At 42.6% G+C, this 57,671-nt stretch carries 44 protein-coding genes and 3 tRNA genes (1 of these 47 running past the window's edge); 11 read left to right on the top strand and 36 right to left on the bottom strand.

The window, feature by feature from the left end; translation table 11 throughout:
* A protein-coding gene (locus L990_RS07725; protein WP_047447297.1) for a urocanate hydratase crosses the window boundary here: on the bottom strand, positions 1 to 1,807 show its 5' portion. It extends 191 nt beyond the left edge of the window; only the first 1,807 of its 1,998 coding nucleotides appear in the window; its start codon is at positions 1,805 to 1,807; the stop codon falls past the left edge of the window.
* 364 nt (positions 1,808 to 2,171) lie between these two features.
* On the opposite strand from L990_RS07725, the gene L990_RS07720 reads away from it, so the two are divergent.
* A complete protein-coding gene (locus L990_RS07720) occupies positions 2,172 to 3,062 on the top strand; it encodes a LysR family transcriptional regulator (protein ID WP_047447294.1) in 891 nt (296 codons plus the stop codon).
* 399 nt (positions 3,063 to 3,461) lie between these two features.
* On the opposite strand, the gene L990_RS07715 is transcribed toward L990_RS07720, so the two are convergent.
* Together L990_RS07715 and L990_RS07710 are read right to left on the bottom strand one after the other, a co-directional pair.
* Positions 3,462 to 4,361, bottom strand: coding sequence for a hypothetical protein (locus tag L990_RS07715; RefSeq protein WP_047447291.1), 900 nt, complete (start codon positions 4,359 to 4,361; stop codon positions 3,462 to 3,464).
* Between the two features lie 395 nt (positions 4,362 to 4,756).
* A complete protein-coding gene (locus L990_RS07710; protein WP_047447288.1) occupies positions 4,757 to 5,179 on the bottom strand; it encodes a hypothetical protein in 423 nt (140 codons plus the stop codon).
* Positions 5,180 to 6,414: 1,235 nt separating this feature from the next.
* Here L990_RS07710 and L990_RS07695 point away from each other — a divergent pair.
* Positions 6,415 to 7,158 (top strand): DUF6261 family protein, encoded by a 744-nt coding sequence (locus L990_RS07695; protein ID WP_047447281.1) that lies wholly within the window; start codon positions 6,415 to 6,417, stop codon positions 7,156 to 7,158.
* Between the two features lie 298 nt (positions 7,159 to 7,456).
* Here L990_RS07695 and L990_RS07690 read toward each other — a convergent pair whose 3' ends face one another.
* The 7 genes from L990_RS07690 to L990_RS07660 all read right to left on the bottom strand — a co-directional run bounded on the left by L990_RS07690 (position 7,457) and on the right by L990_RS07660 (position 15,534).
* Complete coding sequence (locus L990_RS07690) at positions 7,457 to 8,101, bottom strand: cation transporter (RefSeq protein ID WP_197057257.1); 645 nt, start codon at positions 8,099 to 8,101, stop codon at positions 7,457 to 7,459.
* A gap of 333 nt (positions 8,102 to 8,434) precedes the next feature.
* Entirely contained in the window at positions 8,435 to 9,079 is a 645-nt protein-coding gene (locus L990_RS07685) for a hypothetical protein (RefSeq protein ID WP_156121431.1), read from the bottom strand.
* A gap of 692 nt (positions 9,080 to 9,771) precedes the next feature.
* A complete protein-coding gene (locus L990_RS07680; RefSeq protein WP_052180834.1) occupies positions 9,772 to 11,367 on the bottom strand; it encodes an ArnT family glycosyltransferase in 1,596 nt (531 codons plus the stop codon).
* A gap of 11 nt (positions 11,368 to 11,378) precedes the next feature.
* Complete coding sequence (locus L990_RS07675) at positions 11,379 to 12,239, bottom strand: lysylphosphatidylglycerol synthase transmembrane domain-containing protein (protein WP_047447277.1); 861 nt, start codon at positions 12,237 to 12,239, stop codon at positions 11,379 to 11,381.
* The gene (locus tag L990_RS07670) at positions 12,226 to 13,164 is read right to left on the bottom strand and encodes a glycosyltransferase family 2 protein (protein WP_047447275.1); all 939 of its coding nucleotides are present in this window, start codon (positions 13,162 to 13,164) and stop codon (positions 12,226 to 12,228) included. Before L990_RS07670 ends, L990_RS07675 begins: the two co-directional genes overlap by 14 nt.
* An 88-nt stretch (positions 13,165 to 13,252) precedes the next feature.
* The gene (locus L990_RS07665; RefSeq protein ID WP_047447272.1) at positions 13,253 to 14,491 is read right to left on the bottom strand and encodes a hypothetical protein; all 1,239 of its coding nucleotides are present in this window, start codon (positions 14,489 to 14,491) and stop codon (positions 13,253 to 13,255) included.
* 26 nt (positions 14,492 to 14,517) lie between these two features.
* Positions 14,518 to 15,534, bottom strand: coding sequence for an NAD-dependent epimerase/dehydratase family protein (locus L990_RS07660; RefSeq protein WP_047447269.1), 1,017 nt, complete (start codon positions 15,532 to 15,534; stop codon positions 14,518 to 14,520).
* 362 nt (positions 15,535 to 15,896) lie between these two features.
* Between L990_RS07660 and L990_RS07655 the strand changes: the two genes are divergently transcribed.
* A complete protein-coding gene (locus tag L990_RS07655) occupies positions 15,897 to 17,264 on the top strand; it encodes an OmpP1/FadL family transporter (RefSeq protein WP_047447268.1) in 1,368 nt (455 codons plus the stop codon).
* A gap of 29 nt (positions 17,265 to 17,293) precedes the next feature.
* Here the strand turns inward: L990_RS07655 and L990_RS07650 are convergent, their stop codons facing one another.
* The 3 genes from L990_RS07650 to purB all read right to left on the bottom strand — a co-directional run bounded on the left by L990_RS07650 (position 17,294) and on the right by purB (position 21,050).
* Positions 17,294 to 17,695, bottom strand: coding sequence for a hypothetical protein (locus L990_RS07650; protein WP_047447267.1), 402 nt, complete (start codon positions 17,693 to 17,695; stop codon positions 17,294 to 17,296).
* 117 nt (positions 17,696 to 17,812) lie between these two features.
* Positions 17,813 to 19,627, bottom strand: coding sequence for an ABC transporter ATP-binding protein (locus L990_RS07645; protein ID WP_047447266.1), 1,815 nt, complete (start codon positions 19,625 to 19,627; stop codon positions 17,813 to 17,815).
* A gap of 76 nt (positions 19,628 to 19,703) precedes the next feature.
* Positions 19,704 to 21,050: an adenylosuccinate lyase gene (gene purB, locus L990_RS07640; RefSeq protein ID WP_047447256.1), complete on the bottom strand. Its 1,347-nt coding sequence runs from the start codon at positions 21,048 to 21,050 to the stop codon at positions 19,704 to 19,706.
* A 500-nt stretch (positions 21,051 to 21,550) separates the two neighbouring features.
* On the opposite strand from purB, the gene corA reads away from it, so the two are divergent.
* Positions 21,551 to 22,501: a magnesium/cobalt transporter CorA gene (corA, locus tag L990_RS07635; protein ID WP_047447254.1), complete on the top strand. Its 951-nt coding sequence runs from the start codon at positions 21,551 to 21,553 to the stop codon at positions 22,499 to 22,501.
* 70 nt (positions 22,502 to 22,571) lie between these two features.
* Here corA and fmt read toward each other — a convergent pair whose 3' ends face one another.
* The 3 genes from fmt to L990_RS07620 all read right to left on the bottom strand — a co-directional run bounded on the left by fmt (position 22,572) and on the right by L990_RS07620 (position 26,357).
* Complete coding sequence (gene fmt / locus L990_RS07630; protein ID WP_047447251.1) at positions 22,572 to 23,534, bottom strand: methionyl-tRNA formyltransferase; 963 nt, start codon at positions 23,532 to 23,534, stop codon at positions 22,572 to 22,574.
* A gap of 6 nt (positions 23,535 to 23,540) precedes the next feature.
* On the bottom strand, positions 23,541 to 24,794 hold the full coding sequence (locus L990_RS07625) for a bifunctional 3,4-dihydroxy-2-butanone-4-phosphate synthase/GTP cyclohydrolase II (protein WP_156121429.1): 1,254 nt from the start codon (positions 24,792 to 24,794) through the stop codon (positions 23,541 to 23,543).
* 120 nt (positions 24,795 to 24,914) lie between these two features.
* Positions 24,915 to 26,357 carry an LptF/LptG family permease gene (locus tag L990_RS07620; protein WP_047447244.1) on the bottom strand — a complete coding sequence of 481 codons (1,443 nt, stop codon included), beginning with the start codon at positions 26,355 to 26,357 and terminating at the stop codon, positions 24,915 to 24,917.
* 264 nt (positions 26,358 to 26,621) lie between these two features.
* On the opposite strand from L990_RS07620, the gene L990_RS07615 reads away from it, so the two are divergent.
* Positions 26,622 to 26,695, top strand: a tRNA-Met gene (locus tag L990_RS07615).
* A gap of 142 nt (positions 26,696 to 26,837) precedes the next feature.
* A tRNA-Met gene (locus tag L990_RS07610) sits at positions 26,838 to 26,911 on the top strand.
* A gap of 104 nt (positions 26,912 to 27,015) precedes the next feature.
* Here L990_RS07610 and L990_RS07605 read toward each other — a convergent pair.
* Positions 27,016 to 29,217 (bottom strand): GH92 family glycosyl hydrolase, encoded by a 2,202-nt coding sequence (locus tag L990_RS07605; RefSeq protein WP_047447242.1) that lies wholly within the window; start codon positions 29,215 to 29,217, stop codon positions 27,016 to 27,018.
* A gap of 403 nt (positions 29,218 to 29,620) precedes the next feature.
* On the opposite strand from L990_RS07605, the gene L990_RS07600 reads away from it, so the two are divergent.
* Positions 29,621 to 30,703: a family 10 glycosylhydrolase gene (locus L990_RS07600; protein ID WP_156121427.1), complete on the top strand. Its 1,083-nt coding sequence runs from the start codon at positions 29,621 to 29,623 to the stop codon at positions 30,701 to 30,703.
* 126 nt (positions 30,704 to 30,829) lie between these two features.
* Here the strand turns inward: L990_RS07600 and L990_RS07595 are convergent, their stop codons facing one another.
* The 3 genes from L990_RS07595 to L990_RS07585 all read right to left on the bottom strand — a co-directional run bounded on the left by L990_RS07595 (position 30,830) and on the right by L990_RS07585 (position 39,819).
* Positions 30,830 to 36,355, bottom strand: coding sequence for an alpha-2-macroglobulin family protein (locus L990_RS07595; RefSeq protein ID WP_047447239.1), 5,526 nt, complete (start codon positions 36,353 to 36,355; stop codon positions 30,830 to 30,832).
* 266 nt (positions 36,356 to 36,621) lie between these two features.
* Positions 36,622 to 38,832 carry a DUF748 domain-containing protein gene (locus L990_RS07590; RefSeq protein WP_047447236.1) on the bottom strand — a complete coding sequence of 737 codons (2,211 nt, stop codon included), beginning with the start codon at positions 38,830 to 38,832 and terminating at the stop codon, positions 36,622 to 36,624.
* 285 nt (positions 38,833 to 39,117) lie between these two features.
* Entirely contained in the window at positions 39,118 to 39,819 is a 702-nt protein-coding gene (locus tag L990_RS07585; RefSeq protein ID WP_047447231.1) for a 16S rRNA (uracil(1498)-N(3))-methyltransferase, read from the bottom strand.
* 225 nt (positions 39,820 to 40,044) lie between these two features.
* On the opposite strand from L990_RS07585, the gene L990_RS07580 reads away from it, so the two are divergent.
* The gene (locus L990_RS07580; protein WP_047447227.1) at positions 40,045 to 40,656 is read left to right on the top strand and encodes an L-threonylcarbamoyladenylate synthase; all 612 of its coding nucleotides are present in this window, start codon (positions 40,045 to 40,047) and stop codon (positions 40,654 to 40,656) included.
* A 44-nt stretch (positions 40,657 to 40,700) separates the two neighbouring features.
* Here the strand turns inward: L990_RS07580 and L990_RS07575 are convergent, their stop codons facing one another.
* Complete coding sequence (locus L990_RS07575) at positions 40,701 to 41,015, bottom strand: RNA recognition motif domain-containing protein (RefSeq protein ID WP_047447224.1); 315 nt, start codon at positions 41,013 to 41,015, stop codon at positions 40,701 to 40,703.
* A 346-nt stretch (positions 41,016 to 41,361) separates the two neighbouring features.
* Complete coding sequence (locus L990_RS07570) at positions 41,362 to 43,524, bottom strand: B12-binding domain-containing radical SAM protein (RefSeq protein ID WP_047447221.1); 2,163 nt, start codon at positions 43,522 to 43,524, stop codon at positions 41,362 to 41,364.
* A 158-nt stretch (positions 43,525 to 43,682) separates the two neighbouring features.
* Here L990_RS07570 and L990_RS07565 point away from each other — a divergent pair, with 158 nt between their 5' ends.
* A complete protein-coding gene (locus L990_RS07565; protein WP_047447215.1) occupies positions 43,683 to 44,255 on the top strand; it encodes a YceI family protein in 573 nt (190 codons plus the stop codon).
* Between the two features lie 99 nt (positions 44,256 to 44,354).
* Here L990_RS07565 and L990_RS19190 read toward each other — a convergent pair whose 3' ends face one another.
* The 6 genes from L990_RS19190 to gldF form a co-directional block, all read right to left on the bottom strand.
* Entirely contained in the window at positions 44,355 to 44,822 is a 468-nt protein-coding gene (locus tag L990_RS19190; protein ID WP_052180831.1) for an META domain-containing protein, read from the bottom strand.
* 45 nt (positions 44,823 to 44,867) lie between these two features.
* Positions 44,868 to 45,686 (bottom strand): HAD-IIB family hydrolase, encoded by an 819-nt coding sequence (locus L990_RS07555; protein WP_052180830.1) that lies wholly within the window; start codon positions 45,684 to 45,686, stop codon positions 44,868 to 44,870.
* Between the two features lie 134 nt (positions 45,687 to 45,820).
* Positions 45,821 to 46,951, bottom strand: coding sequence for a DNA polymerase III subunit beta (dnaN, locus tag L990_RS07550; RefSeq protein ID WP_047447211.1), 1,131 nt, complete (start codon positions 46,949 to 46,951; stop codon positions 45,821 to 45,823).
* An 88-nt stretch (positions 46,952 to 47,039) separates the two neighbouring features.
* Positions 47,040 to 48,029, bottom strand: a complete 990-nt coding sequence (locus L990_RS07545) for a hypothetical protein (RefSeq protein WP_047447208.1) — start codon at positions 48,027 to 48,029, stop codon at positions 47,040 to 47,042.
* A gap of 92 nt (positions 48,030 to 48,121) precedes the next feature.
* Positions 48,122 to 49,834 carry a gliding motility-associated ABC transporter substrate-binding protein GldG gene (gldG, locus tag L990_RS07540; protein WP_047447204.1) on the bottom strand — a complete coding sequence of 571 codons (1,713 nt, stop codon included), beginning with the start codon at positions 49,832 to 49,834 and terminating at the stop codon, positions 48,122 to 48,124.
* Between the two features lie 6 nt (positions 49,835 to 49,840).
* Positions 49,841 to 50,575, bottom strand: a complete 735-nt coding sequence (gene gldF, locus L990_RS07535; protein ID WP_047447201.1) for a gliding motility-associated ABC transporter permease subunit GldF — start codon at positions 50,573 to 50,575, stop codon at positions 49,841 to 49,843.
* Between the two features lie 77 nt (positions 50,576 to 50,652).
* On the opposite strand from gldF, the gene L990_RS19920 reads away from it, so the two are divergent.
* A complete protein-coding gene (locus L990_RS19920; RefSeq protein WP_156121425.1) occupies positions 50,653 to 50,922 on the top strand; it encodes a hypothetical protein in 270 nt (89 codons plus the stop codon).
* A gap of 202 nt (positions 50,923 to 51,124) precedes the next feature.
* On the opposite strand, the gene L990_RS07530 is transcribed toward L990_RS19920, so the two are convergent.
* The 5 genes from L990_RS07530 to rpsF all read right to left on the bottom strand — a co-directional run bounded on the left by L990_RS07530 (position 51,125) and on the right by rpsF (position 55,461).
* Complete coding sequence (locus L990_RS07530; protein ID WP_047447197.1) at positions 51,125 to 51,631, bottom strand: hypothetical protein; 507 nt, start codon at positions 51,629 to 51,631, stop codon at positions 51,125 to 51,127.
* Positions 51,632 to 51,789: 158 nt separating this feature from the next.
* Entirely contained in the window at positions 51,790 to 54,273 is a 2,484-nt protein-coding gene (locus L990_RS20560) for a helix-turn-helix domain-containing protein (RefSeq protein ID WP_047447194.1), read from the bottom strand.
* A gap of 99 nt (positions 54,274 to 54,372) precedes the next feature.
* Complete coding sequence (gene rplI / locus L990_RS07520) at positions 54,373 to 54,813, bottom strand: 50S ribosomal protein L9 (RefSeq protein ID WP_047447191.1); 441 nt, start codon at positions 54,811 to 54,813, stop codon at positions 54,373 to 54,375.
* Positions 54,814 to 54,834: 21 nt separating this feature from the next.
* Complete coding sequence (rpsR, locus tag L990_RS07515; RefSeq protein WP_047447188.1) at positions 54,835 to 55,104, bottom strand: 30S ribosomal protein S18; 270 nt, start codon at positions 55,102 to 55,104, stop codon at positions 54,835 to 54,837.
* 3 nt (positions 55,105 to 55,107) lie between these two features.
* On the bottom strand, positions 55,108 to 55,461 hold the full coding sequence (rpsF, locus tag L990_RS07510; RefSeq protein WP_047447185.1) for a 30S ribosomal protein S6: 354 nt from the start codon (positions 55,459 to 55,461) through the stop codon (positions 55,108 to 55,110).
* Between the two features lie 92 nt (positions 55,462 to 55,553).
* Between rpsF and L990_RS07505 the strand changes: the two genes are divergently transcribed.
* Positions 55,554 to 55,760, top strand: a complete 207-nt coding sequence (locus L990_RS07505; RefSeq protein ID WP_047447182.1) for a bacterioferritin-associated ferredoxin — start codon at positions 55,554 to 55,556, stop codon at positions 55,758 to 55,760.
* Here the strand turns inward: L990_RS07505 and L990_RS07500 are convergent.
* From L990_RS07500 to L990_RS07490, 3 genes are all read right to left on the bottom strand, one after another.
* Positions 55,757 to 56,644: a transglutaminase-like domain-containing protein gene (locus tag L990_RS07500; protein ID WP_156121423.1), complete on the bottom strand. Its 888-nt coding sequence runs from the start codon at positions 56,642 to 56,644 to the stop codon at positions 55,757 to 55,759. The genes L990_RS07505 and L990_RS07500 overlap by 4 nt on opposite strands.
* A complete protein-coding gene (locus L990_RS07495) occupies positions 56,629 to 57,501 on the bottom strand; it encodes a nucleoside phosphorylase (RefSeq protein ID WP_047447177.1) in 873 nt (290 codons plus the stop codon). Before L990_RS07495 ends, L990_RS07500 begins: the two co-directional genes overlap by 16 nt.
* Positions 57,502 to 57,600: 99 nt before the next feature.
* Positions 57,601 to 57,671 (bottom strand) — tRNA-Glu (locus tag L990_RS07490).

Raw genomic sequence — 57,671 nt, 5'->3', positions numbered from 1 at the left:
CATCTAGCACCATACCAAAGCCACCGTTAATTACCTCGCCCCAGCCTACACCACCTCCGTTGTGGATGGATACCCAGGTGGCGCCTCTAAAGCTATCGCCAATTACGTTTTGAATGGCCATATCGGCCGTAAACTTGCTACCGTCGTATATGTTGGATGTTTCGCGGTAAGGCGAGTCGGTGCCGCTTACATCGTGATGGTCTCTACCCAAAACTACGGTACCAATCTTACCTTGAGCAATGGCGTTGTTGAAAGCCTCTGCAATTTTCGAGCGGCCTTCGGCATCGGCGTAAAGAATACGAGCTTGCGATCCTACCACCATCTTATTCTTCTTGGCATTCTTAATCCAGGTGATGTTGTCCTGCATCTGCAGCTGAATTTCCTCTGGAGAGTTTTCCATAATGCCCTGTAGCACGTTCATGGCAATCTCGTCGGTTTGATCAAGATCCTCTGGCTTGCCCGAAGCACAAACCCAACGGAACGGACCGAAACCATAGTCAAAGCACATTGGTCCCAAAATATCCTGAACGTAGGATGGATACCTAAAATCGATACCATTAGCAGCCATAATATCGGCTCCAGCACGCGAAGCCTCCAACAGGAATGCATTTCCGTAATCAAAGAAGTAGGTTCCCTTTGCTGTGTGGCGATTTATTGCAGCTGCATGACGACGCAACGACTCCTGAACTTTCTCTCTAAAGAGCTCGGGCTCCTCACGGATTAACCTATTCGACTCTTCGTAAGAAATTCCTACAGGATAGTATCCGCCAGTCCACGGAATATGAAGTGAGGTTTGATCAGAACCAATATGTATAAATAGATCCTCCTTATCGAAGCGCTCCCATACATCCACCACGTTACCTATGTACGCAATAGACACCACCTCGTCGTTTGCCTTAGCCTGCTTTACGCGTGCCACCAGCTCGTCCATCGAGTCGATAAGCACATCTACCCAACCCTGCTCGTAACGTTTGGTTGCCGCTTTGGGGTTAACCTCTGCGCAAACGGTAATACATCCGGCAATGTTACCTGCCTTAGGTTGAGCGCCGCTCATTCCGCCTAAACCTGCCGTTAGGAATACCTTACCGGTAGAGCTTTCGCCCTTTTTAAGCATCTTACGGAAAGCGTTCATCACGGTAATGGTTGTACCGTGCACAATGCCTTGTGGACCGATATACATGTACGACCCAGCTGTCATTTGACCATACTGCGATACGCCAAGTGCATTAAATTTCTCCCAGTGGTCGGGTTTCGAGTAGTTAGGAATAACCATACCGTTGGTAACAATAACTCTAGGTGCCTCTTTCGACGATGGGAATAGTCCCATTGGGTGTCCAGAGTACATATTTAGCGTTTGCTCATCGGTCATGGTTGCTAAATACTGCATAGTTAGCAGATATTGCGCCCAGTTTTGAAAAACGGCCCCGTTACCACCATAGGTGATAAGCTCTTCGGGGTGTTGAGCCACGGCAGGATCGAGGTTGTTTTGTATCATCAGCATTATCGCTGCTGCTTGTCTCGACTTGGCAGGATACTCCTCTATTGGACGAGCGTACATCTTGTACTCGGGTTTGAAGCGGTACATGTATATGCGTCCATAATCCTGAAGTTCCTGAGCAAACTCCACGGCCAGCTCCTTATGCCACTCGCTAGGAAAGTAGCGAAGCGCATTACGAACGGCAAGCTGCTTCTCTTCGGGTGATAGAATATCCTTTCGCTTAGGAGCCCTGTTGGCATCCTTAGGCAGCTCCCTTTTAGCAGGAAGCGTAGCAGGAATACCCTGCAATATCTGTTCTTGAAATGTCATAATCCTATATTAACTAGTTAGCTATTATCATCAACAATAAAAAGGATGCGGCCTACGGGTAGCTCTCTACCATAACCTTAGGCAATGGCCTAACCGCTGCTTTAGGAAGCCGCTTAACGCTAGCCCATCTCCCATTGTACCATTGCCCTAGGTGGATGTACATCCCCTACCGCTTGGTCGGCCAGCAACGAGGAGCCTATCGCAGGGACAAACGCCCAACCTCGTACTTTAGGTGCTTCTTTTAAAGCGCCTTGCTGCAGGCTAAAATATCTTGGTAGCCGTTGGCAAATAGCCGCCTCTTTTCGTCCTTTTATACAAAAATACAGCTATTTTTGATACCAAATAAGACTACTTTCATCAGCTAATGATAACCACCAGTAATCAAATAGAGCTCCGACATCTCAAGTATTTCCTTGCTTTAGCGCAGGACCTACACTTTCGGAAGGCTGCCGAGCGGCTATACATATCGCAGCCCGGGTTAAGCCGCCAGATAAAGCAGCTGGAAGACGACCTTGGTACGGTACTTTTTGTAAGGCACAACCGAAAGGTGGAGCTTACACAAGCCGGCGCATACCTTCGCGACGAGCTCGCTAAAACCTTCAAGCAGCTCGACGATATTTTTGCCCACGCCAAGCTCCTCAACGATGGCATCGACGGCAATTTGAAGCTGGGATATATCGGCTCCGCCATGCAAAAGGTTATTCCCGAACTGCTGCTAAAGTTCAAAACCCGACATCCCAATATTATCTTTAGCCTAAATGAAATGAACAATGAGGAGCAGCTACAGGCGCTCCTAAATCAGGATATTGATGTTGGCTTTGTTAGAATGGAGCGGGTACCACGTGGCCTCAACATTCGCTCGGTGTTCGAAGACACCTTCTCGCTGGTTCTCCCACAAGATCATCCCGTAAGCGAATCGAACTTTACTAGCCTTGCCCAGCTAAAGGACGAATCTTTCATCCTCTTTGACTCCTCGTTCAGCGAATCGTACTACGTTAACGTGATGCAGCTGTTCGACAGCAGCGGGTTTACCCCCCTTGTCTCGCACTATACGGTAAACGCCAGCTCCATCTTTCGGCTTGTGGAGAACGGATTTGGCATCTCCATTGTGCCCACCTCGCTTACCCTTGGCTACAGCATGAAGATTAAGTTTGTGGAGCTAAAAGCAATTCCACAGCGTACCACCCTAAATATTGTGTGGAGCAGCAAAAACCCCAACCCTATCCTTGATAGCTTCCTGCAGGTAGTGGAGTAGCGAAAAGCACGCCAATGGTACGAATGTACGGTAATGAGGTATGCCATAACGCCAAAGCGGCGCATACAAGCAAAAGAAGTAGCAGGGATGAGGATTCCCTAAAGTAGATCCTTACCATCCCCCATACTTGCTGTAATCCGATGCAAATGCGGTGTACCACCAACCCTATAACTAGAATATCAGCTTAAAAGAATTAAGCAGGCCTCGTAGAAAGAAGCCCTTGCCCATCAGCGGCAACCTGCAGCAATAAGCGGCTACTCGCATTATCTTTTAATCCTCCATCCCCTACTTGGCTTACGGACACCCTACTCATTTGTTGGTAGCGGCTTTACGTTGCTGCCAGCAGGCGGTGCCCATAACCCAATAAAGCGTTACATCGTGGTAATGCACCACCTAAGGCTACCAAATTATGTCGTCCCAAAGAGGTTGGTTCTCTAAAGGTATTAGGCGGGCTCCCGCGCGGGCAAGCATATCGTTGCATTCGGCAAATACTTCGGTACCCAGCGTTATAAACCGCCTGATATCTTCCTTTTCGAAGCCTTTACGCTCCAAGAGTGCTTCGAACATGTCGGATCGTCGGCCAACGAGCAGCTGCAGCGAACAGTTAAGACATTCGAGGAAGAGTATGCTGTCAAACACGGTAAGCTCCACCACCTCCGCCTTCTCGGTCATGCAGCGATGCTTTATGGTGTTGTAGCGCGAAATAAATATGTAGTCGGTAATCACATCGATATTGTGATCCCTGCTGAATGCAGGCTCTACAAAAAGAACCGCATCCAAAATTATGTACATGCAGTCGAATACAAGCGCTACTTCAGTTCCCGATTCCCATTCGAGAAAGTAGTCGCTCATTGCTTTCGCGTTTAGCTTATCGTTTTCTTTGCGGTAGTTTACATACTGATCGACAATAAGGTTGGTAATTCTGTCAACATTCTCCTCGTCAATCTCAAAATTATGCGGATACGCGATGTTACACTTACTGGCACTCTCCAAAAAGGCCTTATGGCTGTTTTTAGTGGCCAGACCCACCAATAGCTTCACAAATCCGGGACTTAACATCATCGACCACGATAACCCCTCGCCATCGAACTCAAACCCCGATCGATAGTCAACCGACAGCGCAGCGGTTTTAATGCCAATATCTATGTAAAAACGTTTTTTCCCGTTAGACAAGGTTTCGTAATCGAAACCGCTACTGACTGCCAGCTCATTTTCCGCCATATCGGGCACCGGCTCCGTGTTCACCCAGTTGTAGGCGGTCTGAAACTGCATGATGTTCAACTCCAAGGTCTCTTCCATGTTAAATAGGTTAATTATAGTTTGTTACTTGTGCTGCTATTCGCGTAAGAACCTAGCCTCTGCGCCAATAGCTACCACGTTACTTGCTCGCTTACAACCTCTCGGATACTTCGAATAGGCCTTCCCTCCGCTTTACGGCTCGCTGCTTCTGGCTACCTTAACAACAGGCTGCAAAACCTGCTAAATCCGCTTTTCCAAGAGCGCTACGCATCTCTGTTACCTTCTCTCCCTTTTGCTATTTCATTAACTCTTCTTCCTATTTTAAGGAAGGGCAGTCTACAGTAACCTAAGAAAATTGAAGATCAGGACAAAACGCAGCGTTACCTAATAGAAACCGTTCCTTTTTTAAAGAAAGTAATCATTATTACACAACAAAATAGAAAGCAGTAGTAGCCCTACCTTAAACGTTCATTCATTTCAATCAAAACACATTCAACGGCTTCTATATCCAACCTGTTATCATTTGCCAATGTTTGTATCTTTATTAAATCTTCAATTAACTTAACTCGAATCGGCCTTTCGTGTTCCTTAACAGTATGTCCATCAATAGATTTATGGTATCTATATTCATAATCAATAAGAGAATCATACAAACTATTTCTAATATCAGAAAAAGAATGATCTATCATAATTGGTTTTTCTCTTAAACGACTTATCCATCTACCCAACATATATGAAAGGTTTTGGAACCTTTTAGGTAGGTTGCATTTTTCTAATTCACTTGGATTTAACCGATTTCGTAGTCCGTTCAAACCTTCAAAACTTACATCGTTAGAACTCTTGTAATGTTCGATAAATTCTACTAACAAACAATTCATAAAAAACCTTTTATATTAATACATCTAAGTTAAACAATAAACATTAAAAAAAATCTAACTTCTCGACTTTTAGCTAGCAATAAAATACAATAAACTATTAAACAACAAATTAAAAACACAAACAAAACAAACACTACTTTGAAAAATACATTCAACTTTTAAATAATTAACAATACGTCTTGCTTTATTTTATTAAAAAAAACTTACTCGACGCATACATTCCATTACTCACCCATTGAACTAAAAAAAATTGCGATGTAATTTGGGTTCACATTTATGGTATACGGTTACTTAGCTGTTATATTAAAGAAAGTCGAGGCGGATGTAGTAGCGCTCCTAGCCGCAACCACGCAAAAGGAGCACCACCAAGGCGGAGTCCCAGTCGGGACGGTATAATCGGGTTAAAACCGCATCAGCAGTGTAGCATTTTTAGGAATATCGAAGCCGTAAGGGCCAGCAACCTTTACGCGATGGGCCGCCCACCAGCGGCAGCTACCATCCGCAAAAGCGCAGCTGGCGATTCGACATCACCAAGGCCTCTTTGACATGATGCAGCAGGATAAAAACGGATGGTAGGCACTCCACCAACAGGTGCAGCAGCAGCTTCCGCTAGTAGCGGAGGCCTGCAGACATGTTGGAAGGGCAGCTTTACGGCTGCTAGCCGCTTTCAAAAAAGTACAACGGGTACTTCTGGGTTCCAAATGGCTCCACGAACAATTACAAAAGGCCCTTTTGGTATCCGACAGCCCCTTTGAAACATTACAACGCCATCTGCACAACCCAAAAGCCCCAATGTAGCTTTACAAAGTAGCGTTGGAGCAGCAAAAATTCACCCTGTAAAATTACAAAAGGCCATTTCGGAGCTAAAAGATGGTTTTGTAACTATACAACGGCACCTTTTGCAACGGAAAGTACATTCTGTAAATATACAGCAACCATTTTTGCCTGTAAAGGCTGCTCCCAACCGGGTAGCAGCGGCAAAGGCAAGGCAACAGCATCCTGCACATCGTTTACAGCAGGCTTTTTTAGGGGCTAACGCTTCCCTTTTGCAGAGCGCACCAAAGAGCTACCCAACGCAAGCGGTACAGCTACCCGCCGGCACGCCACCAGCGCCACTACCAGCAAGCCGCCTACCGTACCACAAGCCTGCCGCCGCTGCAAAAGCTTGCCACCCCTACCCACATTGATGTTTTTTGTTTTTGGTTCATAGTTCATATAAACTAAAAAGTTCTATTATGAGCAAATTTTTTACATTCTTAGGCAGGTGCGTCCTAGATAACCTGCTGGGTTACATAAAAGAGATGCTACTCGTTATCTCTGCGGTTAACATACCTGAGCTGCTAACGAGCAAGACCTATGTAAAGTTTAAGGGAGTGTACGACGACATTTTGTTAGGCTACAAGCAGGATCGAAAAAACCCGTACACCGAAAAGTTGCAGGAAAAAATACGCAAGCGAAAGCTTTCGTTCAAGGCCCTGAGCCTAGCGGTAAAAAGCTTTCTTTACTCCGATATTGCCGCAGAGAAGCAGGCGGCAACATTACTAAACAGGCTCCTATTACAGTACTCCGACGAGTTTAGCAGGAAGACCATTAGCGGATCTACCAGCCTACTTGTACGCTTTATTGCCCTACTGGACGAGCCAGAATGTAAGGCGGCCATTGCCACCTTAAAGCTGGAGACAAAGGTAGCGCAGCTGCTTAAGGACGAAGGCGAATACGAATCGGTATACCTGCAAAGCGTAGACCAAGACTCCAACAGCGATAATGTAGAAGCCTCATCGAACCTCCGAAAGAAGCTCGAAGAAAGCTTACAGGAGCTGCTGAAGTTTGTAGACATAATGGCTGCCGAGCAGGACAACCCCAAGTGGAAGGAGCTTAGCAACAAGCTTGCAATCCTAAACAGCAAGTTTGAGCAGAGCGAAGCCGTGCGACAAACCGCCCTCAAGAAAAAGAGGGAGGATAAGCAAGCCTCCAAATAGGCAAACAAGAACCAAAAACAAAATCATAAAAAAAGAAGGGAACCTCTTCGGTTCCCTTTTTATATGTCCTAACTCCAATACAACCTCAAATAAATGGCGACCTTCAACGTCAGCTTGCATAAGGTTATCCTCAAAATTAAACTTCCAGCACAAAAAAAGCAGCTCGAAGTGAAGAAGCTACGCCATCAAAAGCAACAGGCTTTGGCCTACCTCCTAAACTCCATGAAGCACAAATGCAGGCCATACCTACCATGCAAAGGCTAGCGATTTTGAACACTACGAAAAGTAAAGGCGCTGGCTACGGCTTGCAGCGGCCTTCGCATCCACACTCCTTACCCTTTGCCTTTTCGAAAGATTCGCGCCCCTCTGTAATGGAAAAGTATACCAATCCTGCCGTACCTAGTACATCTGCATAGGCAAAACCTGTAAGTTCATAAATTATGCTAGCAGCAAACAGGACAATGGACATGTAAACGCATAATTTAGTGCAGTTACCATCTGCAATAATCGGTTCAGAACCAAGCTTTCTTCCTATCCATTTTTTCGCAATTGTAAGCCAAACCATTACAACGATAGAGATCAAAGATATTATGGCACCAGCTAGCGTCGTTTCCGGCCTATGGTTTTTCATTACGCTACCAACAATACCAACAAGCAGACCTGCAGAAAGGAGGTAAAAAGAAACACCCGTAACTATTAAGGCTGTTTTCTCGAATTGAGACTTTTCGCTAGCAGGATTGCGGCTAATACGAGTTACCATAACTGCTATACCAATACCCGAGATTATCTCAACAAAGCTATCAAATCCAAATCCCAGCAAAGCAAGCGTTTCATCAGCATACCCAAACGTTATAGACACAATCCCCTCTACCAGATTGTAGAATATGGTAAAAAGGCTTAGGTACCATGCCTGCCTGTAAAGCTTCTGCTCGTTGCTTGCCATAAAAATTCGTTTACGATTATCAAATATTAGCCTAAACCCTATTATCGGCATCTCTTAAACAAACTCGAACACAAAAAGCTAAGTATTCTTTGCTTTAAAAAAGTAGGTAACCGCCAAAAGCGGATGCAAGAAGATTTAATAAAATGTCCGTTACCCTTTCGCGCTACTCCGAATTGTCTACAACTAAACCTTTACAGCACTATTTCCAATTGCTGTAACACAAGTAGATAAAAAGCTATCGGTAAGACAAAAAAAAGATCCCTGACAAATGTGCTATGCAAATATCAGGGATGAGAAGAATACAAAAAATATTTGTCCACACAGGCTTTACGCCTAGTAGCTGTCGAACATAAAGGTATCAAGCAAGAACATAAAGACGCCCTCCTCGTTACCACATTGCTGCAGGAGCTTATCCCACGTTTTATCGCCAAACTCAAACTTATTTTTACTGCTATCGGAGTAGATCCACTTCTTAAAGATATCCATTTTCAAGGTTGCCGACTGCATACCAGATCGGTACTCCCACTCTCCCATCAAATTCTTCCGTATAGATAGCGTTCTCCCATTTTTGGTCTCCTTATAGGAGGGATTTCCAAAAATATCATTCTCCATTTCAACCTTTCCGTTTTTGCTATCCTCTATAATAGTTTTACCCATTATATCTACCGAGTAGGTTACCTTGTAGGCACTTTCGTGGCGGCATCTTTCGAGCAGAAATTTAAAGAAGTCAACCTTCTCCCCCTTAGATCCTAACAGATTAGGGTAGGCCATATCAATATACTCCTTCTTATAGGTTAGCTCATTATTCTCGCTATCTGTAAATATCAGGTTTTTAAAGATATCTTCCTTCAGGTAGGCGCGGTAGCTCTGGTTTTTCGATCGGTATTCTAGGTTACCAAAAATATCAAACTCTATTCGCTGGGCATAAATTTGAAGGCTGGCTAGCGCCATTACTAAAAGTAAAAAGGCTCTTTTCATACGGATATATTTTTTTATTAATCGTAAGCTCGACATTGGGCTGCAGAGGTAAATTGATGATCTGCCACACTGGTAAGGTTTGGAACCTGACCTGCACTAGCGCCGTTTAGTGCGGCTAGCTACCATCCTTAGCACGCAGATTTGCACCTATTGGGGTTACATTCTTCTCCGAATTGTGCCCCTTCCGAATACCTGCTACCTAGGTGGCACAAACCTCTATCGCCATCATCCTGCAAATATAGAAATAGCGGCAATACAAAAAAGCAACCAAAAAGTAGCGCCGTAGTAGCGCTACCGCATCTTCCTTAGCGCCAATATCACCTGTAAAGTAGCAAAAAGAGGGAGAATAATCGGCCTACCACCAAAAAATATACGCAGAATAATCGCGTTTTTACACATCATAAGCTACCTACCGAGCCGTATAATCACATTTGTAGGTAATTGCATTTGGCAGGTAGCACCTATAAGCCTATTTTTAAGGAAAATATATGCACAAAAAGTTACCGCTATAGTTTTGGGAAAAGGTTAAAAAGAGATGCTATCGCATTTACTTTCAGGATTAGAATGAACGAGAACCTTAAATGATCACAGCCTAGTTAATCTCAACGTGAAAGATGGGATTTTAAAATCAAAAAATTTAGAGCCAAGGAAATCCTTGGCTCTAAACATATATATACATGCTACAGAAAGGGCTAGCGAGCCCCTTTTCCTTCAAATATTACGGTGTGGTTATTGTCGAATATATCTTTTGCCGAGTAGACCATTTGGAATTGCTGCCAGTAGGTCGAATCGCGCCTTACCACCTTGCGGGAGGTTATAAGTAGGTTGCCAGGAGCGCTTAGGTAGCTGGCAACGCCTACCGTATCGTCCATTTCCTTAATCAACCCAAAGTTGGTAACGTATGATGGGTTGATAGTTTTGAAGTAGCGCACCTCTTTGGCCTTTTGCAGCATAGGAAGGGTAGCCTGCACGGGATTAAGCTTATCGCCCTTAGGGATAAGCACCAGATGAATGATGGCGGTAACCATAAAGAAGGTGGCAAAGACAAGCATAAAGCCGCGCTCCACCTCTCCCCTGCTTACTAGCCTAATGGCGAACCATACGCCTACCGGAAAAAAGAGCAACCATAAGCCCCAGCTATGCTGGTTGGCCCAAAGCGGTTCGGCTACCGTTCCGAATGTTAGCGCAAGGGGAACTAGCAGCGAGAAAGCAAAAAGAATCCATAGCCCAACCCGCACATTTTTGGTGATAGGTAGCACACCCCGCTGCAGCTTATCGAGGTACAGCGCCAAAAGTATGGCAGCAAAGGGGAAGCACGGCATGGCGTAGTTGGGAAGTTTGGTGCTGCTAATGGAGAAGAAAAGTAAAAAGGTAAGAACCACCACAGAGGCAAATCTGGTGAGGCGGTTGCCCCTATCGCGCCAAGCATTTTTTGTGGCCCCCACCACCAGCACGGCAAAAGGAAGTAAGCCAAACAGAAAGTATAGGATGGTTATAAGGAAAATACCGCCATGCCCCTCCTTGGTGTCGGCAAATCGGTTGATATTGTGGTCGAGAAAAAAGCCGCGCGTCCATTCGCCAGCGGTCTCCACATGAACCATATAGTACCAAGGCAATGCCACAACGGCAAATATGGCTAGTCCCACCACGGGCTGCATTTGCCAGATGGTTTTCCAGCTCAGCTGGCGTATGCCAAGCAGATGCAGGAGTACTATTAGCCCCGGTAGCCCCACGGCAATAGGTCCTTTAGCCAAAAATCCCAGCGAAAAGAAAAGGTACATCAGCAGCACGCTCCAAAGCTGCCGGCTCTCTATAAAGTGGTAAAAGGCCATCAGCCCAAGTGCCACCAATGCAATAAGATAGGGATCTGGCACCGAAAGATGAAACTCGGTAACCCACATTATGGATGAAAGGAGCACCACAACGCTCCAAAAGGCAACCCTGCGGGAGGCATATCGGGTCACAAAGGCGGCAAATACCACCATTAAAAGGGCTCCTACCAACGAAGATACCACACGTGCAGCAAAGGGCGTCTTCCCCCAAACCGAATAGCCCAGCATCATGGCGTAGTAGTGCAACGATGGCTTGTCGGTACGCAGCTTGCCGTTAAAGGTGGGCACAATATGATCGGAAGAGTGCATCATCTCCCATGCACATTGGGCATTCTTGCTCTCATCCAGTATGTAGATGCTGCTGCGCCCTATTCCGCTGGAGTAGGCAATGAAAGCCACCAAAAAAACAAGCAGCAGCAGCAGCCAACCTTTTCTTTTCAACAGTTTTTCTACCATAATGGGATACGCTATTTAATGGATATTTTAGCAATGCTATAGTAAACTCCGCCCAACGACACCACCGCCGTAATCGTAAAGAAGATAAAGCTGATGGCCACCGAAAGCGAAGAGTCGAGCCCTAAGATGGTGCTTCCGTAGAGGAAAACCACCTCGCGCGCGCCAACCCCTCCAATGGTAAAGGGCAGCACCGCAACCGCCGAGGAGATAAGGAATACCAGCACCAGCTCGAGATAGAAGCTGGTAATGCCAATGGCTCCAATAATCAGCAGCACCGACAAAACCTGAAGCAGCTGTACGGCAAAAGAGAGCAGCGTTGTAGCGCGAATGCTTGTATAAAATGATGGAAAGAGCTTCGCCACCAGATAGCTGTATAGCAATACGGATAAAGGGAGTAGCAGCGCTGCTGCATACCGATACCAGCCCAGCTCGGGGATAAAAAGCGCCAGTAGCAAGGCCAACAATACAATGGCAAGCATCCCATTTACACGATCCAGAAGCACCGCAGCAGCGGTTCTTTTAACCGAGTAACCCGCCTGCCGATGCAGCAGCCACACCTTGTAGCCATCGCCACCAATACCGCCGGGTAAGAAGAGGTTGTAGAACATTCCTAACCAGTAGAGCCGAAGGTTGGTGGAGGGAGTAATAGCCACATCTACATTCCGAAAGTATACCTGCAGCCGATAGGCCGACACCACCTTGGATTCCACAAACAGCACGGCCGACAAGATAAGCATCCACCAGCACACATTCCGAAATGCACCGATAAGCTCTCTTCCGTCTACTTTAGAAAGGACAAACCAAACCGCACCTCCCGAAATGGCAATTTTGGCAGCAGCAGTAAGAACTCGGTATACCCTAGTTTGCGCCATTGTAGAGTTCTTTCACCAGGTATAGCCTCCGATTGCCGGTACCATAGTAAATTCGCATTAGCAATTCGGTCATTATGCCCATCATAATGAATAGAACGCCAATAATTATGAGCAAAACGCCCAGTATCAGGATCGGTTTTCCCCAAATATTTTCGCCCAGCAGCTTTATGACCAGCATGTACAGCATTATAAGAATACCCGGAAGCAGCAGGAAAAGCCCTATCCCTCCAAATAGATGCATGGGCTTGCGGAGGTAGCGCTGTAGAAATAGGATTAGTATCAAGTCGCTAGCAACCTTAAAGGTTCTACCAATGCCATACTTCGAGTGGCCAAACTTGCGGGCATGGTGGTGCACGTCTACCTGCACAATGCGAGCTCCCTGCAGGCTTGCCAGCACGGGAATAAACCGATGCAGCTCGCCGTAGAGATCTAGATTTTTGGCAATCTCGTGCTTGAATATTTTAAGCGTACATCCGTAATCCCTAAGATGCACACCGGTATATCGGCGGATCATTGCATTGGCGATATTGCTGGGAAGCTTGCGGAGGAACATGCCATCCTGCCTGTTTCGTCGGTTTCCGGCCACCACATCCCAATCTTCCGACTTGAGCTTTTCGAGCATAAAAGGGATGTCGGCCGGATCGTTCTGCAAATCTCCATCAAGTAGCACAATGTATTCGCCTTGAGCATGGTCAATACCCGCACTCATGGCGATGCTCTGCCCGTAGTTCTTGCTAAGCTTCACCAGCTTTACGCGGTCGTTCTGTAGCTTCTTTATTTCTCTGACAGTGCCGTCGGTGGAGCCATCATCGACAAAAACTACCTCGTAGTTGTATCCCGACAAGGCCGCCCTAATGGCCGAATGTAGCGGAGAGATATTTTCCTCCTCGTTAAGCAGCGTGATAACTAAAGAGAGTTCGTACATAGCACAACAAGTTTGCAGCATTTGTAAGACCTATACAATTTAACAAATATTTACTAACTAAAGTAGTCCATTACCAAAAAATACGTCCCTAACTTTCGCTTTTTGCATACTGCCAGGCAACCTTACTCCGCTTTACCTTTCGAAAAAAACGTGTGGGCAAAGTGCGCACCAGCACTAAAAAGAATAGGAATAAGGAGAAGAGTACAATTAGGGAGACCCCTAAAATGTACAATACCGTTAGCGGATAGTTTACCGAAGAGGTATCCTGAAAAACAGGGAAGGCTCCACCCTTATAGCGGGCAATTGGGTTGGTGTAAAGGGTAACGCTATCAGAAAATATTGCAGCAAACCTCAAGTAGGTATCCGTTTTTACAAACGGCACCTTAGCCTGGTTGGTAGCCACGTACTCGAACTGCATTACTCCGCTATGTCCAAACACTTTTATGGTTGCCGGCTCCGACAGAACCAGCTCTAAGCTATCGTTTCTTACCTTTAGACTTTGAATTTTAGGCAAATGGAAATGCCTCCACCGTCTATAATTGCTATCCCGAAATGCTGGAATGGTTAACCCGAAGTTATGTCCCGACAGTAAGGCCTTTTTAACGTCTGCATAGCGCTTTGTTGGCGTACTTACAAAGGTTGCCGCCCGACCAAAGTGCTTTGGATTTCCCACCTCGTGACAATCGTCGCTAGCCAAGACATATGAGTAATGCCCATGCGAAAGAGCCTCGTCGTAGTAGCTCAAAACACCATTCGTAAAGCCTCTTTCCACCTCCATCATGTCGTAGTAGCTCAGATTTTTCACATCTTCGGGCTCCAACCATCGAGTCCGGTCGGGATGGTCAAATATTACAATGTCGCCCTGTGTCCGAAGCCATTTTAGCGTGTAAAAATGGTTCGACTCGGTAGGAAGCAGAACAAAATCAAAGATAGAACCGTGCTTTGCACCAATCACCACCGAATGAAACTTGCTAATATTGATGCCATGCTCGTAGGTTGGAATCTCCTCTTGGGCAGGTAGCCCTTGGCTGATAACCAAGTTGTGATCCGACACGGCTAAAATATCGTAGCCATAGCTCCGATACGCCTTTTGTACAACCGCCAGCTTATCGTGCCCATCGGATGCCGTTGTGTGGCAATGGAAGTTGGCCTTTTTCCACGTTGCGGAATCGATATTTTGGTAAGGATTGTAGATGAGATCTCCGCTAAACTGCTGCGGAGTTTTAAAGTCGTATACCGGGGCAAAAAGGTAAAATATACCAATAATAGTAAAGGCCAACAAAACGACTAACAACAATAAGCGGCCTACAAACGCAACTCTTTTCATAGCTATCAGACATTATTTGTTAATGGTTACATCTTATAATACCATCTCAACCAATCAACGAGCCGCCCAATGCCATCGGTAAGCGAGGTATTGGGCGCAAAGCCAACCGCATTTATGAGCTTAGATACATCGGCGTAGGTTGTGTGGACATCTCCAAGCTGCATAGGCTCATTTTGAACTATGGCAGATTTACCGCAAGCCTGCTCGATGCATTTAATGAAATCGGTAAGCTTAACGGGCGTATGGTTTCCTATATTGAAAACGCTGTAAGGAACCTCCTCCTCGTTCGTATAATCAAAAAGTATCCGCACAATCCCCTCTACTATGTCGTCGATATAGGTAAAGTCGCGGTATAAATCCCCGTTGTTGAACACCTTTATGGGCCTACCTTCGATGGTTGAACGACTAAAGAGAAAAGGAGCCATATCGGGACGGCCCCAAGGACCGTATACCGTAAAAAATCGAAGACCTACAGTTTGAAATTGATATAAGCTGCTATAGGAATAGGCCATCAGCTCGTTGGCCTTCTTTGTTGCTGCATAAAGGCTGGCAGGGCGCGTTACACAGAACTCCTCCGAAAAGGGAACTACGTCGCTGTCGCCGTAAACGCTACTCGAGCTCGCGTAAACCAGCTTACCAACACCGTTGTGCCGACACCCTTCAAGGATGGGTATAAACCCGTTTATGTTGTTATCTATATAGGCGTACGGATTCTCGACAGAGTATCGAACACCCGATTGCGAAGCTAGGTGGCATACCGCGTCGAACCTCTCAGAGCTGAATATCTCGGCAATACGTTCCCTTTGTTGCGTGTTAAGTCGAATAAATCGGTAGCGTTCGTACTTACGGCTCTGTACAAAATCCAACTCGGAAATCTCCGATGCCAAAATTCCGCCTAACGATTGCAGCCTATTGAGCTTAAGATCCACATCGTAGTAGTCGTTAATACTATCGATGCCAACAACGGTATGCCCCATTTCGAGCAACCGAGCTGTTACATGTGCCCCTATAAATCCCGCCGAACCAGTAATCAAAATTTTCATTTCAACATCTCCTTGAGTTTAATCCGAACTAGGGTAATCCAATACTTACTTTCGAGCTACGCGCCCCTGCTGATAGCGCAGGGTATTTTTATAATAAGAGCTATTAACGTTATAATGTTTAAATAAACCTTATATTTTTTTCAACAATCTCTACATGCAATTTATCTATTTAACGTAATAAAACAAGAGTTTTTATTCTCAAATCATAATTACTTCATCAAAATATTTTACACCGTATTATTAAAACATGATAAATATCACATTTTCTGATTTGTATTTGTTTAATAATTAGCCCTAAATTGGATTATGAAATAGGAAGCGAATAACAGCACAGAACTAAACAAACTAAAATAGCTAAGAATATGAGAAAAATTCATTACGCAAGTATTACAGTATGCTTAGCTGTGGTACTTATGGCATCAGAAATGGCGCATGCAACAGACGGATACTTCAGTGTTGCCTACGGAACTCGAAGCAAAGGAATGGGTGGAGCAGGTATTGCGCTATACGAGACCTCCCTATTTGGAGCTAACAACCCAGCAGGATTGGTAAGGTATGGCAAAGGATACGGTGCCGCCCTTGGCCTATTCAGCCCTAACAGATCCTACACCGTAACAGGTAATCCGAGCGTTCCATCGTCATTTCCACCTGCATTTGGATTAGCTCCCGGTAAAATAACCAGCGACAGCAAGTACTTTGTCATGCCTTCGGTAGCTGCAAACTTTATGGTTGACAGCCAAAGCGCGTTAGGCGTAGCAATTTATGGAAATGGAGGAATGAATACGGACTACGACACCAAAACATTCTACTCCCAATATCTGGACGGAGCGGTAATGCCAGATGGAAGCAACCCCATGCAGGGCGTTTCGAAACCTACAGGAGTAAATCTGATGCAGCTATTTGCCGCTGTTCAATATAGCCGTGCAATAGGTGAAAACTGGAGTGTCGGTATTAGCGTTATTGGCGGATGGCAGTCGTTTGAGGCAAAAGGTTTACAAGCTTTCGTAAATTTTGGGATGTCCCAATCGCCCGCTAACGTAACCAACCGAGGCGCAGATAAGGTCCTCGGAATTGGGGGCAAAATAGGAGTCTTAGGAAAGCTCACCGATCAGCTCAGCATTGGTGCTACCTTCCAAACACCTATTTGGATGCAAGCCTTTGATAAGTATAAAGGCCTATTTGCTGAAAGAGGAAAGTTCGACATTCCTGCAAACTGGAGCGCAGGACTTGCCTACCGGCCATGCGGGAAGATGAACTTTGCCATAGATTTCAAACAAATATTCTACAGCAAAGTAAACTCCGTAGGAAACCCTTTAAGCACGATGGCATTAATGCCTATGGTACCAAATGGATCGGGCGGATTTATCAATAACCCACAATACACTCCGCTAGGAAGCAACAATGGCAGCGGATTTGGATGGAAGGATATGTTTATTATTAAGGTTGGAGGAGAGTACATGGTTGCACCATCCTCTACCATCCGCATCGGATATTCGCATGGTAACTCGCCAGTAAAATCATCCGAAGTACTTTTCAACATCCTTGCACCGGGAGTCATAGAGAACCACCTAACTGCCGGTTTTACCCAAACATTTGGTAACAAAGCGCTTGATTTCGCATTTGTTTTCGCTTTCAACAAAAAAGTAACGGGCAGCAATCCGCTTGATCCTGCTCAAACAATAAAGCTACAGATGAGCCAATGGGAGTTTGAAGTTGGCTTTAGGTTCTAATAAAAAAGCGAGGTCTCCCTCGCTTTTTTCTATTTTATAACCTTTACCGTTTTTGCTTCTATGAAGTAGGAGGCGTCTTTACTTTGCTCCGCAGCATTCTTTCCACAGTCTGCCCCATCGCACCTACCGCATGGTTTCGGAGCGACATACGCCGTTTTTTTGACAACGCCCGTAACCTCTACCACCTTTCCCTGATACGCGTCAGATGTGGTTTGAAGCATGACCGGAATTCGTTTCGTTCGATCGTTTACAGGAGAAATAAAGATACGCCTATCGTTTTTAGGACAAACAGAGTAAACCATCCCAGAAACAACAACCGACTTCCCCTTGCTTTTTGAAGGAGAATCAATTAGTACAGACAAATCCACACTGCCACAAAATGCTGTAAATCCAACAAAGACCATTAGCAATAACAGAACAACTTTTTTCATATCCAGCTTTATTTTAGGAAACCAAATATAGCCATTCTCTCCTATCAGGAAGGATCGTTTAGGGTCAAAAAAAATCCCCCTAGATAAATCTAAGGGGATTTCGTAGTAAGTTTTACGCTACTTCTGCATCGAATGTAGCTTATGGTAAATTCCATTTAGAGACAGTAACGACTCGTGGGAACCACGCTCGGCAATTTGTCCTTCATTTACAACCAGAATTTCATCCGCGTTTCTAATAGTAGAAAGACGGTGAGCAATAACAATAGAAGTACGATTTTGCATCAGATTGTCAAGCGCCGATTGTACTATTTTTTCGCTTTCGGTATCCAAAGCAGAAGTTGCCTCGTCCAAAATCATAATAGGAGGATTGGCCAAAACAGCACGTGCAATAGAAATACGCTGACGCTGTCCGCCAGACATCTTACTTCCTCTATCTCCTACTACCGTTTGGTAGCCGTTTGGTGTAGCCGCCACAAACTCGTGAGCGTTTGCCACCTTTGCGGCTGCAATAACCTCCGCTTCAGTTGCATTATCAACACCAAATGCGATGTTATTGAAGTAGGTGTCGTTAAATAGTATCGGCTCCTGGTTAACAATACCCATTAAAAGACGCAGGTCGTGCAGCTTATAGTTCTTGACGTTCACGCCATCAATTAGTATTTCACCTTCTTGGATGTCCCAAAAACGAGGAAGCAAATCTACAATGGTGGATTTACCAGATCCCGATTGTCCAACCAAAGCAATTGTTTTCCCCTTTTCAACGGTAAAAGACACATTCCGAAGCACCCATTCGTCTCCGTACTTGAAGCTTACATTCCTGAACTCAATTTGACTTTTAAACCCAGCAATCGGTTGTGCATCTTCGTTATCCTTAATTGGGTTAACAGCCGAAAGAATCGCATCGATACGATCGGCAGATGCCATACCTTTTACTATGTTATAGTACGATTGTGAGAAACGTTTTGCGGGGTTAAGCAGCTGCGAGAATGCAGCAAGGTAGGCAATCAACTCAGCTGGAGTTAAAGTTGGCTTATCGCTTAAAACCAACCTACCACCATACATAAGTACGGCAACAACAACGCCAACTCCCAAAAACTCGCTTAAAGGAGAAGCCAAATCCCTACGCCATGAAGCATGGTTACAAAGTTTTCGGTACCTATCATTTAGGCTTTTAAACTTTGCAGTCATTTGTCGTTCTGCTGTAAACCCTTTTACAACGCGCAATCCACCAAGCGTTTCTTCTATAGCAGAAAGAATATCGCCCAAGCTATTTTGCGCCTTATAGGATGTTTTACGAAGCGATTTTCCAATCCGCCCTAGAATAAAAACCGTCACCAAAATCATCACCAAAACGAATAGCGATAGCTGAGGGCTTATAATAATAAGTGCGGTAAGATAGGCTATCAGCAAAAGAGGATCCTTAAAAAGAAGCTCTAAAGAACGAACTACTGATGCTTCAATCTCGTTTACGTCGTTCGTCATTTTTGCCATCACATCCCCTTTTCGCTCTTCGCTATAGTAGCCCAATGGCAGCTCCATTATTTTACGGTATAGCGACATGCGAATATCCATAACCACACCGTTGCGAAGTGGAATCATCACAAAGCTGGTGAGGTATTCGAATAGATTCTTAAAAAAGAATAGCAACGCCACCCCAATGCTTAAAATTCCAAGGGTAGCAATAGCGCCATGTTCAACAACGTATTGGCTAATATAGTACGATATGTTATGACGAATAGCATCTGAAGTAAACTCCCATGCTACGGGATTTGACACAACTACAGATTGCTTAAATAGAATCTGTAAGAAAGGAATCAGAACGGAAATGGATGCTACCGAAAAAATTGCAAGTAGAATAGACAGAAATACAAATGCAACTATGCGTCCCCTGTAGGGAACCATGAATCGGAAAATTTTATAAATATTCTTCATTTGCGATTATTAATGGAGCCAAAAATAGCAAAAAGCAGGGAACTTCCCTGCCTTATGCCATGTTATAAAGTAACTACTAATATATTCCGGTGTAATTCTGAGGGGTGATTCGAAGAATTTCATTCTTAACGCTTTCGCTAACCTTTAAAGTTTCTACAAACTCACGGATTGCCTCATGCGTAATACCAGCCTTACCTCTTGTTAACTCCTTTAGCGCTTCATATGGCTTTGGATAACCCTCTCGACGCAAAATGGTTTGAATAGCTTCGGCAACAACAGCCCAGTTGTCCTCTAAATCTTGGTTAATCGCCTCGTGGTTTAGGTAAACCTTATTTAATCCCTTAAGTACCGACTTAAAGGCAATAATAGTGTGAGCCATAGGAACCCCAATATTTCGAAGAACGGTAGAATCGGTTAAATCGCGCTGCAACCTAGATATGGGAAGCTTCGCAGAAAGGTGTTCAAAGATAGCATTCGCCATTCCTAAGTTTCCTTCTGCATTTTCAAAATCAATAGGATTTACCTTATGAGGCATTGCAGACGAACCAACCTCTCCCTCTTTAACTCGCTGCTTAAAGTAATCCATAGAGATATACGTCCAGAAGTCACGAGAAAGGTCTATTATAATAGTATTAATACGTTTAAGGGAGTCAAAGATAGCAGCAATATTATCGTAATGCTCAATCTGCGTGGTATACTGCGAACGAGTAAGTCCAAGCACGTTATTCACAAAATCATTACCAAAGTCTATCCAGTTAATTTCGGGGTAGGCAACATGATGCGCATTAAAATTACCTGTTGCCCCGCCAAACTTAGCGCTAACAGGAACTTCTTGAAGCAAGTCGACCTGCTTTTGAATACGCTCTATAAATACCATTATCTCCTTACCCAACTTGGTTGGAGACGCAGGCTGTCCGTGCGTACGCGCCAACAACGGCACCTCTGACCACTCGCGAGAGAGCTGATCCAGCTTCTCTACCAGCTCGTCTAAAAGAGGGTAGTACACCTCGCCAATGGCATCGCGCAAGGTAAGTGGAGTTGCAGTGTTGTTAACATCCTGAGAAGTAAGACCAAAATGGATGAATTCAAGCTGCTTTGACAAGCCTAAAGCTTCCATCTTTTCCTTTAGGAAGTACTCAACCGCCTTAACATCATGATTGGTTACCTTTTCAATCTCCTTTACCTTTTGAGCATCAGCATCAGTAAAGCTATTGTAGATGTCGCGTAGCAGAGGGTACACCTCCTTATTAACATCAGTCAACTGAGGTAGAGGAAGTTCGCATAATGCAATAAAATACTCAACTTCAACCTTTAAGCGATAACGAATAAGGGCAAATTCAGAGAAATAGTCTGCAAGTTCTACTACCTGTCCTCTGTAACGACCGTCGACTGGTGAAATGGCTGTTAACTTCTGTAATTCCATTTTTTAGAATTTATTTTTGACATGCAAATTTATCAAAAAAGGGGGTTATCTAGCGCGCTAAAATAACGAAATGAGCTTTTAAACCTATTTTTTGTTTACGATTGCAAATATTGTCTTACCTTTGTGCCGATAATCAAAGTAACCCAACAAATGCCTTCGGGATAAATTGAGATAGAATGGTTTTAAAAAAAGTTACGGCGGTGCCTTCAGCAAGCACTACCCCAATACATAACGGGTTTAAAAGCACGAACTTGCCGGATGCAACAGCAGCAATCGGCTATGTAAATCATTACAAAATATCCATACAAGGCGCAACCTCGCGTTACTCCAAGTTTCTCCAACAAATATTTAACCACAAACGACGAAGATGGTCGTTGCAGCCGGTTTTCCGACTGTGCGACTTGCCGACCTCGCTTTGCGCTGAAGAGGGCTAATACGTTTAGCCTACAACATTCCAGAGCAAAATACCCCCATTGTGTAACCTGTAAAAACGAGGGTCGATGGTAACCATATTCGTTCGTGGTGATAATAAAATCATACAAGAGACTGAGCTAGAACTCCTAGATGAACTAGGTTTTGACGATATCATTTGGATTGATATGACCAATCCAAGCCTTAAGGAGAAAAAGGCAATTGAGAATTTCTTACATGTAAATCTTGCAACCCGACAGCAAGCGGAAGAAATTGAAAGTTCTTCGCGCTACTTTGAATCGGAATCAACCATAATGGCCAACTCCAACTTCCTGATTCAGGATGATGACGAGTTTACCTATGAGGCCGTTTCTTTTATTGTTAAGGAAGGGATCCTGGTAACGGTTAAGAATATTGAACTAAAAGTATTCTCCGATACCATACGTAAATTTTTGCTAAACAATAAAGCGTTCCCAACTTCGTTCCACCTAATGGTTGCAATTCTTGAAACCCGAATCGACCTTGATGCCGACATGGTGGAGATTATTGCAAAAGAAATTGCAAAAGTAAGTAAGGAAATAACCCTTTCGGGAAATGTTGACGAGGAGGTTCTTTTAGACATTAACCAGCTGCAGGAAAACTCGATGCTGCTTCGTGAAAATATCATTGATAAGCAACGTGTGCTTTCCGGGATACTAAAGAGCGAACGGTTTCCGAACGATCTTTACCCCAAGGTTACCATTATGCTTAAGGACGTTGGTTCCCTTATCAACCACACAGACTTTAGCTTCGAACGTTTAGAATACCTACAGAATACATTTCTCGGTCTTATCAATATCGAGCAAAATAAAATTATCAAAATATTTACGGTGGTTTCTGTTGTATTTATGCCCCCCACCCTAATAGCAAGCGTTTACGGGATGAACTTCAAAATTTTACCCGAGCTAGAATGGAAGTATGGCTATCTTTTCGCCATACTATTTATGATCGCATCTTCAACAGGATTTCTTTTGATGTTTAAGAAAAAGAAATGGCTATAACTCCAGTTTTATAAAAAGCCAACGGGGTGACAAGTATTGTCACCCCGTTGGCTTTTGCGGCTATATACAATTACTTCACCAGATAGTCTGCAATATTTTTAAATCCAAGAAGAAAATCTCGAATAGGCATTCGCTTTTTACCTGCCAGCTGAAGTTCTAATATTGATAAAAATCCATCGACACAAGCAACTTTCAAGAATGATCGAGCATCGGTAAGTAAGGTTCCAACCGTATAGTCATGCTCCGTCACCTCTTTCTCCGTTTTAAATATTTTCATGCTCAGCAACTCGTCGGATTTAACCAATTCGCTCCATGCTGCAGGATATGGAGATAGCCCTCTAACCAAATTATGAATAGAGGTAACATCTGTGCTCCAATCTACCTTACAGTCTTCCTTGAAAATTTTAGGAGCATGCAACGGTTCGTATCCTTTAGCAATCAACTCCTCCTGGCTAACAATTGGAGCTGCACCCTGAGAAATAGCATCAAGCGTTTTAACAACCAACTTAGCTCCAACGACCATTAATTTATCGTGTATCGAGCCAGCATTATCCTCAGCTGTAATAGCAACCTCTTCCTGATATATAATATTTCCTGTATCTATTTCGTGCTTTAGGAAAAATGTTGTAACCCCAGTCTTACTATCTCCGTTAATAACAGCCCAGTTAATTGGAGCAGCACCTCTATAACGAGGCAACAACGAACCATGTAAGTTGAAAGTTCCTTTAGGAGGCATTTGCCAAACAACTTCAGGAAGCATTCTGAATGCGACAACAACAAATAAGTCGGCATTTAGCGCATGCAAATCCAGTAGGAAGTCTTCACTCCTAAGTTTTTCAGGCTGTAAAACAGGTATGTTTTTCTCTACAGCATACTGCTTTACGGCTGATTGCTGTAGCTTCTGACCTCGCCCTGCAGGCTTGTCGGGAACGGTTACAACCCCAACAACCTCATGCTCGCTATGAAAAATGGCATCAAGCGAGGAAACTGCAAATTCGGGGGTACCCATAAAAACTATCCGAAGAGGACTCATATCAACCTATTTTTTCTCTTTAGTATTAAATAAACCTAGCCAATGCCCCATCTTCTCCTCTTTTGTTTGAAGATAAAATTCATTATGCTTATTAGGTTCGATAACAATAGGTACATTCTCTATAATTTCCATTCCATATCCCTCTAACCCAATTCTTTTCTTTGGATTATTAGACATTAGACGAATTTTCTTTACACCCAACTCCCGAAGAATGCTAGCACCAACACCGTAATCGCGCTCATCTGGAGCAAACCCCAACTTTAGGTTAGCCTCTACCGTATCATAACCTTCCTCTTGCAATTTATAAGCATGAATTTTATTAAAAAGTCCAATTCCTCTACCTTCCTGATTCATGTATACAAGCGCACCCTTGCCTTCCTTATCAATCATTTTGAGCGCTTCTTGAAGCTGTGGCCCACAATCGCAACGATACGATCCAAAAATGTCACCAGTTACACAAGACGAATGAACACGAACAAGAATGGCTTCATCTTCGGTCCACTCCCCCTTTATAAGAGCAACATGCTCTAATCCATTGCTTTTTTGACGAAAAGGAATAAGGTTGAACATCCCAAACTCTGTTGGCATCATTACCCGCTCGCCCTTTTCTATTAGGCTTTCCTGCTCTAAACGAATCTTGATTAAATCCTCAATTGAAACAATCTTCAAGTCAAACTTTTTGGCGATCTCCACCAATTCCGGAAGGCGAGCCATAGTGCCATCCTCGTTCATAATCTCAACAAGAGCACCACCAGGATACAAGCCAGCCATTCTAGTCAAATCAACCACCGCTTCGGTATGGCCTGGACGACGAAGCACCCCTTTTTCTTTTGCTTTTAACGGAAAAATATGGCCTGGACGACCTAAATTCTCGGGTTTGGTATTTGGATTAACAAGCGCTTTTATTGTTTTGGCTCTATCGCTAGCTGAGATTCCTGTAGTACATCCCTCTCCTAGCAAGTCGACAGATACGGTAAACGCCGTTTCATGCAAAGATGAGTTACGACCAACCATCATTTCGAGTTCAAGCTCATTGCAGCGCTCCTCCGTTAAGGCAGTACAGATAAGACCTCGTCCATGAGTTGCCATAAAGTTCACCATTTCGGGTGTTATAAGTTCGGCAGCAGCAACAAAATCGCCCTCGTTTTCCCGATCTTCATTGTCTACTACAATGATTGGTTTCCCCGCTCTTAACTCCTCTAATGCTTCGGCAATAGTGTTGAGCTTAAAGTTTAAACTCATATCTTGATTATTCAACATTATTTCCTGTGTTACTTACAGATTTGATTGAGGCCGTAAAATTACATCTTTTATCCAATCTGCTAAATTTGGCTCTGTTATATAGATCAAAAGTTGCCCCAAGGGAGCAACTTTTGACTCTTATTTCTTTCTTTTAAAGATATTCTTGACAAAGTTGGTATAAGCATCCATACTCATTATCTGAGACTCATGAGTTGCTTTATAGGATAAGAATATACCCGCGGCAAGAAGTATGAATGTAGAAAACCAAGTTCCTGAAACTATGGACCAAACTCCTTCTCTCGCAAATTTTTCTCCTGTGATAGAAATTATATAGTAGACAATGAAGAATAGCACAGAAACAACAATTGGCATTCCAAAACCTCCCTTCCGAATGATAGCTCCCAACGGTGCCCCTATAAAGAAAAACAGCAGCGCCGCTAATGATAGGGTGAACTTTTTATGCCGCTCGACGTCTATCCTATTAATTCGCTCCGTTAACCCGCTTAATTCGAAACTATTTGATACAACAGACATTTGAGTTGATTTCGCACTACTTAAGGCGGCTTCTACCACTCGCATCCTATTCTCTGTATCAAAACTTTTGTATACAGAATCGAACTTAAAGGTTTTAAATTTATTAAGATCTTTCTCTTTAAGAGTGCTATCTAACTCCCTTGATTTTCTAAAATATCCCGAATGAATAATATTCAATACAAAAGAGCGAACTAACCCATCCCGCTTTATTGCAGTTGTATCTCTCATTATTTTTAACTGCCCCAAATTTTGCATTCGCTCATTATCCTTTAGCAGACCTTCGCTACTCCTATCCAACTTTAAGTTATCAAGCGGAACGGTAACCTGCTGCTTGGAAAAAGAAGTACTTCTAAAAGGCTTTAATTCGTACGCATTAGGGCTGGTATTATCAGTAACATCCTGATAAATATTACCACTATAAAGAGTTACTATTAAATAACGCTGGTCGGAAGTTACCTTCATATAGCCAGAATCAGCAATTGTAACCTCGGTATTTCCCATACCACTGCTATGATTATAAATGATAAGACGCTTAAGCAGGTTTGTTTTTTCGTCCTTCTCTCCTATTTTTAAGCTAAATCCAGGGATTCCATTATAAAACACCCCCTCCTTAATTTGTAATTCAGGACGCTTTTGCTGAACATCAAAAAGCAAAGAGTAGGCCTTCAGGTTGGTATATGGAACAACGTTATTCGATAGAAAAAATGCTCCTATCGTGATTATGGTTCCTGCATAAAAAATAGGTGCCATGATTTGAATAAGAGAAACCCCTGCCGCCTTTAAGGCTAAGGTTTCATTATTTTCCCCCATGTTACCCATGGCCATTAAGGTAGAAAGTAGCATAGCCAGTGGAAGTGCCAACGGCATAAGCCCCACCGCAATATAGAATATAAGTTCAGCAATAACAGTCCATTCAAGTCCCTTACCGACCAATGCATCCACCCACTTCCAAAGGAATTGCATAAGCAGAATAAACATTACTAAGGCAAAATTGAGTATAAAAGGACCGAAAAATGTTTTCAGTACAAACCGATGTAAAGTCTTCATTAATAAAATACCGTTTAAAAACCTGTAACCTTACTTAACTAGCATATTACATAGCCACAAAGTTAAACGATTTTTCAGACTGCCCTCTCGTTTTATTTTTTTTAATCTAAGCCACCTTTTTAAATTATTAGAAATCTTGAAAATAGCACATACAGATAATTTCAAGTGGATTTTATTGCAATTTTTTTTTGAAAAATCTCTTGCAGGGTATCAAATTTTATCTACCTTTGCATCCGCAATCGAGAGGATAGCACCTCTCAAAATGGCGAGGTAGCTCAGCTGGTTAGAGCGCATGATTCATAATCATGAGGTCGAGAGTTCAAGTCTCTCTCTCGCTACAACCTGTCACGGCAGGGTTTCTTTTAGTTATTAGTTAATAGTTAGTTTTGGGGAAAAGGGTACTTCTTATGAAGTGCCTTTTTTTATCGAAATTTCACCCTTTAAATGGGTAACCATATAATGAGGGAGTTCTCTCAAAATGGCGAGGTAGCTCAGCTGGTTAGAGCGCATGATTCATAATCATGAGGTCGAGAGTTCAAGTCTCTCTCTCGCTACTTTAGACAAAAGGCGTATCGAAAGATACGCCTTTTGTGTTAGCCAGCAATGCTAGCAACAAAAAGTAAGGGGAGCAAAGCCCCCCCTTATAGTTATACCTTGACTAAGGTTTATCTGCCATTTCAAAAGTAAGTTCGCCTCCCTTTATAATATCCTTATGTAGTAAAGTCCAAGAAGAAATTGGCTTACCGTTAAGCGAAACCTTTGAAACATACATATTCTTATCGGATAAATTCTTAGCATTAACAACAAATCGCTTCCCATTCTCTAATGTAATTGTAGCCTTAGAAAATTGCGGTGCACCAATGGTATATTCAGGCATCCCTGGGCACATCGGATAGAAGCCAAGCGACGAAAAGATATACCAAGCAGACATCTGCCCACAATCCTCGTTATTTGGCATAGAAACAGGATCATTTGCATAAAACTCCCTGCAAATCTTACGAATTAAAGCCTGTGTTTTCCACGGTGATTTGGTGTAGTTGTATAAGTAAGGGATGTTATGCCCTGGCTCATCCCCGTGCGCATACTTACCAAAGAAGCCAGAAATATCCACATGCTGCTCCCCTTGCATTTTAAGTTCTGTATTAAAAAGAGTATCCAACGACTGCTCAAAAGCCACCTTTCCACCTTTAAGCTCAATCAAGCGATCAATCGCATGAGGCAAGTAGAATTCATAGTCCCAAAAGTTACCTGAAATGTAGTGAGGAGTCAACGCATTCCAATCGCTCATATTTAAATCTTCATGCCAGCGTCCATCCGCATATTTTGGATAGAATGCCTTCTTGGCTGGATTGAAAATATTTTCAAAAGAAGCAGCCCGCTTAGCATAAACTTTTGCATCTTCGGACCTTCCCATTTTTCTTGCCAGCTGTTCAATGCACCAATCATCGTAAGAGTATTCCAGCGTTTTACTCACAGATTTATCGATATGGCTAGGAACATAACCTAAATTGATATACTCCAGAATTCCGCCTTTACCATCACTCGAACTAATCTTTTCGGTAACAGAAGCATCCTTCATTGCAGCTAAAGCCTTATCGTAATTAATTCCAGGAATATCCTTCGCAATAGCATCCCAAATTAGGGAAACAGTATGATAGCCAATCATACACATGTTATCAAATCCGCACAATTCCCAAATTGGCATGTGATCTGCTGCATCTGAATGACGGCTAATCAGAGAATTAGCAAAATCGGTGGTAACCTTCTGTTCTATAATTGTAAATAGTGGATGTACAGCCCTATGGGTATCCCAATGCGACCATGTGGAATAATTCGTAAAACCTTTAGCCTTCAATGTTTTTCCGGCTGCAATATACTTCCCATCAACATCCATAAATAGAGTTGGTGCTAAATAACAATGGTACAAACCTGTGTAAAAAATAGTTTTACTATCCTCTGTACCGCCTTCAACAACAATAAGATTAAGTTTCTTATTCCACTTTGTTTTAGCCTCTGCAAGCACCTTGCTAAAGTTTTTGCCTGCTGCCTCTGCAGCCATATTGGCTCTTGCACCTTCTAAGCTAATGGCTGAAAGAGCTACCTTGACCTCTATTTTTTCGCCTTTAGCAGTTGCAAAACGAACCCATGCTTTAGCATCTTTACCTTTTACATCCTTCGATGCATTCATTGCATCGCCAATCCAAGTCCCCGATGAGGCAAAAGGTTTAGAAAAAGTTGCAACAAAATAGGTATAGCGCCTACCTCCCCAGCCTTCGCTTAGGCAGTAGCCTGTTACTTCATTTTTCTCAATACGTACACTCGTTTCTATAACCTTTCCGAAAATTTTACTAGTCGGATCAATAATAACATTTGACTCGTTGCTTTTGGGGAATGTATACCGATGTACTCCCACGCGCTCTGTCGCCGTTAATTCTGCATTTACCCCATAATCCTCTAAAAACACCTGGTAATAACCGGGTGCGGCAGATTCGTGCTTATGGCTAAAACGAGAACGATAGCCATCATCTGGCCGATTTTTCGCACCTGGAGTCATCTGTAATTTTCCAGTTGTTGGCATTAAAAGGATATCACCTAAATCAGCCCAACCTGTTCCGCTAAGATGCGTATGGCTAAATCCCATCATAGTGCTATCACTGTAGTGATAACCAGAACACCAATCCCATCCTTTTACATCTGTATCAGGACTTAACTGAATTCCGCCAAAAGGAAGTGTTGCACCAGGATAATTATGCACATGCCCACCCGTTCCCAAAAAAGGATTAACATAATCGTATGGCTGCTTTGGAGTCTTCGCCATCACAGAAAGCGGTAACACCATCGCTAATAGTAAACCTTTCATATTGCTCTTTTAAATTTTCGATGCTAAAATACCAATTTAGCCAACCATTACTATACGTAAAATACATTAAAAGGGGGAATTATAGCACCAAGCAGAGTCTCCAAATCCACTTTCCCCTCACCCATTGCTCATCATAACAATGCAACCATTTGCACTCAACACTTCTTATCCCTAGTTAGCATCTTTTACTATAAAGAAACCGTTAATCGCATATAGCATAGCTTTTATGCCTACCAACACAATAATTTTTCTCTAAGTTTACTATCAAAAATATCTTACATAACATCTTTTGCTATACATCTTTTAGTCCCTTTTAAACTATTTTTGTTAGCAATGCTAAGCGAACTTTTAACGAATAAGAAGTTTGCAAACAAAACTATTTAACACAACAACCACTAAACTCATGAAGTTTAACAAGTTAACACCCCTACTATTTGCCCTATTGCTAGTGTTTGGAGCACAAGCAAAAAGCAAAAAATCAGAGTCGCACATTGCAGACAAAAGCAATAAGCAGAAACTTTGGATCTGGATGAATCCATCTCAGGAAGCTCCAGAAAGATATTACGACTCGCTTTATACCGTTTGGAGAAATTACGGTGTCACAGGAGTTTTCCTAGAAGCTGATGTAGAAAAGGCATTTCGGAGTGCTAAAAAGCATGGCCTAGAGGCACACCGCTGGATGTGGACCATGAATCGTGGAGATATACTTAAACAACATCCTGAATTTGCAGCAGTAAGCCGTAATGGCAAATCGACAGCAGATGCCCCTCCGTATGTTGATTACTACCGTTGGATGTGCCCAACCCACCCTGGTGTTGCCGAAGCATTAAAAAAGGAGGTAGAATCGCTTTGCAAAAAGGACTATATTGATGGCATTCACCTCGATTACGTTCGCTACTGCGATGTTATTCTCCCTTTTACCCTATGGAAAAACTACGGCATAGAGCAGCAGCTAGAGCATGGTGAATACGATTTTTGCTACTGCGACCGCTGCCGCAAGCTATATGCTGAAAAGTATGGCGTTGATCCTTTGACAATAAAATATCCTGACCAAGCACTTTCATGGAGAGCATTCAGATATGAGCAGGTGGTAAATATTGTAAACGAAGTTTGTAAAGTTGCCCATACGTATAAAAAACCAGTTTCTGCGGCAGTATTTCCAACACCAGAAGTTGCACGCCGCTTAGTCCGTCAAGATTGGGTTCGCTTTCCAATAGATGCTGTTTGTCCTATGGTATACCATAGTTTCTACGATGAGCAACCAGCATGGATTAAAACAGCCGTAAAAGAGGGTGTTGATTTTATGGATGGCAAAAAGCCTCTTTATGCTGGACTGTTTCTCGAAGGTTTTAAAAATATCGAAGAACTAAAAGAAGGTGTTAAAATGGCAATTGAAGGTGGTGCAAATGGAGTTTCACTATATTCGATTCCAACTCTAGAGCAGCTAAAAGCAGTTCAATCTGCGCTTAAAGAGACAAAAAAGTAAATCAGCATAAAAACAGGCTCGTATAAATTCTATACATCCAATAAATAAAAAAACAGCCGCTAATTTTGCGGCTGTTTTTTTATTTAAAACGAACTACATTCGTCATTAACTCAAATTCGTAAGGTTCTATTTGGCAACCACCTTAACCCACAAACCAGGTGCACCTGCACTAACCGAAGCATCATACATAGCCTCAGCCTTAAAGCTTGGTAGATAGAAATATCCAGCATATGTAGCCTTCACCTTTAGTGTAAAACGTTTAGTTTCACCAGAACGTAAATCAAAATGGGTGTATACCCGATCATCGCGAAAATCCTGATAGGTAAAGTTCGCTGCAACATCTGCACTTTCTCCTGTCAATCGAGGATTCTGCGCTTCCCACCCTGAAGGAAACACCTGATTAAGTGTTAGATTTTTGTAATCATCACCTATTCCAGGATGGGTAACATCAACCGTAACCAAAAAATCTGTACCCTGAATAATAGAAACAGGATCTACAGTCTCTCCCCTAACTCCGGCATAACGAACTTTTAACGAAAGGTTGTTGGCATACCCATGCTCCAATGATCGAGCAGGAATTCCCTGCATAATTAAGCGAATAAAGGTTGTTTGTTTCCCATTATTCGCAACAGAAATAGAATTCGAAGACATAGGGCGAAAGTTCACTTGCGCCATAGAAACATCTGCGCTCACCTTTTGTCCTCTTCCATTTATAGTAACAGAGGCATTTACACCCAAACCGGGTTTAATTTCTTTACGCGTTTTTGATATTGCCAATAAAGAATAAGCTGTTTCCTGTGTACTCATCCATCCACTGCCTCCTAACTTTGCAGACAATCGCTTTACAGGCTCTGCGGTCTTATTTACCATATTAAGTTCAGCAAGCGTCTCCACCACCATTGCTAAATCACGAGTATCAGAGCCATATGTATAGTAGTCATTTTTGTACGCCGCAAATTTAACAGGAAGCTTCCTTATTATCCCCATAGCCACCTGTCGTTGACCGGCCAAGGCGTAAGCAGCGGCAAGTCTCCATAACGCCTGTGGTGATATCGATTGCTTTTCCTTCAATAGGTTCATAGCCCCCATCTCTGGACGCTGAGCCAATGCCAATGTATACAATCTGTAAGCTTGTAGCATATCATCATAACTATTACCTCTACTAGTCCAATTTCGCGACATACTTACCTGGTAACCAATCCATCGATTAATTGCAGATTCAGAGACGGAATAGCCTGCAGCTCGCGCTTCCAACAAAAAGTGACCAGCATAGCTTGTTCCCCAAGCATCAGCAGAAGAGGCTCCCTTCCAGTAACCAAACCCTCCATCCAAAGTTTGCATTGACAGCAAATTCTCAATTCCTACTTTAATATTCTTTTCTACATTCTGTTTTGTTTGATTATCAAGCACCATCAATCGGCCTAAATATAGCTGAGGGAATACGCTTGAGGTCGTTTGTTCTACACACCCATAAGGGTAAGCAACCAGATACCCTAAACGAGATGACAAGTTAATAGGCAGCAACGTTGATAACTCTAAGGAGGTAGAGTTGGTACCACCTACTCCAAATGGAGAAAAACGGTAAACCCACGATTTTCCAGCACCAAGGACAGCGTCTACAACACGAGTTTCAACCGAACGCGGCTCTCGAACATATAGTTCAACAGTCTGTGTAGAGACATCCTTGCCACCTACTGCATTAACTGTAATTTTTGCACGTCCAGTTGTTGATATTGCTTTAAGATTAAACATTAGCATCTTATCGCCTTCCCTACTAAACATCGCATTTTGAGTTGACGCTCCGACTATTTTCACGGCACCTTCAGCCTTTACTGAAACTTTTACATTCCTAATATTTCCGGCCATTGCAAACACGTTTACAGGCATAGATATACTTTCGTTGGGACCAAGAACGCGAGGTAACGTGGGTACAGCCATCACGTTCAACTTTACGGTAGACACCTTTTCTGCAACACCGTAACCATAATCGTTATTGGATGCAACAACCATTGTTTTTACCGAACCTACATAATTAGGCATCTTAAAAGTATGAGTCGATTTTCCACCCTTAAGCTTATATGGACCGAAAAATTTAACAACGGGCTTAAATCGGATAGCTTTGCCTTGCTCTGCACTACGTAATTCTTCAGAGCCTCCAATCGTAAAATATTTTTCAATTAGCCCCCCATATGCTCCAATAACGCGGTTATAAACATCCCAGCTTTTAACCCCTAACGCCTCTTCTGCATAAAAAGTACTCCATGGGTTTGGGACTTTAAATCGAGTAATATCCAACAATCCTTCATCAACCACGGCTATTGTGTAGTTCATTGGTCTACCATTCTTTTCCGAAACGGTAATAGAAACATTTTGCTCTGGTTTTATCACTGCAGGAATGCTGATAATTGGTTCCAAATGCGTTGCCTTGTTTTCCACCTTCAGCTTCAATAATCCATACTGACGAATGGGTAAGTCATTTTCTTTCCGAATATGAGGACGAACCAACCAGATGCTTACATAGATGTTAGGCGTCATCCGATCATCTGTCTTCAGCATGTAGGTATTGGAACTCTTACTGGCATCAACCCATTCTTGCTTAATCACCCTCGATCCATTTTCAATGCTAATAAGTGCCCTTGCTCCCTCCGATCCAGGGAAACGAATCGTACACTTTTTCCCAACATCAACTGTACTTAAATCTGAAGCAATTGGCAGTAATGCAGCACCTTCGGGCATATTATCTGCTACTCCCATTTCATAAGGCCAGTACACAGTAACCACCCTTCCCGTTGTATGACCACTATTGGCGTCGATCATTCGAATGTAGTATGATCCCCATTCTGGATAGTTAATTCTAAATTTGTACAGACCTCGTCCATTAGGAGTTGCCACTACCTGACGACTTATTAATTTGCTATACGACTGGCTAATATATGAAACATCCGATTCGTTATCTCTGTCCCACCACCAACTTGAGTTCATTTTATAAACTTCAACAGTAACTCGGGATGTCACAGGACGTAAGCTGTTATTCAACGATACTATAGAGATATTGTAATCTTTATTCGTATTATACCAGTAGCTATCCTTATCAGGAAGACGCATACCCACATAGTAGGCATAAGGATAGTAAGGAATCGTAAACTGATCAATACTAAATTCACCTCCTGGCTCAAAAACCTCTCCTTTAAAGTTCGCATTGAGCACCGCAGGAAGGTTATTCCCAGATTTGAACGAACAGCTAACCGTTGCATCTCCCGTATTATTCAACCGTCCATCAAATGCGGAAATTGTTTGAGGTGTATATTTAAGACCTTCATCATCAAAATTAAAAGCCTCATATCCTCTAAAAATTGCTCCCGCTTTACTTAGCGTTGCCTGATACACCGCCTTAAGATCTGGTGCAGGTGCACCATGCAACCATCTAACATTCAGATTTCCAAAAAACTTACCATTATCACCAATTCGTTTAGTACTTGCAGAAAGGCTTATTTTGAGTCTATTCGGTTTTACAGTTTCAATTCTAAAATTCTTAGAGAAGGTTACCCCTCCAATCTTTACAATTCCCAACCAACTACCAGTAATAGCATCTGCAGAAGTTGCGATTCGGAATGCATACATGTTAGATTCATCATAACGCTGAACAACCCGTTTTACCAGCTGACCTTTAGGATTTTGAAGATCAAAAACAACAGGATGCCCCTTAGGTATTGCATGATTCCTATCTTCAACAATAAAAGTCACAAATAACGAATCGCCGGGTCTCCATACACCTCGTTCTCCCGTAATATATCCTTTTATCCCCTTCTGAATTTCACTTCCAGAGATATCAAAATTACTCATAGACAAAGAGTTTCCATCATCTATTTTTAGATACCCTCGTTGCTCTTTCCACTTTGCTATAATTAAAAATGGCAAACCTTTTTGGTAGGCAATTGTGGCCAACCCATCACTATTCGTTTTTCCTTTTCCCAATAGAACTTGCTGGTAATTGTAAACCTCCACCTCTACACCAGACATAGAAGAAACATCCTTAATATTACTTACAGCTACATGGAGCTGATTTTCCTTACCCCGCTTAGCAATAATCCCTAAATCTGAAGCCAATAAATTCTGAGCAATCATTTTTTCGGAGGAATAGTAGGCCGAGTTGCAAGGATTATCACGCTGCTGCCAATCATAATCAGGACCATAGTAGTAATCAGTATAATCACCATAACCAGTTTCGTTATCCCAATTCTGTTCCCCCTCATCTTGCACAACGGGTTCTTCCAACTCTGCAGCCTCAGGACAATTTCTGTAAGCAACATCATTTTTTCGGAAGTAGATACTTACTTGGTAGATAGCACCAGGTTCACTATTTATAACTTTAGTCAGATCAAGAGCATAACGGCACCACCGATTAACATTAAGACTACCAACGGACTGTAAGTCTACTTTTTTCTTATAAATTGGCATTCCGACTCGACGCAATTCGTTGCTTCCATCAATATTATTTACTTGAAAAAACTGCCCTACATTCCGCTCATAGATACGCACCACCTGTACCGTTACCGATTTAAGACCAATAGCCTCAAATGGGTAGATAAGCGATTGTGAACTTGGAAGAATATTACCGCTTCCCACACTACGCAGCTGTGGTTTTGCTTTTCCAAAATTCACTGTTGTTTCAAACGAAGTCTGCAATTTTTTCCCGGTGACACTTAAAATACCTGGATTAACTGTAAAACGCACATTCCCATCCATCGCCGAGGCATATACCCATAGCTGATTTCCTTCGATACTATAGGTTACGGTTGTAGGTGTACTAAAAGCAATTAAACCAGTTAAATCTTGATTCTGCGCAATTGTCTCGTTAAAGGAAACCACAAAAGTTGGAGACTGCTGCTGCCTATCGTTAGATACATAAAGTACCCTAAATTCATTTTTAGTTGGAATGGTTATACTTTTTTTACCTTGCATATCTACACCTAACGGTTTACCTTCCCATGCAATGTTTAACTTTTGAATCTCGCTAGTACAACGAATTCCTGTGGCCTCAAAAACAAACCGACGCGCTCCATCCGATACGCGCCAAGAGGTAGAAAGCATCTTGCCATCTAAATCTACCTTCACCATCTTCTTAACCAACTCTAAATCGGCCTTATCTGCCGTATTTACATATCCTTCCAGCTTATAAACATCTTTCTGTTGATCCGAAGCAGAGACACCTACAATTTCCACCTCATAATCCTGCGGAATCACCTTAAAGCCAAACTTCATGCTATTGAACTTCGAATCCTTCACATCGCAAACCTTGCTTAACTTAAAGGTACAAATGTAGATTTCACCAGACTCTAGCGGCTTTTCAGGCTTAAAAACAATAGTTCGACTATCTTTCCAATAAGATTTTCCGCTTATACTTGGGCTAAAATTAAAGAGTTCATCACTGACCTCCTTACCATTACCGGTATACATGTACGAGTCGTTTTGCAATACGATCTGAATATCTCCATCAGAAGGTACAAGTCCAGATGTATAGGCAGATACATACTCGGCAAATTCAGGATCTACAACAGGAATATCCGTCATTTTGTTATTACATCCTACTAAAAGATGGAAGGATAAAACCAAAATGAGCAAAGGCCTGAAACGTGCAAAAATAGGGCTCATATCAAATAATTTTGAATAATAAATTGAGGTTTATATTAACACAAATATTCTATAAATGCAAATAAGATCACACTACTTTTCGCCTATTCAGTTTAGTAAACTAGCAACCATTTAAAACATTGATATATACTGATACTACCTGCGGTCTAATACAAAAAACTACCAATACATACGCCTATGGTTAATCAGTTCACTTAAATTTGTTTTATATAAAAAAGGCTACCTCTACGAGGTAGCCTTACCTAAAATATTACTATCAATATTCTCTAATTCTCGATGAAATCTTCGCCTTCCAATCCTAAACTAATAAGATATAACGTATTCTTACTTTCTTTACCTCCCTTGCCTACATCTTTGCTAGTAATAACCTTAATGTTTCTTGCAGGAACATTTTGAACCGTAGTTAAATATCCGATAATACTTCTAACCTGAGTGTTAAATATTTTTTCGGCTGCATATCCCAGCTCTTGTCTAGAATAAAGCGTCAACATTTTTTCCGCCATTGTCCCTGAGGAAATCTGGGTTAAGTTATCAATAAAGTTCCCCAGCATCGGATCGTTTATACCAATTTTTGCAATGGCCTCTTTCTGTTCTATTGTGAATGAGGTATCTTTTATGTTGTTCATTTTTAAATAGTAGGCAATCCGAGTCTTAGCAAAAGCAATTTGCTGCATCACAGCCTGAGTATCTACCTGCTGAGTAAAAGAAAGTACCAACTCTGGCTTTGAATTTACAATAGCCGCTAAATCACCCAACACGGCATTTTGCTGCGTGTTCAAATCGGTTTGAACTAAGTCAAAAGATATTTCCTTTGGAATATCGCTTGTCAATCCAAGCTGCTTACCTATAAAATTTACAGGAGCAACTGCCACTTTTACCAACAAATTAATAATCGTTTTAAAGACAATCTTGCGGTACGAAAACTCAGGTGAGTTAATTAGGCCCTTTACAGGAACATCAAATTTAATCTTATCATCTTTGTCTTTTACAATGTACAAAGCCGTTCTCAAAGGAACTTTCACCTTTGGTTTTAGCCCCTTATCCTTTTTCCCTGCCTCAACCTTAAATGCTTCAAACTTATTCTTAGCATCTAACATAAAACTCTTTACATGGTTTATGCTAGATAAGGACAGGACACCCTTAGTTAACGGATAGGCCGTATACTGCTCAACGTAAGGAGAAAAATATTTTAACGACAAATTTTTCACATCTACCGATAAATTTTGATTCGCCATAGAGTTTAGATGCCCATTCCATTCCAAAGATGTTTTTCCACCACCAGGCAACGAAGCACTCAATCTTACATTATTGATTCCATTTAAGCCCACGTTATTAGAGCGAATGCTGATATTCGTTATCGGATAGATAAAATGACGCCGCAAAGTTTTGTCAGAAAAATTAAGATTGATACCGGACAAAGCCACCTCCTTAATCTCAAAACGGATAGGCCGCTCATCTCTTTTGGTGGAAGGAGTATTTTTATTGGTGGATGAAGCAGGTTTTACCAGCTGTGAAAGGTTATTCCCTGTTTTCAACATTTCAAAATTTATGGTTGCTCCATTTATCCTAAAACTATCAAACAAAAAACGATTCTCCTTAAAGTTTATATCACGGAATGTCAAGCTAACATTACCGATATCTGCAACTTTTGCATTCCCTTGATCACTAAGCGAAACTTTTTTAGCCGTGGCAGAACCTTTTATCATCAAGTCTAAAACATGATTAACATCACCATTAATCGCCAATTTGGCAGAAAGCAAGCCTGCAAATGAGCTCACTTTTGCATACTGCTGTATGTATGGCAAAGCGCCAGCGCAATCTAAATCTTTAAGGTCTATATTTAGATTATACCTCCCAGTTTCTATGTTATAATCCGAACGACTTTTAAAATACCCGCCTGAAGCAAATGCGAATTCGAGACCTACATCCGTTTTTTCTCCGCTAAAATAAAGGCTTGGAATTTTAAGGCTCAAATTCGTCATATCCCACGAGCTATTTAAGAGCTGATCTTTATAGTAAACGCCACCATGCCTAAGCACAATATTGTTGATCTTAAAAGAAAAAGAAGATTTAGAGGTATCGGCATTAGTTGTATCCTTTGGCCTATTTAGCAAATCGGAAAAATTAAAATTACTCCCCTTTTGAAGAATAACTATTTTGGGAGAGACAACCGATATATTCCTTATATATAACTCCTTTGCTAAAAGATTTCGTATTTTCACATTCACCTCCAGCGTATCAAATGAAACGAAAATATCGTTATCATTTTTTTCCATCATCCTAAAACCATCTACCCCAACACTGCCTGTAAACAAGTTTAAATGCAACTTACTTATCCAAACCTGCCTACCAACCAACTCTCTACTATGCTTTTCGATGTATTTCTTTGCTATAGATGGACCGAAAATAGAGGCAAGAGTGAGTAGTAGTAGAAACAATCCAACAATTGCCCCAATAATAATGAGCGTCTTTTTCATCCGAATAAATGTTTTCTTGTTTAATTACAGAATTGGACACGTTGCATTTATACTCAAAACGCAACATCTCCACAAAATTTACCATTGATCTCACATGGAATAAATTGATAAATCAACCAACCCAAGCCACAGAGATTCTATTTCAAAAAGTTTACGGGCAAGCAACCTAGCCCTTCAACTAATGAAGAATAAACTGTTTTTGAAGGAAAATGTTGTAAAAAAGGGGAAAAGAGCTGCAACATGTTCAAAAAAAGCAGCTCGCAACAAAATCGTAAATATAAAAAGCTACTGGTTTATAAATGATAGCGTATCACAAGCAACCACACCAGCGGTCTCTGTCCGTAAGCGACTATCCCCTAAAGATATTTCAATAAATCCATTTTGGACTGCCATTTCAACCTCCTCCATGCTAAAATCACCTTCAGGTCCTATTAGTATTAGCGCATTTTCGTTAGGCTCTAACGCTTTCTTAAGTAAAATCTTATTTCCTGCATTGCAGTGAGCGATCAACCTTTTCCCATTAAACGGTAACTTTACCAACTCCTTAAATGAAGTAATTTCGTTGACAATCGGATGAAATGCTTTCATCGATTGCTTTACCGCTGCAGTAACAACTTTCTCAGACCTTTCCTGCTTTACCACTCTTCGCTCCGAATGAAACGATTCTAAAGGCGTGATTTCATCAATTCCTATTTCGGTAACCTTTTCAAGAAACCACTCATATCTATCAATCAGCTTCGTCGGGCCAATGGCAATGTGAAGGTAATAGGGGCGCTTACCATAGTCCTCAATCTTGCTAACAACATCGACCCTACATCGTTTAGGATTAGCATCCGCAATCTTAGCCGTATAAAAGCCACCCTTCCCGTCAACAAGATTTATAGCATCTCCTACCATCATCCGCAGCACGCGCACGCAATGCTTCGACTCCTCTTCGTTTAACGTATAGGTGTTGCCTTCAATGTCAGGAGTGTAGAAGATATTCATTTCATCAGTTTTATACAAAGATAGAAAATATAAGGCCTACGTCAATAACCTTATGTATGCACGGCTTAGAGCATTAAAACTTATCTAGAGGAGCATATTACTTCTAAAAATCTAATTTCCAGAAAAAACAGGCCATTTTTTAGCGCCATTTTTCCATTCAGGTTGTTTAACATATACAACAAAAGATTAAAATTGCTTATCTTACGTCTACTAAAATAAAAGGTAATGCTAATTAAAATTTATCCTCAAAACCCCAATCCTAGAGAAATTGAAAAAGTCGCGGCAATACTCCAAGACGACGGTGTAATAATATACCCCACCGACTCGGTTTATGCCTTTGGATGCAGCTTAAAAAGTAAAAAAGGTTTAGAGCGAATCTTAAAAATGAAAGGAATAAAGCAAAAAGATGTTGACTTTTCTATCATTTGCACAAACTTAAGCAACCTATCTCACTACGCAAAGGTGGACAACGCAACCTTTAAGCTGATGAAAAAAAATCTCCCAGGTCCTTTTACCTTTATACTCCCAGCCTCAAATCGAATCCCTGACACTTTTTTGGACAAAAAAAAGACGGTAGGCATAAGAATCCCTGAAAATCCTATTCCAATAGCAATAACCGAGGCATTAGGTATCCCAATGATAACAACATCGCTCAAAGATGATGACGAGATAATAGAGTACACAACAGACCCAGAGCTCATTTACGAACGCTATGGACATTTAGTCGATTTAACGATAGATGGAGGATACGGTGGCAATATTGGAACGACAGTGGTTAATTGCACTTCCGAAGAATTCGAAATTGTTAGAGAAGGGAAAGGAGAACTTATTGAATAAAAAAAACCGCTCTATGAGCGGTTCTTTTCTATTTTGCTGTTCAATTAGTAGCGTCTTGGGCCACGGTTTCCACCGCCTCTGTTGCCACCACCACCAAAAGAGTTTCTTGGCTTCTCTTCTCTTGGCTTAGCTTCAGATACAGAGATAGTTCTTCCGTCATACTCAACTTGGTTAAGCTCTTCGATAGCACGAGTAGCTTCTTCATTGTTAGCCATTTCAACAAAACCAAAGCCTCTAGAACGGCCAGTAGCTTTGTCGGTAATAACTTTTGCAGAGCTAACTTGTCCGTACTCTTCAAAAAGTTGTGCTAGGTCATCATCGTTGACTCTAAAACTCAAGTTCGAAATAAAAATGTTCATTTGTCAAAAAAAATTAATGCTGATTACCTTTGTTCTCGATGAGTTGTAGATGAGGTCGACGATGACTTTTTCTGGGAGTGCTTTCTTATGAATACTTTCCAAAACAACAATCTGACTTAGCTATAAACTCTGTCGGCAACAAATTCAATTACAAATATCGATTCTTTTTCCTAATAATCAACATTTTTTGAAATTATTTTCTCGAAAAATGTAAATAAAATTTAGACGAATGCAATATATTAACTATAGGACACAAAATAGGCATACAGGCACACATCTAATAACCAAAAACATATCCAACAACACAACAACTACAAAACAAAGACGAGGCTTAATTTATATTTAATTAAACCTGGATTAATCCGTTTTTTCGAAGAGTTTTCCAGACTTTAGAAGACAATAATGCCGCACTACCACCTCCCAAATGCTGATTTGCTAAGGTTTTTAACACATCTACGCCAACAGAATTGTCATTTTCTTCCAGATTTCCAAAAAAATCTTCCCAAAATGCAATTTCTTCAAGCCTAAAGATAACTTCAACCAGCTTGTTTTGCCCAAAAATATGCAGCTTAGGACGACGGCTATCCGTCAACTGCAAATGATAGCCATCTCCAATCCATACAAAACGACCTTGATCGGGCAGCGTATCATTTTTTATAGTAACCAAATATCCTTGGATTAAGGTTGGCGCCAGCTGCGTTCTTCCTACTTTTGCAGAAAACCAACTACTAACCGTTTTTTCAAATCCAACCTTGTGCATATAGTTATAAGTAGCCTTACGCAACCCATCACCAAGCATATCTAAATCGGCGTCAGACTTGTCGACAAAAAACACCTCGTTATTGGCAAATGAATTGCGACCTTTCGAAAGCGAACTTGCGCCATATCTATCTGGATTGCAACCAACAGGACTGTGAACTGTCATTGCAAAACGATGCCAAAATGCAGACTGTATTAGATTTTGCTCAAAAAGTTGACGGACAACTTCTAGAGAATCAATTGTTTCCTGAGTTGTTTCGGTAGGAAATCCGTACATCAAATAAGCATGAACCATTATGCCTGCAGACGAAAAGGCGCTTGTCACCTGCGCTGTTTGCTTAATATCTACACCCTTGTTTATTAAGGCTAGGATTCTATCAGAAGCGACTTCTAATCCTCCAGAGACTGCAACACAACCAGCACGTGCCATTAGGAGGCATAAGTCTTTATTGAAACTTCTTTCGAAACGGACGTTTGCCCACCAACTAACGCTTAATCCTCGTTTCAATATTTCGAGCGAAACCTTTTTAAGTAATGCTGGAGGAGCTGCTTCATCCACAAAATGAAAACCAGATTGCCCCGTCTGGGCGATTACCTCCTCCATCATATCCACAATTGTAACAGGATCGTATGGCTCAAATCGAGCAATATAGTCTAAAGATGTATCGCAAAAAGCGCATTTTGCCCAATAGCAGCCATGAGCCAAAATCAGCTTATTCCAACGCCCATCGCTCCATAATTTTAGCATAGGGTTGGCTGTTTCCACCATATCTAGATACTTATGAGTTGGCAGCTGGCAAAACAAAGGGGCAGGACGATCTGATCCTTTTATATTTAAATGCCCATTATCAACAGCAACCACCTGTCCATTATCCCTAAAGGTTGTTCGAACCAAATCTTGTGCATTCACATTTCCTTTTAGGTGTTGAATTAGACGATGAATAGATATTTCGCCATCATCAAAGAGAAGATAGTCAATATAATCAAAAAGACGAGCATCAGACATACTCCGAAGTTCGGTACTTACATACCCTCCACCCATTAGAATCTTGATGTCAGTATGTGCTTCCTTCAACCACTTCCCACAAATCAATGCCCCATAAAGATTTCCAGGGAAAGGCACAGAAAAACCAACTAATGACGGGCAAACCTCATCCACCTTTTCCTTGAAAATTTTCAATATTAACCCATCAATCAAATTTGACGATGCATCAACCTGCTCCTTCAAAACATCAAAAGAAGGAAGTGCAATGCACAGCGATTCTGCATACCGAATCAGCTCGAAATGAGGAGAAATATTGCGACGAATAAAATCGCTAATATCTTCAATATACAGGGTTGCAAGATGCTTAGCTAAATCAACTATCCCCATTTCCCCAAACGCGTACTCCAAATCGATTGCATTCTTAAAACGATCTCCTTCTGGTAAAAAATTGCGCTTGACGATTCTATTGGCTAGCGACAAATCGTTTCCTCTGAGAAAATTTACAACAGCATCAATGGTATCCTCGTATCTATTGCGAAGCGCCAGCATTTTTGTATCGGCAAAAGTTGATGCACTCGCTACATCAACTGAGTCAAAAACAGAAGCCAACATATTTGCTGTAAACAACCTATCAATTAACTCTATACCTAAATCTAGCTGATGCACTTCGACCTTTTGTTTCGATAAAAAACCAGCAAGATAGGCTGTTGCAGGATAGGGTGTATTAAGCTGTGTAAGCGGTGGAGTTACTAAGAGAGTGCGCATTGCCGTTTCTATATTTAGGATGCAAATATACTAAATGGACAAACGATAATACAGATAATACCATGTTAGAAATATATTTACAGAGCCATTCAACATTTAAAAACAATCCGTGTTATACGCAAACAACTATTTAGAACAGAAAATTAAATACCATCACAATGAAAAACGTGCTTACATTTTTGGTGCTGCTTGCATCAACCACCGCATTTGCTCAACAAAAATGGAATGTTGATCAATCACACTCCACCATTGGTTTTTCAGTTGCCCATCTCGTTGTTTCTGAAGTTGAAGGACGCTTTACCAAATTTGATGGCAATATCGAAAGCGTTAAACCCGATTTTACCGATGCTAAAATAGGCTTTACTGTTGATGTTAACAGCATCAACACCGACAATGAAATGCGCGATAAGCACCTACAAGGCGACGACTTTTTTAATGCTGAAAAATACCCTCAAATGTCTTTTACCAGCACCTCCTTCAAAAAAATAAAAGGAAACCAGTACTCACTCGAAGGTAACTTAACAATAAGAGACGTAACGAAGAAGGTAAAATTTGCAGTAACCTACAATGGAAGCCTAAAAACATCAAAAGGATCTGTTGCCGGATTCAAAGCATCAACAACTATTGACAGAACTGCGTTTAACCTAAAATGGAATAAGCTAACTGAGGCTGGAGGGGCAATGGTTGGCAAAGATGTTACCATCAACCTTAAGTTGGAATTCCATCAATAAATAATACCTGAAGGTAGACTACCATAAGGGGCTTTACTTGTTGCTACAAAAAAGGGGCACCACTATAGAGGCGCCCCTTTTATAATAATAGGTATGCAACTACTCCAAGTTAAATGCTGAAAAAGTAATTATACCCTTATCTGATTTAAACGTAAGTGTTTTGCCACTTACAGCAACAGTTTGAGGAACAGAAAGGGCCTGATGGTAGGCCATCTCTATATCATTAATGATACCATGACATAGCATTTTAGTCGATCCCATTTTACTAAAAGAAAGAACGTTCCCTTTTAAAGTAAAAGAGCCAAAATAGCTGTTACAGCAACGTCCATGAACACGTGAATCCTTCTGGTCAAATACAATGGTCGCCTCGACATCCTTTGGGACCTCCAGCGTTTTACCATCTACTTCCAACTTTTCTATACGCCACGGAGTAGCATAAAGCATACTTTCCGTAAACACAGCAGCCTCAACCTTTGTGCCTTCGTTTTTACCTGTTTTAGCAACCTTTGATGAAGTGCAGCTCGCAAAAAGAGCAACCGCTGCAAGCGAAATAAAAATATACCTCATAACTTTCTTTGTTTTATAAGATAAACACAACTGCCGTGCCAAAAGTTATTTTCGGGCATCACTTAAAAACAACTTAACCGCCTGTGTAAATCCAGAATTAGCCGCATTCGCAACTACCCTGTACTTTTCTTTTAGTACTTCAGGGGCATTCTCAACAACAAAGCTATTAGCTGTAAAATCCAGCATATCAATATCGTTAAAATCGTTCCCTATTGCCATTACATCTCTTTTCGAAACATTAAGCATACCTGCCAGCATCTCCAAAGTATGGCCTTTAGAAACATTTTTTTCAAAAACCTCTATCCAAATATTTTCTTCGTTTATCGGAGAGGTTGTTCTTATTACCTTATAGTCCTCCAAACCCAAAGTAACCTGCTGGTAAAGGTTATCGTCATTGGGAATGAACGCTAATGCTTGGCTAGAATCTGGATAATACCCCTTTTTTAAAGGATGACAGAAATCTGAGTAATGCTTCTGGCGCTCAGAATAGTCAATTATAGGAGCGTCTGTTCCAGAATAGTAAAATTTATGGGTATCTGGAGCGGGGCTGTGCAGCATAAAATCGACGTTATGCCGTAACATGTGCTCTACCAAAAACTTTACTCGGTTAGATTTAATATGCGTCGATATTATAATTTCGCCTGTTCGCCAATTCATTAACCCGACACCTGTCGAAAATATGAGGTAATCGATTGGAAAGGTACGAGGGATATGCTGCAAGATGGCGTAAAAAGAGCGACCTGTCGCAATAACTCTAACAACACCCCTGTTTCCTAACATCTTCAAGGTTTCCAAATCCTGCCTAGACACCTTTCCTCCAGCAGGAAGTATCGTGCCATCCAAATCTGTTGCGACAATTTTCATCAATGGAACTTTTTGTATGAACGACCCAAATTTTAGGTATAAAAAAATATCCAAAAAGACTACCTGCTAATATTGGAACAACCCAACAATATCAAATAATCCCTTTGGATATTTACCAACTGGAGTATGTTATGCTATGCGTTAATCATCATTGGCATTAAAAGCATCAGCGTTTCATCGTGCTCTCCAACCTGTGTTGATGGAAGGATAAGCCCAGCGCGCGATGGATCGGCAAGCTCAAGCATCACCTCTTCGCTTTCCAAATTAGAAAGGATTTCTGAAAGGAAGGTTGACTTAAATCCGATTTCCATATTATCGCCTTCGTACTGGCAGTTTAGACGCTCAATTGCAGAGATGGAGAAGTCTAAATCTTGAGCCGAAACGGTTAGCTGATTTCCGGTTATCTTTAATTTAATAAGGTTGCTTGCCTGATTCGAACAAACAGATACACGGCGTACGCAGTTCAAAAGCTCCGCCCTATCTATTGTAAGCCTATTGGGATTATTGGTTGGAATCACCGAGTTGTAGGCAGGGTAAGTTCCCTCTACCAAGCGGCAAACCAAACGGAAGTTGGTTAGGGTAAATGCAGCGTTTTTTGCATCAAACTCAACCTTAACATCGTTAGATTCTTTAGCCAAAAGCACCTTTAAAAGATTGGCTGGCTTCTTTGGTAGAATAAAAGACGATGCCCCAGAAGGTGTAACATCGGTACGCTTGTAGCGAACAAGCTTATGTGCATCAGATGCTACAAAGGTTGCAGAATCTGTAGTAAAATCGATATTAATACCGTTCATTACCGGACGAAGCTCATCGTCGGCTGTTGCGAAAACGGTTTTGGTAATTCCATCAAAAAGAGCGTCTGCGTTAATGCCAACCTCGAACTTGGTCTCCTCCTTAATGGCTGGAACCTCAGGAAAATCTTCGGCACTTGCACCAGGAATGTTAAACTTACCCTTTTCCCAGCTAATCTCCACATCGAGGTTATCAGGATTTACAATAAACGTAAGAGGTTGCTCTGGAAACTCCTTCAAGGTGTCGGTCAACAGCTTTGCAGGGATTGCAATATCGCCCTCTTCAAGCACATTTTCGATGTGAAGAGTGGTTTCCATAGTCGACTCTAAATCTGAAGCTGTAACCTTTAGCTCATTGTTATGAAGCTTAAACAAGAAGTTATCCAAAATAGGAAGCGTATTCTTGCTGTTAATCACCCTGCTGATAAGCTGAAGGTGGCTCAAGAGTTCGGTGCTGGATACTACAAATTTCATTCCTTATGTGTTTAATTTTCAAACGTATTTTCTGACAATCTTCAGAACTCAATAATACTAAAAAAAAGGGGCATTTACACCCCTTTTCTCAATTAGTTATTAAAAAGAAATTAACATCTTTCAAAAGTAAGTCGTAATCCACCCAATTGGCAATGGCCACCTTGTTGTTATCGTCATATACGACATAGAGCTTATCTCGGTCGAACTTCAGCGGACGGCCAACGGCGTCGTAGTCGTCGCCAACAGGCATCAGGTACAGCTTCAGCAACTGCGTTTTACCATCCGTTTGGTGTATGGTTACCATTGCCTCTGGTTCGGATAGGATCAAGGTATTAAAATCAATAGGATCCATCTTTACCAGCTCCTTAAAGCCTAAGCTGGCATAGAACGACAGGTAGAAGTCGAGCTGCTCGGCATTTACATTCTCCAGCTCGTGCTGGTTGTAGGAGTCGTACACCTTAAAGGCTCCCTCGTTGCCCTTAAATATCTTAAAGCTACGCTCTGGCTTAGCCACGTTATCAACCGTAATGGAGACAATATCGTCGGGATTTAGCGACAGAAGCAGATTTTGGAGCCACAAGGCTGCATCAACGGTTAGCATTGAAGCGACGCTAAAGTTGGTTCCAGGAATGTGCAGCAGGTACATAGCCGATTTCCCGCTAAGCTGTCCAATGGTACCCAGCGGCATGTTTGGTATTTCGGCCACGGTAAACTCGGCCACAACCGTTCCATTAGCCTCGGCAGTTATCAAAAAGCCCTTATCGAGCGCATCGGCAGCAGCCTTGCGCGCCACCTTAGGCAGCGGAGCTTTTACCTCCACATTTTGAAGGAAGAAGAGTAACCGCTGCATCATAGCTGGTTTTACCTTTCCTTTGCCATCTACCACCCATTCGCCATTCTTCTTCTCTAGCACAACCGAGGCGCTATCCTTCTCGATAGTAATTTTGGTAACCAACCCGGCATCTGCTACCGCAAACTGCTTGGAGTCTCTAAAGATGTCGGTAAAGTAGTAAACACCCGTAAAAACAGTGGCTAGCACTACCGCAGCTGCAAGCCCAATAATCAATTTTTTAGACATAAGTTATTTCGCAGTTTTGAGGTACCCCGCGGTTTTGGAAGCATCAGGCGGTAAGCCTGCGTGTGGTGCTATCCCCATAAACCGCTAAAATGCTAGCGGGCGTACCGTCTTTTTCTTAACCATATAAAGGCAGCGCCAAATGCGATTAGCATCAACAGCGGAATTACCGTATTGATGATGATCCACTTACCGCGCTGCGTATAAATTTTGTTCTTATCGAGCAGCCTGATAACTAACTCGCGATTGCGAATTTGCATCAAACCGGTATCGTCGTTTAGGTAGCTTATAACATTTAAAAGGAAGTCTTTGTTTCCGAACTGCTGGTTCATATACCTATCAAATCCTAGCGGATAGGGATGAACACCGTTGGCGTTGCGAACCACATCGTTGCGTATGATGTCGCCATCGGCCACCACCACCATCTTGGTTGGCCGGCTCTTGCCGATGATGCTCGAAGTGCTACCCACCACACCCGTTACCATACGGTTTTGGAATGGCGAGGGGAACTGCCCTTCGAGTAGCACCGCCACCGGAGCCCAAGGACGGTTGAAGTCGCGAGGCTGAAACTTGCGCGTAACCTGCGATAGGCTTACCATCGTAGGGGCCAATGTTTCGCGCGAATACTGCGAGGTAGCCAGCAGCACCGTCTTCTTGACGTCATGCCCTACCCCTACCGTATCTATGCTCGATGGGTACTTGGACATTATGACGTTCAAGTTTTTGGTAATAATGTTATCGTTAGGAGCATTAAGCAGCGGATAGTAGTACCAAGGCGATGGCACAAACTGAGGCTGCGCTCCCGGTGCGGCCATATTTACCGGCACCAGCACGCTTTGCGCATCCTGCAGCACCGATGGGTTGATGCGCACTCCGTAACGGAAGAGCTGATCGTCGAGGTTGTGCTCATTTACCAAACCGAAGGTTACATCTCCTGTAGCAAGGCTATCGTCGTTTACGGTAACCTCATCGACAAACCAAGCAACCTTACCGCCCTTCATAATGTACTGGTCGAGCACCAGCTTATCGGCCTCGCTCCAAGCCCTAGTAGGCTTTGCCACGATTACGGTTTGGAAGGTGTTTAGCACGTTCATGCGGCCAGCAATGGTTATAGAATCGAGGTTGAAGTACTCTGCAAGCGTTTGTAGTGCCCCCTGAGCATGCATGGCATCGAGTTCGCCATGTCCCTGTATGAACCCAATCTTGGGCAGCTTTGTTTTGGTTAGCTTATCGATAGCCGATACAAGGTTGTACTCCAGGTTCTGAAGTCCAATATTGAGGCTCTCCTCGGGAGAAACCCTAGAGTTGTTGGTAAGCAGGTTCACGCCTATCTCGAAGCCGTTGTAGAGCACAATTGCCCCAGGGAATAGCGTACGTTGGTTCATCCCGCCGTCGGCATTATTCTCCTGAATATTAACCGGACGGAGCCCCTTTTCGTACAGGCTAGCAATTAACGTGCTCCTCTTATCACCACCTTCGGCTGCCGGATTGATAAACTCGAACTGCACGTTGCCGTGGCTGTATGCCTGAAACTCGTCGAGCATCTCGCGGATGCTGCGCTTCATCTTTTTGAAGGCAATGGGCATATCCCCATCGAGGTATACCTTGACGTAAACAATATCCTTAATGCCCGCAAGCATCTGCTTGGTAGGCTTCGAGAGCGTGTAGCGCTTATCCGAGGTTAAATCGAGCCGAAAGAATAGGAACGATGCCGCGATGTTGATGGCCACCACGGCCACCAAAAATAGACCCAAACTCTTCAGCGACTTTGCGCGCCTTACATCTTTTATGCGAAACGGTATCTTCATCTTTCCCTATTTCCAGTTACGTGATTGTATTTTTAGCATCGTGGCGTATATAAAAACGCCAATGCTGCTAGCAAAGTAGATGACATCGCGGGTATCAATCACCCCCTTGCTCATCGACTTGTAGTGCTCGTTTATACCAAAGTTCACCACCAAGCTATCCACCGATTTTAGGATGGGAAACGCCCCCAACGAATCGAAGCCAATGTACATGAACAGGCAAAGAACCGCTGCAAGAATAAACGACACGATCTGATTATCGGTTAACGAAGAGGAAAATATTCCAATGGCGGCATAGCTGGCGGCCAAAAAGAAGAGCCCAATAAAAGAGCCCCACAGCGCACCCATATCTACATTACCAACCGGGTTGGCCAGCTGGTACACCGAAAAGAAGTAGATTAGCGTTGGCACCAGCGCAATTACAACCAGCACTACGGCTCCTAGAAACTTCCCCATCACCAGCTGAAAGTCGGTAAGAGGTCGTGTAAGCAGCAGCTCCATGGTTCCCGTCTTCTTCTCCTCGGCAAACGAGCGCATCGTTACCGCTGGTACCAGCAGCAAAAACACCCAAGGTGCAATAAAGAAGAGCGTATCGAGCGAGGCGTAGCCCCCATCGATAACGTTATAGTCGCCTGGCGATATCCACATAAACCAGCTGTTTATGGCCAAGAAAATGCCCACAGCAACATACCCTGTTATGGTGGAAAAGAAGGTGCTTACCTCCTTAAAAAGAATACTTCTCATTATTCCCAATGATTTGAGTACAAAAGTAGCATCTAAAAGTAATTAGCCGAAAGATTAACCTTATAAAATACTACTTTATGAAAGAAAGAATACGAGAGGCACCTACGCCCCCCTCTACCCTACTCAAATGCCTTAGGACAACTCACAAATGGCTTTCTCCTACTCTTCGAGGGTTCTACCGAACCATTCGTTGGGTTCTACCGAACCATCCGTTGGGTTCTACCGAACCATCCGTTGGGTTCCACCGAACCCTCCGTTGGGTTCCATCGAACCCTCGATTGGGTTCTATCGAACCCATCATCTCTCTAGTACGAACCCAAGCAACATCTTCTATAAGCCTCTTCTAGAGTTAATCAGGATATGCAGCAAAGTCTATCGAGCCATAGTATGGGATTACATTCGCCCCAAAACGGAGACAAAGGCAGAAATACCTCACCGTTAGAGTGAGGCACTTGGAGTACTGTTACATATAAAAAAATGGATGTTGGATCGAGACTAAACGTCCTACGAGTATTTTTTAGTATATATCGGATCTATATACCTCTATCGTTAAAGGTCGGCCCCTGTAGAGGCAATGGGCGAATGCGATATCACGCCCTTGATTTTATCGGTAATAAACCGCAGTGAAATTGGCTGATCGAAGATAATATCGACAATAAAAAGAGAATCGGCTCCGTTGTACCGCTCCACAGCCTGCTCGGTTATAAAGAGATGGTTGCCGGTAACCACCCGCCCAAGGTCGCAAACAAACCTCCCTGAGTAGGTAACTACACCATCCTGCAAGGGGATTGCCTCGCGTAGCACCTCTCCAACGCATATCTGCTTACCCTGCAAATTAGAAATAGTAAAGTAGGAAGTATCTCGTCCCTCGGTGGCAATAACTACAGCAGAAGTATCGGCCAAAAAGTTTTTGGAGACATCGATGGTATCAGATTTTGTAAATAGAAAAGCCCGCTTTATTACATATATGGCAGCAGAATCGCTCACCTGTCCGTAAGCGCTGGTTGCCATCCAAGTAGCAAGCAGCACCAGTCCTAACCTAACGCCTCGTTTCATAGCCAACTGTGTTACCACCTTCTGTTGGTAAAAGGTGTAAGGGAGTAACAAAACGGCGGTAAATTTCAGAGATTTAAAGCATTGTAGATTGTTAAATCGAGCCCATTTACAGATAAATTATTACTACTATAGGCTCGTTAACGGAGCATTCAGTTCCATTAGCTGCCAACATTTAGGCTAGCCAACACAAACCGAATCTCGGCATAGGAATAGCCATCACCCAGCGCTGCTTTTAGCTCGGATACGCTTCGGCTCTTAGCCTCGCGCATGCAGCGGGTAATTTCGTCTATGCGCTCCTCGGCCAACAGCGCTTCAACAGCAACATCATCGTTTGCAATCAAGTCGGTTATATGCTTCTCTATGGTCGATCGGGAAAAGTTTCGCTCATCAGCAATCTCCTGTAGCGATCGGCCCTCCCTAAACAGGCGTAGCGTTTCCATTTTGGTATCCACCTTTTGCTTCTTGGGCTCTTCTGGCATCTCCATCTTGTACGCTTTCGAGTAGTCTATGCCCTCGTCATCGCAGTAGTCCATTACAATCTGGACAATCTCAGAGCCAAACTGCCGCACCTTCTTTTCCCCAAATCCTTTTACCCTCTTCAGCGCGTCAACCGATGTTGGAAGCTTATCCAATATCTCGAAAAGCGTCTTCTGCGGCATAATCAGGTAGTGGGGAACATTTAGCTCCTCAGCCTTTAGGTTACGCCAGTTCTTAAGCGCCAGGTACAGCTGCGGGTTAACAATCTCCGACGACACCTTAGAGGGAGTATCCTTTTTAGGAGCAGCCTTATCGATAGCCGAAACAGCTCGGGTATGCAGGTAGTCGGCCACCTTAAACCCTTTTTGGGTAGCTTCAAGGCAAACCAGCTTTTGTCTAACCTCGTTCTCTATACGACCAATCGAGTCTACAATAGACTTCTTCACGGCCTTATTATCAATGTCGATGGCCAAGCTATCAAGCTCATCCACCAAAATGGCATTCACCTTTTCTTTAAAGTAGCCAGCCCCCTTTATGACCCTTTCCTGCAAAAACTCATTTGTCTCCACCTCTTGGGGCATCGCGCAAAACTGCGAAAGCTGGTACTGAAACTTCGCGGCCACATCGGCAATCTCGGTTCTAAAGCGTTCGGCCACCACAGCAAGCGCATTTCTAAGCACATCTCCAGTCGACTCGGCATGCTCCGCAGCCACCTTTCGGGTGTAGCCTAGCATACGGCCAATATGTTCGAATCCAAAAAGATCAACCAGCAACAGCCGCTCGTACTCGCGCTTGCTTGCGGCAAGCTGCTGCTCCGACGGCAAATTTTCCTCCACATGCCTCGAAAAAGAGTCGACGGTAACATCTGTTTTGATGCTGCTAGCCTGAATAGGGCTGCGCAGAACAAGCCCTTCGAGCGTTTTGCAACGGCTAAGCGCCACGTACACCTGCCCGCTGGCAAACGAAAGCTGCGCATCAACAATTGCCCGTTCAAATGTCAACCCTTGGCTTTTATGAATGGTAATTGCCCAGGCCAGCTTCAAGGGATACTGAATAAAAGATCCTATTACCGATTCGGTAATCTCGTCAGTGTTTGGGTCTATGCTAAACTTAAAGCTCTGCCATTCGGCGCGCTGAACCGCAATCGCATCCTCTTCGTTGGGGCATTGCACCCATATTACCTCTTCGTCAATATCTACAATACTACCTATCTTGCCGTTATAGTATAATTTCTCGCGCGAGCTATCGTTCTTCACAAACATCACCTGTGCTCCCTGCTTCAACGTTAGCTCCTTATCGGTTGGGTACGAGTACTCGGGAAAGTCTCCAGATACCGTTGCCGTAAAGCGTACTGGTGCTTCCTTTATGGCATCTAGCTTCTTGCTGTTTATGGATTGCGCCTGATTGTTGTGAGTTGTAAGCGTAATGTAGCGCTCCGACTCGTCGTACTCAAAGTTGGGAATATAGCGTTTATTCAGCTCGGCTAACGTTTCCGTATCTATCCTATTCTCTCTAACCTGATTCAGAATCCGAATAAATCGCTCATCGCTCTGGCGATAGATATGCTTAAGTTCGATAGACACCAGCTCTGTCTGACGCAGAGCTAGGCTGCTAAAGAAGAATACCGTATCGTAGTACGCTCTAAGCAAATCCCACTCGCTATCCTTCACAATGGGAGCCAGCTGCTGCAGGTCCCCAATCATAAGCAGCTGTACACCTCCAAATGGCTTGTACCTATCCCTATACCTCCGTAAAACCTCATCTATGGCATCCAGCATATCAGCGCGCACCATGCTTATCTCATCGATCACCAGCAAGTCGATGCTTCGTATAATATTTACCTTCTCCTTGCTAAACTTATGCTGCGCCGACTGCTTATCAGCATTTACGGGTGGCTCCTCAAAATCGGACACTACACCGGTTCGCTTCGGAATTTGGGGACCAAATGGAAGCTGAAAAAACGAGTGTATGGTTACTCCCCCTGCATTTATGGCCGCAACACCTGTTGGTGCCACTATTATCATCCGCTTTACAGCCTCCCTCTTAAGGTTGTGCAGAAACGTTGTTTTACCAGTACCGGCCTTTCCCGTTAGAAAGATATTCTTGTTGGTATACCTTACAAAGTCGGAGGCAAGCTGCAGCTGTGGGTTTTCCATTTTATCCATTTCAATATGCCTTTTACTACAATCAAAAGTAGCTATAATAACGTAGGTATAAAAAAAGGACCCCCAAAATGGAGGTCCTTCAAATATTTTAAGGTAAGATTACTCAGCGATAACGGTGAAGTTAACCTTAACTTTTACTTCGCGGTGAAGCTTAACATCAGCAGTGTAAGTTCCAATTTCCTTTACATCGCTAACAACAATCATCTTACGATCAATGCTGTAACCTTGAGCCTCTAGAGCTTCTGCGATTTGGATATTGTTTACAGAACCGAAGATCTTACCAGTGTTAGAAACCTTAGCACCAATAGTTAGTGTAAGAGTTTCGATTTTCTTTCCTAGCTCGATAGCGTCGTTCTTAATCTTAGCTTCCTTGTGTGCACGTTGCTTCATGTTTTCAGCGTGAACTTTCTTCGCTGAAGGAGTAGCAACCATTGCCATACCTTGAGGGATAAGGAAGTTATTAGCATAACCGTTGCGAACTACAACGATCTCATCCTTGTGACCAAGGTTTTCTACATCTTGCTTAAGTATGATTTCCATCTCTATTAGTCCTCCGGGTTATTACTTCAACATGTCGGTTACAAATGGAAGCAGCGCAAGATGACGAGCTCTTTTCACTGCCTGAGCAACTCTTCTTTGGAACTTAAGAGAAGTTCCAGTGATGCGGCGTGGAAGAATTCTACCTTGCTCGTTTAAGAATTTCTTAAGAAATTCTGCATCCTTATAATCAACATATTTAATTCCGTTCTTTTTAAAACGGCAATACTTCTTCTTCTTAACGTCTACTGTAGGTGGGTTAAGATATCTGATTTCACTTTGTCCTTGAGCCATGGCTTATTCCTCCGCTTTTTTTTCTACAGATTTGTTACTTCTTCTCTTTACTGCGTACTCTGCAGCGAACTTATCCATCTTGAATGTCAAGAAACGGATAATACGCTCGTCACGACGATATTGAGTCTCTAACTTGTCGATAAGTTCGCCGTTAGCCTTAAACTCAACTAGGTAGTAAAAACCTGTAGTTTTTTTGTTGATAGGGTAAGCCAATTTCTTAAGACCCCAATCTTCTTCATAAACGATTTCGCCACCATTGTCGGCGATAACGCTTTTAAATTTGTTTACCGTTTCCTTTACCTGAGTATCAGATAAAACGGGAGTTACGATGAAAACGGTTTCGTACTGATTTAACATACGATCGTGTTTTTGTTTTGTTAAAATAGGTCGCAAAGTTACGCATTTTTACTTAATTCGCAAATCTTTTCAACCACAGTATTACTATTTATATGATTATTTGCAGCTGTAAGGGCGTAACCAAGTCCGAAATTGTAAAAGCCGTAAAAGGAGGAGCCCAAAATATTGTTGATATACAGATGCTCACCAAAGCATCTACGGGATGTGGCAGATGTAAAGGAATCATACACACCATACTTTCGAAGGAGCTTGAAAACCTCCACGAGCAAAATTCCCAGCTACGGATAAATTTTGACTAGCCAATAATTTTTAGCAGCGCCTCTACACGTGCAACCTGTGCCTCATTTTTTGCCTGATCGTATACAAGCTTAAGATTCTCAAGCACCTTTATAATGGAGGTTCGATTGTCGCAAGGTAGATAGTAGGCATCTATCGGAGTTTCTTTTATTTGATTTAGGTAGTAGTCAATTTCCTTTTTACTAAGAACGCTCCCCCTATTAAACGGATTTATGTAAAAGAGAACGCGCTGCGATACGGGTAACGTATCATCATCTCCGTGGTAGGGGTCTTTATAAGCCAGAATAAAATTCCGTGGTAAGCTTATCCCATAAATCGGCATTCCTAGCTGCTGAGCAATTGCCATGTAAAGAAGCGAAAGACTCAGAGGATTCCCTTTTTTGGTTAGAATTACGTGGTTTAGAGCAAAATAATGTGGCGCAAACAGGTTTAACGGATCGGGAGAATAGTGGTACTCCTCGTACAATACGCGATTTATCACCTTCACTTTTTCAAAAGCGGTCAGGTTGTTATTGATTTCGAGCCAAACCTCCTTGGCCAGCTTATCAACCTGCAGCTGCAGGTCGGAAAGCGGCAGCTCTGGAAAGAGAAGATGCGCCACTAGGTGGGCACCTTCTACAATATCTTTACATCCTTTAGCCAGCCAATTGCGGGCTTCTTCGCCAGCAATATTATCATTAATACGCTGTAAAACTCCCTCAATCAGCTTTTGCTGATACTCGTTGGTCGAATGAGCCCAATACTCTTCGAGTACAGGAATTGCATCTCGACCTAGTTCGTAAAGGCGCTGTGATACCGCTTCAAAAACCTCGGGTGCGGGGTCATCAATTAGCGAAACCAATGCATTTACTTCCTCTTTTAGCATCTTTCTTATGGCAGTAGGCACTTTAGTGTGTTTTCTATCATTTCATTTACAGCGGTCGAGTAGTCCCCCAGCGCTGTTTTGTTAACTCGGTTGGCAATAATGGTACAAATGGTTGTAGCATCATGACCTAGGAGCTTAGCTAAACCTGCTAATGCAGAACTTTCCATCTCGAAGTTAGTAATTTTTACTCCATTATGCTCAAAAGCCTCAATTTTATCGTTAATTTTTTCGTCAGCCAAAGGCAAACGTAGCACGCGACCTTGAGGACCATAGAACCCTGGAGCCGATATGGTTGCTCCTTTCATTGTAAAACCAGAAAAGCGGTCTAAAAGTTCTTTTGAGGAGTAAACAAAATACGGATTAGGTAGCTGAGCGTTCCATCCGGTTTGTTGGATAAATGCGGCTTCTAAATCTAAGGCAGAAATAGCGTCTCTATTTGCATAGAAATTCAGAAGGCCATCAAAGCCAACAGAGATCTCTGAAATAAGCTTAGTTCCCAACGGAATATTCCCCTGAATAGCCCCAGATGTACCCAACCTAACAAGAGTTAGCTTCTTAAATTCTGGCTTAACCGTTCTTGTTGCAAAGTCAATATTTACTAAAGCGTCGAGTTCGTTTACAACAATATCAATATTATCGGTTCCGATACCAGTAGAGATTACAGAAACTCTATGCCCATTATATTTACCTGTAATAGTATAGAATTCGCGGTTGGATACTTTGCACTCAATGCTCTCGAAATAGCCCGCAACTGTCTCAACACGACCAGGGTCTCCAACTAAAATAACAGTATCTGCAAGTTGCTCTGGGAGCAGGTGTAGGTGGTAGATGCTACCATCTTCTCTAATGAGTAATTCTGATGGTTCAATAATTCTCATATGTAAATTTTTTAAGAAAATAGGGGGTAAAGGTAATAAACCGGAGAGACCTACACAAGCAAAATGCAACGAAAAAAGGCTACCGTTTGGTAGCCTTTGTAGTCCATAGGGGAATCGAACCCCTGTTACAAGAATGAAAATCTTGCGTCCTAACCCCTAGACGAATGGAC

Source organism: Alistipes sp. ZOR0009 (genome assembly GCF_000798815.1).
Lineage (GTDB): Bacteria > Bacteroidota > Bacteroidia > Bacteroidales > ZOR0009 > Acetobacteroides.
This window is presented reverse-complemented; position numbering and strand designations above follow the sequence as displayed.

Bases quoted from the DNA above. Each gene is read 5' to 3' on its own strand.
- L990_RS07720 (WP_047447294.1), top strand. From the start codon at position 2,172: ATGATAACCACCAGTAATCAAATAGAGCTCCGACATCTCAAGTATTTC.
- L990_RS07715 (WP_047447291.1), bottom strand. From the start codon at position 4,361: ATGGAAGAGACCTTGGAGTTGAACATCATGCAGTTTCAGACCGCCTAC.
- L990_RS07710 (WP_047447288.1), bottom strand. From the start codon at position 5,179: ATGAATTGTTTGTTAGTAGAATTTATCGAACATTACAAGAGTTCTAAC.
- L990_RS07695 (WP_047447281.1), top strand. From the start codon at position 6,415: ATGAGCAAATTTTTTACATTCTTAGGCAGGTGCGTCCTAGATAACCTG.
- L990_RS07690 (WP_197057257.1), bottom strand. From the start codon at position 8,101: ATGGCAAGCAACGAGCAGAAGCTTTACAGGCAGGCATGGTACCTAAGC.
- L990_RS07685 (WP_156121431.1), bottom strand. From the start codon at position 9,079: ATGAAAAGAGCCTTTTTACTTTTAGTAATGGCGCTAGCCAGCCTTCAA.
- L990_RS07680 (WP_052180834.1), bottom strand. From the start codon at position 11,367: ATGGTAGAAAAACTGTTGAAAAGAAAAGGTTGGCTGCTGCTGCTGCTT.
- L990_RS07675 (WP_047447277.1), bottom strand. From the start codon at position 12,239: ATGGCGCAAACTAGGGTATACCGAGTTCTTACTGCTGCTGCCAAAATT.
- L990_RS07670 (WP_047447275.1), bottom strand. From the start codon at position 13,164: ATGTACGAACTCTCTTTAGTTATCACGCTGCTTAACGAGGAGGAAAAT.
- L990_RS07665 (WP_047447272.1), bottom strand. From the start codon at position 14,491: ATGAAAAGAGTTGCGTTTGTAGGCCGCTTATTGTTGTTAGTCGTTTTG.
- L990_RS07660 (WP_047447269.1), bottom strand. From the start codon at position 15,534: ATGAAAATTTTGATTACTGGTTCGGCGGGATTTATAGGGGCACATGTA.
- L990_RS07655 (WP_047447268.1), top strand. From the start codon at position 15,897: ATGAGAAAAATTCATTACGCAAGTATTACAGTATGCTTAGCTGTGGTA.
- L990_RS07650 (WP_047447267.1), bottom strand. From the start codon at position 17,695: ATGAAAAAAGTTGTTCTGTTATTGCTAATGGTCTTTGTTGGATTTACA.
- L990_RS07645 (WP_047447266.1), bottom strand. From the start codon at position 19,627: ATGAAGAATATTTATAAAATTTTCCGATTCATGGTTCCCTACAGGGGA.
- purB (WP_047447256.1), bottom strand. From the start codon at position 21,050: ATGGAATTACAGAAGTTAACAGCCATTTCACCAGTCGACGGTCGTTAC.
- corA (WP_047447254.1), top strand. From the start codon at position 21,551: ATGGTAACCATATTCGTTCGTGGTGATAATAAAATCATACAAGAGACT.
- fmt (WP_047447251.1), bottom strand. From the start codon at position 23,534: ATGAGTCCTCTTCGGATAGTTTTTATGGGTACCCCCGAATTTGCAGTT.
- L990_RS07625 (WP_156121429.1), bottom strand. From the start codon at position 24,794: ATGTTGAATAATCAAGATATGAGTTTAAACTTTAAGCTCAACACTATT.
- L990_RS07620 (WP_047447244.1), bottom strand. From the start codon at position 26,357: ATGAAGACTTTACATCGGTTTGTACTGAAAACATTTTTCGGTCCTTTT.
- L990_RS07605 (WP_047447242.1), bottom strand. From the start codon at position 29,217: ATGAAAGGTTTACTATTAGCGATGGTGTTACCGCTTTCTGTGATGGCG.
- L990_RS07600 (WP_156121427.1), top strand. From the start codon at position 29,621: ATGAAGTTTAACAAGTTAACACCCCTACTATTTGCCCTATTGCTAGTG.
- L990_RS07595 (WP_047447239.1), bottom strand. From the start codon at position 36,355: ATGAGCCCTATTTTTGCACGTTTCAGGCCTTTGCTCATTTTGGTTTTA.
- L990_RS07590 (WP_047447236.1), bottom strand. From the start codon at position 38,832: ATGAAAAAGACGCTCATTATTATTGGGGCAATTGTTGGATTGTTTCTA.
- L990_RS07585 (WP_047447231.1), bottom strand. From the start codon at position 39,819: ATGAATATCTTCTACACTCCTGACATTGAAGGCAACACCTATACGTTA.
- L990_RS07580 (WP_047447227.1), top strand. From the start codon at position 40,045: ATGCTAATTAAAATTTATCCTCAAAACCCCAATCCTAGAGAAATTGAA.
- L990_RS07575 (WP_047447224.1), bottom strand. From the start codon at position 41,015: ATGAACATTTTTATTTCGAACTTGAGTTTTAGAGTCAACGATGATGAC.
- L990_RS07570 (WP_047447221.1), bottom strand. From the start codon at position 43,524: ATGCGCACTCTCTTAGTAACTCCACCGCTTACACAGCTTAATACACCC.
- L990_RS07565 (WP_047447215.1), top strand. From the start codon at position 43,683: ATGAAAAACGTGCTTACATTTTTGGTGCTGCTTGCATCAACCACCGCA.
- L990_RS19190 (WP_052180831.1), bottom strand. From the start codon at position 44,822: ATGAGGTATATTTTTATTTCGCTTGCAGCGGTTGCTCTTTTTGCGAGC.
- L990_RS07555 (WP_052180830.1), bottom strand. From the start codon at position 45,686: ATGAAAATTGTCGCAACAGATTTGGATGGCACGATACTTCCTGCTGGA.
- dnaN (WP_047447211.1), bottom strand. From the start codon at position 46,951: ATGAAATTTGTAGTATCCAGCACCGAACTCTTGAGCCACCTTCAGCTT.
- L990_RS07545 (WP_047447208.1), bottom strand. From the start codon at position 48,029: ATGTCTAAAAAATTGATTATTGGGCTTGCAGCTGCGGTAGTGCTAGCC.
- gldG (WP_047447204.1), bottom strand. From the start codon at position 49,834: ATGAAGATACCGTTTCGCATAAAAGATGTAAGGCGCGCAAAGTCGCTG.
- gldF (WP_047447201.1), bottom strand. From the start codon at position 50,575: ATGAGAAGTATTCTTTTTAAGGAGGTAAGCACCTTCTTTTCCACCATA.
- L990_RS19920 (WP_156121425.1), top strand. From the start codon at position 50,653: ATGAAAGAAAGAATACGAGAGGCACCTACGCCCCCCTCTACCCTACTC.
- L990_RS07530 (WP_047447197.1), bottom strand. From the start codon at position 51,631: ATGAAACGAGGCGTTAGGTTAGGACTGGTGCTGCTTGCTACTTGGATG.
- L990_RS20560 (WP_047447194.1), bottom strand. From the start codon at position 54,273: ATGGATAAAATGGAAAACCCACAGCTGCAGCTTGCCTCCGACTTTGTA.
- rplI (WP_047447191.1), bottom strand. From the start codon at position 54,813: ATGGAAATCATACTTAAGCAAGATGTAGAAAACCTTGGTCACAAGGAT.
- rpsR (WP_047447188.1), bottom strand. From the start codon at position 55,104: ATGGCTCAAGGACAAAGTGAAATCAGATATCTTAACCCACCTACAGTA.
- rpsF (WP_047447185.1), bottom strand. From the start codon at position 55,461: ATGTTAAATCAGTACGAAACCGTTTTCATCGTAACTCCCGTTTTATCT.
- L990_RS07505 (WP_047447182.1), top strand. From the start codon at position 55,554: ATGATTATTTGCAGCTGTAAGGGCGTAACCAAGTCCGAAATTGTAAAA.
- L990_RS07495 (WP_047447177.1), bottom strand. From the start codon at position 57,501: ATGAGAATTATTGAACCATCAGAATTACTCATTAGAGAAGATGGTAGC.